The organism is Polaribacter septentrionalilitoris (assembly GCF_009832745.1).
GTDB classification, from domain to species: Bacteria; Bacteroidota; Bacteroidia; order Flavobacteriales; family Flavobacteriaceae; genus Polaribacter; species Polaribacter septentrionalilitoris.
Genome location: NZ_VRMJ01000033.1, coordinates 403,700 through 461,370 on the forward strand (window position 1 = coordinate 403,700; position 57,671 = coordinate 461,370).

Sequence of the window (57,671 nt, forward strand, 5' to 3'; positions counted from 1 at the left end):
ACCAATTTGGTATCGTCTTTTTTCCAATAATCTTCCCAGTTTTTTCCTTCTCTTGCAGCCCACTCTTTGGTTGATGAAATATAGCCAATAGGCGCATCAAACCAAACATATAATACTTTTCCTTCTGCACCTTCTACAGGAACAGGAATTCCCCAATCTAAATCACGAGTTACAGCTCTTGGTCTTAAACCATCTTCTACCCAAGATTTTACTTGTCCGTAAACATTAGGTTTCCAGTCTTTTTTATGCCCCTCTAAAACCCATTCACGTAAAAAATCTTCGTGTTTGTCTAAAGGTAAAAACCAGTGTTTGGTTTCTTTTACAGTAGGTACGTTACCTGTAATTGCAGATTTTGGGTTGATTAAATCAGTGGCGTTATGAGATGTTCCACAATTTTCACATTGGTCTCCATAACTTTCTTCAAATCCACATTTAGGACAAGTTCCCACTACAAAACGGTCAGCTAAAAACTGATTAGCTTCTTCATCATACAACTGTGCGGTAACTTCTTCTACAAATTCTCCTTTATCATATAAATCCACAAAAAACTCAGAAGCAGTTTTATGATGAATTTCTGAAGAAGTTCTCGAATAATTATCAAAAGAAATACCAAAATCAGCAAAAGACTGTTTGATAATTCCGTGATATTTATCAATGATATCTTGAGGAGAAACACCTTCTTTTTTAGCTCTCATTGGTATGGCAACTCCATGTTCATCAGAACCACAGATGTAAGCTACATCTTTGCCAATACCGCGTAAATAACGCGCGTAAATATCTGCAGGAACATACACACCTGCTAAATGACCAATATGAATTGGACCATTGGTATAAGGTAACGCTGCTGTAATTGTATATCTTTTTGGAGCACTCATAAAGTTTCTCTTAAATTTTGGACTGATTTTTGAAGTGCAAAAGTACGAAAAAGCAATTTTTTAAAACCACAGAAAATAGATACATTTACGTTCGTAGCTATTTGTTTGATTAGATAATTAGAAAACAACACAATTTTGAGGAACAAAGTACTTTTTATTTTAGCATTATTGATGAGTTTCATATCAATAAAAGCACAAGAAAAACTCATAACTCCAGCGTATTTACAAAAAGGAGATACCATTACTATTCTAGCACCAGCAGGAATTTTAAAATCTTCAAGACAGGCAGTGATTTTAGAAGCTAAACAATTGGCAGAAAGCTGGGGCTTGCATGTGGTTTTTGGTAAAAATATATTTAATCAAGGCAATCATTTTGCAGGAACTGATGCAGAAAGAGCTTCAGATTTTCAAAAAGCGTTAGACAACCCGTCTATAAAAGCAATTTGGGCAGCAAGAGGAGGTTATGGTTCAGTACGAATTTTAGATAAATTAGACTATACTCAGTTTCTAAATCACCCAAAATGGATTATTGGATATTCTGATATTACTGCGTTTCACAATCACATTCATAATTTAGGCGTGGAAAGCATTCATGGAATGATGGCAACTAGTTTAGAAGAAAAACCAGAGGAAATTATTGAGACCATTTCATCATTTAAAAAAGTGCTTTTTGGTGATAAAATAGCGTATACAATTCCTGCTTCAGAATACAATAGAACAAATACTTCAACAACAATAGAAGGACAGCTTATTGGTGGAAATTTAGCCATTTTAACTTCAATGTTGGGTTCTAAAAGTCAGTTGAATACTGAGGATAAAATTCTATTTATAGAAGAAATTGGTGAGTATAAATATGCTATAGACAGAATGTTGCAAAGCTTAAAAAGAGCCCATTATTTTACTGATGTAAATGCGGTTATTGTAGGCGATATGAGTTCAGTCAAAAAAAACACGACCAAATGGGGGAGTTCTATTGAGCAATTGATTTTAGATGTGATTCCAAATGATATTCCTGTAATTTTTGACTTTCCAGCAGGTCATGAAGCAGATAACAGGGCTTTGATTTTTGGGAGAAGTATTCAGTTATCAATTGGTAATAATGAATCCTCAATAGTTTTTAAAGATTAATTTACAACTCTAAATTATAGTAAAAAGCTACAGATAACCAACTTGTTTTTACATCTCTTTCTAATCTGCTATAAGGTAAATGACCATTGTAATATTCTAATCGTAAACTATTATTATTTTTAAATGCATATCCAATTCCGCCATTAAAATCTGCATTAAAGTTATTGTTTTCTAAAAACCGGAAATCATATCCTATAAAAATTCTTCGCCAAAATTTACTTTCTGATTCGAAATTTTTAAAAACAGCACCAGTTTGGAATGCTAGTTTTTTTCTGTCACTATCTGTTCTAACTATGTAAGAAATACCTCCATACAAACCCATTTTTTCTTTATTGTAAGCATACAAAACTTCTATAGTTTCATAATTACTTGGGTCGTTTGCCCAATAATCTGGATGTGTAATTGTGGTATACGCATTCTTTAATAAAAAATCATCACCCAAATGCGATGATCTATGGTACAAATTGATGCGTAAAAAGTTGTTTTTGTTTAGCACAAAATCGTTGTGCAGGTAAATAAAATAATCAGTATTAAACAGTGAATGTGTGATACCATTAAATCTTGATGAACTTTCTTCGCGAAATACAAATTGATTGTCGATATGACCACTTACCGCCAATTGATAGTTGTTTTTTGCATATAGTTTTTTAAACACATTTGCTTTTAAATTTACCAAAACTTTATACGAATTGAATTGGAAGCCGCCAGCAGTTTTAGCAGTAATTGGACTTACCTTAAAAGCACTACTATTATTTGTAGGGCTAAATACTAAAAAGGGAAAACTTCTTTTTTTCTGAGACAAAAAAGGCTCAAAAGCATTTGAGTTTGATTGCCCTAAACTGTGATAAAAACAAAAAATAATGAGTAAAAAAGAGAGTTGAATTTTAGTTGATTTCATTCAAAATAATTTGATTTAAAAGTAATCAATAATTCGTAAATTCACACAATGGCACAACACAATGAATTAGGAAAAAAAGGAGAACAAATAGCCATCGATTTTTTATTAAAAAAAGGCTACAAAATTCTCGAAAAAAATTACCGTTATTTAAAAGCAGAAGTAGATATTATTGCTCAAAAAAATGATACCCTTGCAGCAATTGAAGTAAAGACAAGAAGTAGTGATTATTTTGGGAATCCAGAAGAGTTTGTCAATCCAAAGAAAATAAAATTACTACTTTCTGCAATAGATAATTATGTTGTAGAAAGAGATTTAGATGTAGAGGTTCGTTTTGATATTATTGCGATAATTCATCAAAAAAAAGAAACCAAAATTGAGCATTTAAAAGATGCTTTTTTACACTTTTAAAGTTTCTCTACAAAAGCTTTCACATCTTTAAACGCATCTGGTTTTGCAATAATTTTTTTATTAGCATCTAATACAAAATAACTTGGTGTAGATAAAATATTATAGGTTCTTGCTGTTTTGTTTTCCCATTTATTTAAACCTAAAACATGATGCCAATTGGATAAATCTTGTTTGAGTTTTTTCCAAGAAAAATCATTGGTTTCTAAAGAAAAGGCAATTACTTTTATTTTGCTATTTCCTTTTAGATAGTTGTGTAACTGAGGTATTTCTCTTAAACAATGCGAACAGCCTGTACTCCAAAAAACCAAAATGTAATTTTGGGCATCGTTTAGGGTAGATAATTTTAAAGTTTTTCCATTTTCTTTCCAAGAAAAATCTGGTGCAACTCTACCTATTTCAGCAGCTAATAGTGCTAATTTCTCTTCTTTAAACTTTTTGTTTTGAACCTTTTCAGGAAGATTGTTGTAATGTTTTTCGAATAAATAATCAATTAATTCTAAATTTTTTGAATCCTCAAATTGTCCAATCAAAAACTCGATAACATCTTTTTTAAAATTGATGTTTTTTACCTTATTTAAAACAGTTTTTACAGATTGCTTTAAGAGTTTTTGTTGCATATCTGCGTCATCAGAATAATTGATATAAAACACATAATCTGTAATTCTATCTATTAAAAAAGAAGAATTCATTAGCGTTTTATTGTTAAAATCCATTCTATCAAAAAAAGTAGTAATCATATTAGACATGTACTTTTGTGGTGTGTCAATTAGCTCTGGAGAACTAGTTCTAAAAGAAGCTTTTACAAAAGGTTGTACATACATTCCGTTAGCACCTTCTAAGTATTTTTTTTGAATTGAATTTACTTTGTTGTAAGCTGTTTTATACTTAGTTTTTACATTTAAATTAGGGTTTCTTAGTGCAGTAACCTGAAGAGAATCTAATGTTTGTTGTGCTTTAGCAATAGCGATTAAATAATTACGATAAAAGATGTTTTCTTTAGATTCTGAAAATATTATAGATTGATTTGGATAATCTGGATGAAAGCCAAAACTCACATTTTCTTTGTTAAAAATAAAATCTACAAAGCCTGCACCTTCTAATTTATAGGTAACTCTGTAGGCGCCAACAGGAGTGTCTTTTGGTAATGTAAAGTTAAAACGACCAATAGCTTGTTTTGTTCCTTGACTAGAAACAGAATCGATTTTTATTTTTGAGTTTTGTACAAACTTTTGTCTTGCACCCTCAATTTTATATAAGATAACCCAATCACTTTTTATAGCAGGAGTCATTGTTCCATGCACAGTATATTGTGAGAATGAAACAGCAGATATTAAAATAATTAGTAAAGTTAATTTTTTCATTTTTTAGAATTTAATCTTTAAATAGAATTCAAGAAGTGTACCAATTTTCATTTCAAATAAGAGCGTTCTTCAAAATAATGAAGAATAGATTCTTTCATTAGAACTGTTTGTTCACCAGGTTTTAAATTAGGTAATTCTGTAAGGCTTTTGTAATGTGGCCATCCATCATCATCAAAAAAATCAAACTCATAATAACCATAAGGCTCTAGCAATTTGCATATTGCAATGTGCATTAAGTTTACTTTTTCATCTTTTTTAAAAGTTCTATGCCCTTGACCTAATTCTTGAACGCCCACTAAATAGATAATTCCATCCATATTTAATTGATCTCCATCCGCAAATTGATGGGTTAATTTTTCAACTAACAATTCCCATTTTTCTTTTAATGATTTAGTTTCTAGCATACTCATTGTTTAAAGGGTAAATATACAACCCACATTTTTAAATTTTGAAAAAAAGATGTAGGTTTGGAGAAATAATAGAAATGAATATTTTTGATATCATTATTGCTGCTTTATTGCTTTTTGGTTTTGTTAGAGGCCTAATGAAGGGCTTATTTGTTGAGGTTGCTTCTTTAGTTGCTTTGGTTGGCGGTGTTTATGGCGCTATTCATTTTTCTTATTTTGTTTCAAATTTTCTAAAAGAATTTGTATCTTGGAACGAAGAATATATGGCTTTAGTTGCTTTTGCTGCTACTTTTGTTATAATTATTCTTATTATTGCATTACTGGGTAAGGCGCTAACTAAATTAGCAGATTTTGCTTCTTTAGGAATTATTAATAAAATTTTAGGAGGTGTTTTTGGAGCTCTTAAAATAGGTTTAATATTAAGCGTTGTATTTATTTTTTTTGGAAAAATGAATGATACAATTCCTTTTATAGAAAAAGAAACTTTAAAAGAATCTATTCTATATTCTCCAGTAAAACAAATTGCCCCCACCATTTTTCCTTCGATAATAAAGGAAGTAAAAGAAGTAAAAACCCCCTCAGAAATTATATAATTTACAGCAGTTTATTGTAAATTGCTAGTTTAAACAATTGAGAAAAATGAGAAAAAGTTACAAATTTTTAGTTGTATTGAGTCTTTTGACCTTGATGTCTTTTACTGCTGACAAGTGTTTTATTTTAAAGAATAATACTTTTAAATATAAAAATGCTAAGAAAGATGTTATTGTTGTTTTTCAAGAAAATACACACACAGAGTATCATAATAATAAAGAGCACTTTATAAAATCTGAAATAGAGTGGGTGACTAATTGTGAATATTACTTAACGATAAAAGAATCTAACCTGCCTAATTTTCCATTTAAAATGGGAACAAAAATGCATATTCTTGTGAATAAAGTAAAAGGAAAAAGGGTGTATTACACGTCTACTTTAGGAGGAAGGTCATGGGAAGGAAAAATGACAAAGATTAAGAAATAACATTATAAGCTAACTAAAAAAACCAAGCTATCTGCTTGGTTTTTTTGTTTATGCTTAATCTAAGTCTAGTGTAAAAATATCGTTTAAATGTGCAGCGCTATCCATAGATACTCTAAGGTCTTTTATAATTCCATCGTTTAAGCCATAAACCCATCCATGAATTTCTAATCCTGTATCATCTTTCCAAGCTTGTTGTACTATTGATGTTTTTGCTAAATCATAAACTTGAGCTTTAACATTTAATTCTACCAAACGATCAAATCGTTCTTGATCATCCTCAATTTTTTTAAGTTCGGTATAATTATCTTTATATACTTCTTTAATATTTCTAATCCATTTATTAATTAATCCTAAAGATTTATTTTGCATTGCAGCTTGTACTCCTCCACAACCGTAATGACCACAAACAATAATGTGATTTACTTTTAAGCTATTTACAGCATAATCTAAAACACTTAACATATTCATGTCTGTATGTACCACCATATTTGCTATATTTCTATGCACAAAAATTTCACCTGGAAGCGTACCAGTAATTTGATTTGCTGGTACTCTACTATCTGCACAACCAATCCATAAAACCGGTGGTTTTTGACCTTTAGATAATTCTTTAAAATATTGAGGGTTATTATCTAATTTCTCCTGAACCCAATCTTTATTATTCTGTAATAATTGATGATAATATGTGTTTTTCATGATTGTATATTTTAGTATTTGTCTTCAACATTTTCTTTAATCCATTCAACGCAATCGTCAAAATCATTAAAAATATGTTCTCTAGGAATAAAATCTGGAATAATATCAATTCTTTCCATCATATATTTAGGTTGTTCTTGTAAACCTACAAATAAAACTTCTACATCTTTATTTTTTAAGTCTAAGAGCATATCTTCCATGGCATATAAACCAGATTGATCCATATAGTGCATTCTTATCAATCGCATAATAATTATTGATGCAGTGTCAGGAATTTGCATTGCTAATTGCTGAAAATCACTTGTAGAACCAAAAAATAAAGGTCCTTTAATATGTTTTATAAATACCTCTTCTTGTAATTCTTTTGGAAAACTTTTTTCATCTGGCCATGATTTTTCATCAATAGCTTTAACCAAACTTCTTTTACCTGTAATGTCTCCTATTTTTTTCATAAACATTAGAGAGGCAATTACTAAACCAATACCTACAGCATAAATTAAATCCCAAAACGTAGATAAAAATAAAACAACAAGCATTATTAATACTTCTGAGCTTACTTTTATAAAACCAAGTTTAATATCTTTTGGTAGATGCGGAATTGCTTTTAAGCCTTTATAATCCATAACTCCAATACCAACAGTAATTAAGATACCTGCTAAAACAGCTGCTGGTATTTTAGATGCAACTGGTCCTAACAATAACATAATAAGTAACAACATTACACCAGCTATCATACCAGATAGTTTGGTTTTACCACCCGCATTAATATTTACCACAGTTCTTATTGTTGCACCAGCTCCAGGAATTCCACCAAAAATGGCAGCAATACTATTTCCTATTCCTTGACCAACTAATTCTTTATTTGGTTTGTGCTTCGTTTTAGTCATATTATCTGCAACCACACTTGTTAGTAAAGAGTCAATGGCTCCTAAAAGTGATAATGTAAGTGCGGTAAAAATATAAGGTGTTATGGTTCCGAAATTAAATTGAGTAATAATTTCCCATTTAGGAATAGGTATTCCTCCAGGAATTTCCTGAATTGTTCTGTAATCGAGACCAAAACCAACTGCGACTCCAGACATTACAATTAGTGCAACCAAGGTACTTGGTATCGCTGTAGTTATTCGTTTAAAACCATAAATAATAAAAATAGTACCTACTGCTAAAATAAGTTCTAACCAATTGATGTTTTTGATAGCTCTTGAAAATACACGAATAGCACCAATAGTTCCTGAAGCATTTTTAGCTGCCAATGTTTGGGCTTCTCTATTTATATCTGCAGCAGTAATTTTTTCGGCTCTATTAATAGTTTCTCTAAAATCTTCTAAAACTAAAATACCTTCACCTGCCTCTTCTTTAAGTATGTTTTCTAAAATGACTTCTTCTGCTTGTGCTTTAAATTTTGATACAAATTCTACATCTTCTTTTGGATAATAACCTAATGATGGTAACACTTGAGTTAAGAGAATAATAACACCAATTGCAGTCATAAAACCAGAAACTACTGGATATGGGATGTATCTAATGTATTTACCTAGACCTAAAAAACCCAATCCAATTTGAAATAAACCTGCCAATAAAAAAACGCTTAAAATAGCAGGAAGCGCTTTAGATACATCACCATCATTTGCAGCAACAATTCCCGCAATAATTACCATACTAACTGCAGTCATTGGGGCAGTTGGTCCTGAAATTTGTGTATTAGTTCCTCCAAAAAGTGCTGCGAAAAAACTGATAAAAATAGCACCATACAAACCAGCAGTTGGTCCTAAACCAGAAGAAACACCAAAGGCTAAAGCAAGAGGTAGGGCAACAATACCTGCAGTTATTCCCCCAAAAGCATCTCCTTTGAGGTTAGAAAAAAAGTTTTTCATTGTTGTTGTAAATTGATTGGTTTAAAGAAACCAAGTTAACAAATCTAATTTAAATAAAAATATTTTTTTATTCTTAAAAAATTATGAGATCGTGCAAAGCAAAACCGCCAATATTTAGAGATTGAGTCTCGTAAACATTGACGGTTTAAAAATATAAATAAGATATTATTAAGCTGTTTTTTCTTTTTGAATTTTGTCATTCAATAGTTCATAGATTTCTGGGATTGTAGTTTTGTTAGAAATACAAACTTTATTGGTGTATTTTTTTTAACATATTCTGTAAGATTATCACTATTAAAATTAAAAAAACGTTTTTGTCTTTTGCCTAAAATGATAAGATCTGGGTTAGAATCTTTGATGTAAATATTGATTTCATTTCTTACATTACCGAATAAAATGGTGTTTTTAACTGCAAAAAAATCATTTTTAGTAATACTTCTTATTATTTTTTTTGCTTTCTGTTCTGTTTTTATAAATTCGTTGTTAAGATTTCTTACTGCAGAGAGTGGGTTATCTTCTGTAACAATATTACTTGGTTTTTTTACACACAATAGCTCAAGTGCACCATTAAATTCTTTAGCAATAGTAATAGCATACTGTATTACTTCTTTAGAAGTTTCATTTAAATCTGAAAGAATTAGAATTTTACGTTTATTTCTATTCATGATACTTGAAGTTTATTGTTCTAATAATTTGAATCACGTAAAATTAGTTGAAAATAGTTATTTATTTTTATTTATATATTAAATAACAACTATAAGTATTTCTTATTAATTGTAGTAGTTAATTAAAACAATAAAAAAAGAGATTAAGTAAAAATTTTCTAAAATGAGTCTATTAATTTTATCTCTGAAGCAATGATCCAACCTAGCTTACCATCTGCTAATTTTATTTTTTTCCAATTATCAACAGCATCTAACACAATTACTTTTGTGCCTTCGTGTAAAGTAAAAACTTCTTCTGAGTTTAGTGTTGGAGCGTTCCTAACCTCAGTTTTTTCTGCAAATACAATAGCTTCTTTGTTATTTTTAGAAAAACTATACTGATTGTAAGTTATAAAAATAGAAATAGCTAAAAGGATAAAACTCGCCATACTTGTTACAAAAAACAATCTTTTTCTTGAAGAAGAATAGGCAAAATAATAAAGAAGAAATAGTAATCCTCCCAAAAAGGAAAATACGATAACCACAACTGCCCATTGATTATAAGATAGTTTTTGTAAGTATTTTTTATTAAATTTTTGCAAAACGGTTTGTGGTAATTCTTCAATATTGTCTAAAGCCAAACGTTTGGCAAAAACCAAATTGTTTTTAACATCTTGGTTTAACGGATCCAGTTTTAGGGCTTTCTCATAATAATAAATAGAAGGTCCAACTTTGTTGAGTTTGTAGTATGAATTCCCTAAATTGTAATACAATTCTGATGAGACAACTTCTTGAGATTCTATTTGTTTGTATTGTTTAATTGCTTCTTCGAACTTTTCATTCTTATACAAATTATTGGCAGCAACAAATAAGCTATCTACACTTTGTGAAAAAAGTGAGTTTGCGATTGTCATCAACAGTAAAAAAAGTAGTTTTCTCATCGCTAAATTTGTTTGTCTAATTGAACAATAACTTCTTTTGCACGCTCAAATTCCGCTTCCATTTCTGTGTTGGTAATTGGGGTATATCTGGCAAAATCAGAGCTTTTTAAAACATCTATAAACTGTTTATTTGTAGCTTCATCTACATTTTTATTTTGTAAAATCTGAGTGATTTTTTCTTTACTTATATCTGCAGTTTCTATGCCTAATTTTGCTTTTAAATAATTGTGTAATGCACGTTCTAAAGCTTCATAAAATGCTTCTTTATTACCCAATTGCTTTTTGGCTTCAGAAAGATATTTCTTAGCTAACCTCTCTGCTTTTCTTAATTTGTTTCCAACAATGTCATTACTTCTAGCTTCATTTTGTTTCCCTATGAAAACACCAATAGGAATTGCAATTAAAGGCAATAATAATAAGATGTAATATAGGTTAGATCTAAAAAAATCTTCATCATCAATAGGCTTAAAAGAACTTTTTGTTTGAATATATCTGAAATTTTTACCAGTTAATCTAACGGTTTGTTTTTGAACTGAATTGTCAATTTTATCCGTATTTGTAATCAATTCTTTACCTTCTATAACATCAACATATAAATCTTCTGATGAAAGCGTGTAATACTTTTTTTCTTTTGGATTGAAATACGAAAAGTTTACATTTGGGATTTTGTATTTCCCTTTGTATTGAGGTACAATTGTATAAATATCTGTTACAGATCCTGAAATCCCTGAGGCTCTAACACTTACTTTTTCTTTTCTTTCTGGCTGATACTTTTCTAATTCAGCAGGAGTGGTTACCTCTGGAAGCTCAAATAACCTTAAATTTCCTTTACCGGTAACTCCTACTTTTATTTGAGAACTTTCGTTCGATTTTAAAATATCTTTACTTAAGGTTACTGCAAAATTAAAATCACCAACTGCACCTGTAAAGTTTTCTGGCTTTCCTTCTATAGGAAGACTTCTTGGATTAATAATTTTTTTTGGAGAAGCAAATTCTTTTCTAATATTTCTGGTAATTACATTTCCAAAGAAATCTGCTCTACCAGTAGGAACACCAATAACAATATCCATTTTCATGGGATCAATGGCTAAATTTCCGGTTTTGGTTGGAATTAATAATGCTTTCTGTAAAACAATATACCTGTAATCTTCACCATTGTATTTTCCCATCTTTACAGGAAAACCATTGATTTTAATATCTTGATTCCAAAACCCATTGTATTGAGGTGCTTCAGTGACATTCGTATCATAAACACTAATATTTTCGCTTACATACAATCTATACTCTACATAAATGCCTTCGCCAACATAAGGTCTAGATTTAGAGACTTCTGCTACTAAATGAATATTTTGTTGCGCAATATAATTAGGGTCGTTAGGGTTTTTAGGCAATTCTACAGCATCTAAAACAATCACTTTTACAGGTTCTGATTTGATAGTTTTTCCGCCAATTTTTATACTTGCTGCCCCAATAGTTAGCTCTCCCTTTTTTTTAGGTTGAATGATATAAGTATAGGATTGATGAAAGCTAACCTTACCATTAATCCAAGATTGACTGACTGACTGACTTGGCCCTCCAACAATTTTAAAATTAGTAAAATTTGGAGGCGAAAAATGATCTCCGCCTTGTTTGTTTATGGCAAACTCAATACGTAAACGCTGATTTACACCTAATTTATTTTTACTCACCTTGGCAGTCAATTTTGCATCTTGAGCAGTAAGAGAAACTGTTAGCAGTGTTATAAATATCGATATGTAAAATTTCAACTTCATCATTCTTTTTCTATGAGCGGCTAAACTACCAATCTTTTTCTTGTTTTATTTTCTTACCCTTAGCTTTTTTAGCGTTCATTTTCTTTTGGGTCTTTTTCTCTTCGTTATTTAAACTCTCTAACAATTGTTTAATTTGTTCTGGAGTCATTTTACCTTGCTGAGGTTTTGGTTTCTTTTTGTTTTTATCGTCTTTATTCTTCTTTGAATCTTTCTTAGGATCCTTTTTGTCATCTTTATCGCCGTCTTTGTCGTCTTTTTTATCCTTATCCTTATCGTCTCCTTCTTTGTTCTTGTCTTTGTCCTTATTTTTATCGTCTTTATCTTTTTTGTCCTTGTCTTTATTATCCTTGTTATCTTTATTTTTATCGTTTTTGTTGTCCTTATTTTGTTTGTTTAACAACTTTTTTGCGACAGCTAAATTATAACGTGTCTCATCATCTTTTGGATTATTTCGCAACGAATTTTTATAGGCATCTACAGCACCTTGATAGTTTTTAGATTCCATCATAGCATTACCAATGTTATGGTATGCTTCTGCTCTGGTAAACTTATCTTTAGCAGTTTTTGCAGTAAGTTCGTATTGCGGAATTGCTTCTTTAAAATTTTTGCTCTGATACAAAGCATTTCCCATATTATAAGATGCCTTGTCGTAATCAGAATCGTTGCCTAATGCTTTTCTGTAGGCTACAGAAGCATCTGTAAATTGCTGTTTTTTATATAAATCGTTTCCTTGGCGTAACAATTTTCTTGCTTTACGTTGTAATGCAATAGAATCTTTTTGTGCTACCACTTCTTTGGATGAAAACACCATCAAGAAAACAACTAAAATGTATTGTAAGTTTTTCATCTTATTTTTTGGTTTTTTCTTCGTTAAATAAATCGACTTTTCTAAGCCATTTTGTCTTCTTTTCAAATAAAAATATATCAACAATTAAGAATAGCAAACCTAATGCCAAAAACCATTGAAATTGATCTTTGTAATCTGAAAACTGTTTGGTTTCAAACTCGTTTTTCTCTGCATTAGCAATAATTTCTGAAATCTCTTTTACTGGGTTTTCAGTAACATTACCATCAATATATTTTCCATCAGCTGCATCTGCTATTCCTTGTAAAACGTCTGGTTTACGTTTGGTGATAACTGTTTCTCCTTTTCGATCTTTTTTGTAACCTATCATAGAGCCATTTAAGCGCATAGGAATTGGCCCACCATTTTCTGTACCAACACCAACTGTATAGATTTTTACACCTTCGTTTGCGATATTATTGGCTACTTGCTTAGTTTCTTCTTGATGATCTTCACCATCAGAAATAATGACTAAAAAACGATTGGTTTGCTCATCATTATTGTAATATGTTTTTGCTAGTTCAAGAGCTTCATTTATTGCTGTTCCTTGACTAGAAACCATATCTGGATTTGCATTTTGCAAAAACATATTGGCAGCTGCATGGTCTGTTGTTATTGGTAATAATGGATAAGAATTACCAGCATAAATAATGATTCCAACTCTATCTGAACCTAATTTATCAATGATTTTAGAAATGATTTGTTTTGCCTTTTCTAATCGATTGGGCGCAATATCTTCTGCTAACATACTTTTAGAAACATCCAAAGCAAAAACAACATCTACACCTTCTCTTTTAACTGTTTTTAGTTTGGTTCCCATTTTAGGATTTACCAAAGAAATAATTAAAAATGCGATTCCAACTAACAGTATAATCAATTTTAATGTCGATTTAAATATTGATGAATTTGGTGCTAATCTTTGTAATAAAATGCTGTCCGAAAATTTCTTTTGGGTTCTTTTTTTCCACCATAAAACCAACAGAAATACCACAACCATTGCAGGAATGATTAGGAGTAGTGTGAAATAAATTGGTTCTTCTATTCTGTACATTTTATATAAAACTCTTAAATAATGTGTTTCTTAAAATAAACTCAAGCAATAAAAAGCCTAAACCTAAAAAGACAAAAATTCTAAACTTTTCTTGATAGTTGTAATATTTAAATTCTTCGATTTTGGTTTTTTCAAGTTTGTCGATTTCATCATAAATTTCTTTCAATGATGTATTGTCTGTTGCTCTAAAATACTTTCCTTCGGTTTCTAATGCTATTTCTTCTAACAGTTTTTCGTCTATTTCTACTTGCTGTTTTCTAAACTGTAATTTACCTGTTCTAGGATCTCTACTCCAAGGAAAATCTGCCATTCCATTAGTTCCAATTCCGATAGTGTAGGTTTTGATTCCTAATTCTTTAGCCAACTCTGTTGCTGTTCGTGGATCTATGTTTCCTGAGTTGTTTACACCATCAGTCAATAAAATTATCACCTTACTTTTGGCAGTACTTTCTTTTAATCTGTTTACGGCAGAACCTAAGCCCATACCAATTGCTGTTCCGCCTTCTAACTGTCCCCATTTTAATTCAGAAATGGTTCTTTTTACAATACCTTTATCACTTGTAATAGGCGTTTGTGTAAAACTTTCACCTGCATAAACTACAATTCCTATTCTGTCATTAGGTCTTCTATCTGTAAAATCGATTGCTACTTTTTTGAGCGCTTCTAAACGGTTTGGCTTTAAGTCTCTGGCAAGCATACTTGCAGAAACATCAATTGCCATAACAATATCTATACCTCTGTTAGATTTTGTTTTTTTGCTAACAGAAACGTTTCTAGGTCTTGCTAATGCTACAATAATTGCAGCCAAAGCCAATAATCTTAAAAGGTATAAAAGTGGTTTTAATTTTGATAAGAAAGAATCTGCTTTAAACCCTTTTACACTAGGTATTGTTAAGATGGCAGCATCTTTTTTTCGCATAAAGAAATACCAAACAGCTAATAATGGTATTGCAATTAGCAGCCATAAAAACTCGGGATTATGAAATTCAAAATTACTCCAATTCATCTTCATCTTCTTTTTCTTCTATAACTGGTTTTGGTTTTAAGTTACCAACTATATCTTGAGCATCTTTTCTGTCTTCTTCAATTTCTGGCGCTAAAGGTTTTGATTTTGCAAACTTTACCAAATCAGCTTCTCGCAATAAATTTTTTAATTTGTCTATGGTTTCTTGTGATGTTAAAATTACATCAGCATCTTTAAAATCTTTAAGCATGTCTAAAACTTCATCAGTAGTTTTTTCTAGTGCAGGAACATTTAATTCACGCTCTATGTAACCACGCACAATCTCTGTTAATTCACTATAATATTCTTTCACCTGATTGTTCTGCCACAATTGCTTTTCATCCAATTCATTTAAACGATAAATGGCTTCTTCATAAGGTGGCAATGCTCTGTAAGTTGGCTCTTCTTCTTCCTCTTTACGTTTTCTGATGACAAACCAATAAATCCAAAAACCAATGATTGCTAATGCAGCTAAAAGTAGGTATAGGTAAATTTTAAAATCATCGAAAGTATAAGGTTCGCTTTTGATAGATTTAATTGGAAATTTCTTCACTTTAGTGGTATCTACGGCAACTGTAGCCACATTAATCAATAAAGAATCTGTTAAATAGGCTTGGTTTTTAACAAAGATTTGTTGTTGGGGTATGTAAAACGCACCACTATCAAATCCTGTTAAAATATATTTTCTTATTAAAGAATTTTTAATAGTATCTGTATCTGTAGAATCTACTATTTCTAATCCTTTTAATTGAAGTTTAGGAATGATGACGTTCTGAGTTTCATCAACAGAAATCTTTAAATTGAATTGCTCACCAATTCTGATGTTGGTAGTGTCAATTTCTATTTTTACCATAGCATTTTGAGCATAACTTATGGTAGAAATTAGAATTAATATGTAAAATATATATTTTTTCATTGTAAAAGTTCTCGATACAAATTTGTTTATTCTTCTCAAATTTACTCGAACTGACATTTTCTTGCTTTTATCTTCCTTTGTGTTTAAAATAACCTAATAATTTTTTCACATAACTTTCATCAACTCTTGTGCTGATGGTACCTGCGCCACTTCTTTTGAATGTATTAATGTAATAATCTGATAAACGTAAAGCATTGGCTTTATAACTATTTCTTACTGATTTTGATGAGGTATTTACCAACTGAACATTGCCAGTTTCTGCATCTAGCATAGGCACCATTCCTAAATTAGGAATCTGTTCGTCATGTTTGTCATAGACTCTAATGCCTGTTACATCGTGTTTGTTACCAGCAATTTTTAGTGTTTTTTCATAATCATCATCCATAAAATCTGAGAGCATAAATACTATGGCTCTTTTTTTCATGACACTTGATAAAAATTTTAACCCAGCAGCAATATTTGTTTTTTTACTTTTTGGATGAAATTCAATCAACTCACGGATAATTCTTAAAACATGACTTTTTCCTTTTTTTGGTGGGATGAACAATTCTATATCATCAGAAAATAAAATTAATCCGACTTTATCATTGTTCTGCGTTGCAGAAAACGCTAAGGTTGCTGCAATTTCTGTTACGGTTTCTTTTTTAAATTGATTGGATGTACCAAATAATTCTGAACCAGAAACATCAACCATCAACATCATGGTTAATTCACGTTCTTCTTCAAAAACCTTAACATAAGGCTCATTGTAACGTGCAGTTACATTCCAGTCTATAGACCTTACATCATCACCAAATTGATATTGGCGCACTTCAGAAAACGTCATACCACGTCCTTTGAAAGATGAATGGTATTCACCTCCAAAAATATGATCAGACAAACGTCTTGTCTTGATCTCTATTTTACGAACTTTTTTGAGTATTTCTTTGGTATTCAACGTGTAACTGTTTAATTGTTTAAAAGTGTAACTGTTGGTTTTGTGTAATTGTTAAGGTTTAAACAATTACACATTTTATGGTACTTCTACTTCGTTGATAATTGAGTTAATGATGTCTACAGAAGTTACATTTTCTGCTTCAGCCTCGTAAGTAATACCTATTCTGTGACGTAATACATCAGTAACAACTGCTCTTACATCTTCTGGAATTACATAACCTCTTCTTTTAATAAAAGCATAACATTTAGCTGCTTTTGCTAAGTTGATACTACCTCTAGGAGAAGCTCCAAAACTGATTAAATCTTTTAATTGAGGTAACTTGTATTTTTCTGGATAACGAGTTGCAAAAATGATGTCAAGAATGTATTTCTCGATTTTTTCATCCATATAAACTTCATTCACAGACTCACGAGCTTTTAGAATTTGCTCTACAGAAATTACAGGGTTTACAGTTGCAAATCCGCCAGATAAATTTTGACGCATAATCATTTGCTCATCTTGTAATCGAGGATAATCAATCACTACTTTTAGCATAAAACGGTCAACCTGTGCCTCTGGTAAAGGATATGTTCCTTCTTGTTCAACAGGGTTTTGAGTTGCCATTACTAAAAAGGGTTCGTCTAATTTAAAGGTTTCATCACCAATAGTAATTTGACGTTCTTGCATTGCTTCTAATAAAGCAGATTGTACTTTTGCAGGTGCTCTGTTAATCTCATCTGCTAACACAAAATTGGCAAAAATAGGTCCTTTTTTTATTTCGAAACTATTTTTCTGCATATTGTAAATCATAGTACCTACAACATCTGCTGGCAATAAATCTGGTGTAAACTGAACTCTACTAAAGCTTCCTTGTACTGCTTTAGATAAAGTATTTATGGCTAATGTTTTTGCTAAACCAGGTACACCTTCTAGTAAGATATGACCATTACCTAACAATCCAATTAGTAGGCTTTCAATCATTTGTTTTTGCCCAACAATTACTTTATTCATTTCTAAAGTAAGTATGTCTATAAAGGCACTTTCTCTTTCTATTTTCTCATTAATAGCTCTTACATCTACATCCATGTTGATTGTGTTTAATTTTTAATGCAAACAAAGCTACAATTTTAACAAAATTAATTTGTTAAAACAAGGTTAAAGGTTATTGTATTTACGGCTGTTTTAAGACGTTTTTTCGTTAAACTCTGTTAATTGAAAAGTGTTAGTATCAAAAGCACCAAAAGTGAAGTACTTTATCCAGTCTCCAAGGTTGATATATGTAGCGTTTTCTTGTAGTTTTATTTCTAACGGAAGGTGTCTGTGACCAAATACAAAATAATCGTAGTGTTGTTCTTTTAGTTTTTGCTTACAATACAGAACTAACCATTCGTTTTCATCACCTAAATATTTAGCATCTTCATCTCCAGAAATGAGTTTGTTTTTTACAGACATATAATGGCCTAAACGTACTCCTAAATCTGGATGTAGCCATTTAAACATCCATTGAAATAAAGGAAAGGTAAACACTTTTTTCATACGTTTATAGCCTTTGTCTCCAGGGCCTAAACCATCACCATGACCAATGAGAAATTTTTTATTGTTGATGAGAAATTCTTGCGGTTCATGAAAAACAGGAATATTGAGTTCTTTCTCAAAATAATCATTCATCCATAAATCGTGGTTCCCTACAAAAAAGTAAATTGGAATTCCTGAATCTTTAATTTCTGCTAATTTCCCTAGAACTCGTACAAATCCTTTAGGAACAACTGTTTTGTACTCGAACCAAAAATCAAACAAATCACCTAATAAAAAAATGCCTTCAGCATCTTTTTTTACTTCATCTAACCAAGCTACAAACTTTTTTTCGCGAGGTAAACTTTCTTCTGCAGTAGGAGCACCCAAATGTTGGTCTGAAGCAAAGTAGACTTTTTTGTTTTTGGAAGTGTTGATTGTAATCAAAAAAAGATGTGTTTAAATGGTAAAAATAGAAAAAGTTATTGATTAATTGTGCCTAAGCTAAAAACAGTTTTTCCGTTTGCACTGATAAGTTTTTGAGCATCAAAATTTGGCATTAAAACTGTATTGAGCTGATTTAAATTCCAAGTATTTGGATTTTTAAACCATTCTGCAATGTTCATTTTAATTTCAATAGTTGTATTATTTTTGATTTCTACAGTTCCTAAATTGACTAAAAATGATGTGTCTTCAAATACTAAATTATTAGGATTACTTCTATCTACAGCACGAATTGCGTGATAATTAAAGTTGGCGTCTTGATTGTTTGTGTCTTTGTATTTACCATCAAACTGCATGTAATGATAACCACCACCTAACATTCCTGGAACACCAAAATTTACTGAGTTTAAGTCTTGATAAATTCCGTCTTGATTGTCAAGATCAGAAAAACCAAACCTAAAATTTAAGTTATAGATTCCTGGTGCTATATCTGAAATTGTAATTAAGTTGCCTGAGTTTTCTCCAACATCTACTAGAAAATAATTTTCTTCTCCTTGTAAACTAAGATTAGAAATTAAGTATCGTAAACGAACTATACTAACTGTTTCTCCGTTTTTGGTGGTAAATTTAAACGCGTTAAAATCTTGATTGGTAACAGTTGTTTCGTTCCAATTTTGAGTAAATTTTAGAGTAACTGCAACATTTTCATCAGAATTACTACAAGAATAGAAGCCTAATGTTATAAAAAAAAGAACAATAAATTTTTTCATTTTTAATTATTTTATTTTGATAATTAAAGCATCAGAAAAACCTTTATTTTCTAAAACATCTCCATTTGTACTACTGCTTTCTCCAACTGCAATTATAGATTTATCATTCAATTCTACAGCATCATACAAGAAATCAATTTCTGAGCCACCCACTGTTTTTTGCCATTCTAAAACGCCTTCTGAATTTACTTTTGCAATTAGGGCATCATTTCTTCCCTGATTTGTAAAACCGTAATCAGTGCTTTGAGAACTACCAGAAATTAGAAATCCGTTATCTAAAGTTTTGGTAATTGAACGTGCTACATCAAAAGCAGTTCCGCCAAATGTTTTTTCCCAAATGAGATTTCCATCAGTATTGATTTTTATCATCCAGATATCTGCAGCACCATTGTTAAAACGTACATCTTTATCAGCACTTCTTGTATCGCCAACAATTACAAAATTACCATCATTGGTGGTTATAATTCCTCTAGCTTCATCAATTTCTGATCCACCAAAACTTTTTTCCCAAATAAGATTTCCATCATTTGCAATTTTTACAACCCAGAAATCATAAGAACCTTTATTGTTTTTAATATCTACATCATTACTATCTGATGAACCTGCTAAAATATAGCTGTTATCAGCAGTTTGTATAACACCTAAAGGTGTATCTGTAAAAGAGCCTCCATAATATTTGCTCCATTCTAAATGTCCTGTTCTATTGAGTTTAATTGCCCAAACATCTCCACCAGCATGTTGTTTGGCATTGGATTTTGCATTTCCTTGTCCGCCAGAAGAAGTTACGTCTAAAACACCAGTAATTAAATATCCATTATCATTGGTTTGTAATAATGAAGTGCCATAATCTGCACCAGAAAATCCGTAGTTTTTTTGCCATGAGATAGTTCCGTTTGCCTCTAACTTTATCAACCAGAAATCTTTGGCGCCAAAGTTTTGTAAAACATCTCCATCTGCACTACTACTGTAGCCTAAAAGCGCAAAACCACCATCAGTAGTTTGAATGATGTCTGCACCTCTATCATCAGCTGTACCTCCAAAATTTTTTGACCATTGAAGCGTATCATCAGCATCATATTTTAAAACCCAAAAATTGAAACTTTCATCAGATTTATTGTTGATATCTCCATTGTTACTCTGTGTATGTCCTAGTGTAATGTAACCACCATCTACTGTTTTTACAACAGCATTTAAAAGATCGTTTTTTGAGCCACCAAGCGTAGTTACAAATTCGATGGTATGGTCATCACTAGGAGTTTTAGTAGGTATAATTGTATTTTCTTTTGAGCAATTAAAGAGAAGAAGTGAGCAAAGAAAAAACACAAAATACTTCACAGTGTTAAGATTTACTTTTTCTGATGACAAAAAGACCTCTATTGATATCACTTATAATAATATTTCCACTAGGTAAATACGGATAAACGTTCCAAGCGCCATCAAAACGAGTGTTGTTGTTTTCTGGATAGGTATCAAAAAAACCGACTTCTGTAAACGATTTATTATCAATATTAGAAATATCTACAATTCTTACTCCGTTTGTATAATTTGCTTGATAAAAAAGGTTGCCTTTTACATATCCATTGTGATCTATTGCAGAGGTTGAACCTTCATAATCAAAATGATATTTTGGATCATCTAAATCTGTAAAATCAAAAACTATGGTTCTTGTATTTACACCTTTGTCTCGTTCATCTAACTCATCACCCAATAAAAAATATTTAAAATCTTCTGTAAACCAACCTTGGTGCGTGTATCCAATGTTAGGATAAGCAATAGAAGAAATTTTTACAGGATTTGCTTTGTCGGTAACATCTACAATTACAACTTCGGTTTCATTACTTCCAATGAGAATTTCTTTATCTGTATAATCAGTATCTGGGCCTTTGTAAGTAACAACTTGCGCATCGTGAGAATAATTTCCTTCTGCGTAACCACCAGCTTCTTTTGGTTGAAATGGAATATTGATGTCTACAAAATGTGGACCTCCACTAAATGTGTTTGTACCAACAGCATATGCAAAACCGCTTTGTTCATTAATTACAATATTATGAGCACTACCAAAACCATCATAAAAAGCATCTTCTGTAAATGTAATTGGAGGATTTGAGATGTTTCGCAACTGTGCTAGGTTAAATATCTGCATACCATGGTCAGTTGCTTCACTAACAATGTAAGCAACTCCGTTACGAACTTTAACATCTCTCCAGAGACTACTCACTGTTTTTGTATTTAGAGTGCCTAAAACTATAGCATTTGCTGGATCTGAAATATCTACAAATGTAGTACCTTGATTGGTACACATTATTGCATATTCTTTACTGGTTGATGGATCTACCCAACCCCAACAATCGTTTCCTGCAGTACCACCTAGTTGATCTAGTGGTATGTGAGTAAGTAAATCATAATCGTTACATGGATATTCACCTGCAAATCCGCTTTCGCATTTTGCAATAGGATTGATTATAATTTGTTTACTCCCTTCAAAAACATCTTTTTTAGTACAGCTAAAAGCTATAATTAGAATTAGAAAGAATACTTTTTTCATCTTTTTAAGATTATATACAAATTTGTTAAGTACTCTAAATAACGCATTTGTTTTTTTATTATTGACTGTAGACTATCAAAAATACTATTTAAAATGAAAAAAAGAAGCATATACTTGTTAAAGTAGTTCTATCCTTTTTTAGAATGTACCTATCTTTGCAGCATGTTAGAAGATAAAAATCCACAAAAAACATCATTGGCTGAACTAGGTGAGTTTGGTTTAATTAATCATATTACACAATATTTTAACATCAATCAGGCCTCTTCTGTGAAAGGAATAGGAGATGATGCTGCTGTTTTAGACGCATCAGAAAAACAAACTTTGGTTACTACAGATTTGTTGATAGAAGGTGTGCATTTTGATTTGAGTTATATGCCGTTAAAACACTTGGGTTATAAAGCAGTAATGGTAAATTTATCTGATGTATATGCCATGAATGGAACTGCAGAACAAATTACAGTTTCTATTGCGGTTTCTAATAGGTTCCCTTTTGAGGCCATTGAAGAGTTGTATGCAGGAATTCAGTTGGCTTGTGATACCTATAAAGTGGATTTAGTTGGTGGAGATACTACTTCTTCTACCAAAGGAATTTTAATTTCTGTAACTGCTATTGGTAAAGCAAACAAAGAAGACATAGTCTATAGAAATGGTGCAAAAGAAACGGATTTAATTGTAGTTTCTGGTGATATTGGTGCAGCTTATTTAGGTTTGCAAGTTTTGGAAAGAGAAAAACAAGTGTTTCAGGTAGATCCAAATAATCAACCAGATTTAGACAATTATACGTATTTAATTGAGCGTCAACTAAAACCAGAAGCACGTAAAGATGTTTCAGGATTGTTAAAAGAACTAGAAGTTAAACCAACGTCTATGATTGATGTTTCTGACGGAATTTCATCAGAGCTTTTTCATATCTGTACACAAAGTAAAGTAGGCTGTAAAATTTACGAAGACAAATTGCCTTTAGACCCTCAAGTAATTTCTACTTGTGAAGAGTTTGAATTAGATTCTACTATGGTGGCACTAAGTGGAGGTGAAGATTATGAGTTATTATTTACAGTACCTATTGCCGATTTTGATAAAATAAAAGGCAATCCTAATTTTTCGATTATTGGTCATATCACTGAAGAAAATCAAGGATTGAATTTAGTTACAAGAGCAAACCAAGAGATTGAGTTAAAAGCTCAGGGTTGGAATTCTTTGAAGGAACAATAAATTGTAGTTTTACAAAATTAAGAATTGCCATAAGCATTCCTAAAATCTGTAAACATACGTCTAACTATTTCTTTTGGATCGCCTTCTGTTAAGCTCTCAAAAGAAATATACCCTTTGTAGTTATTCTCCTTTAAAATAGGAACTATTTTTTTCATATTTACTTGTTCTGGAACGCCATTTACATAGACCAATTCTTTTAAAAACCAATAGTTTGCATAAGGTGCTAATTTTGCAATTTCTTTATAAGGATTTCCTCTTCTTACACTTCCAATATCTAGAATTAAACCAAACCACTCTGAGTCAACTCTTTTTAAAATATCTAATACTTCATCAGCTTTATATAAAAATTCATTGTGATGTTGCATACCTAAAAGCACTCCTGTTTTTTTAGCATATTTGGCACATTCTTTAAAATCTGCTACCATCCATTCTTTTACTTGATCTCTAGTAAAACCTTTATGTTTTTTAAAACCAGGAAACACTCTCATAATTGAAGCTCCCAATTTAGAAGATACTTCTAACCATTTTTTTATCAACTCAATGTCAGATGCTCTTGCTATTTTATCTGGATTAATAAAGTTGTTTCGAACTCCAGTCCAAGTAATATTTAATCCTAATTCTAATGCTCTTTTTTTAAGTTGAAAAAGGGTTTCGTTGTTAGGAATATTAGGATAGGTAGAAAAATAGTACCCTGTTAAATCTACTGCATCTAAACCTAAATCAGCTGCAAATTCCATCATATCATAAAAATCCATTTCGCCACTTCTCAATTGTTCGTTAAAAGTGAATGCATTTACGCTAAACTTTACCTTAGCTACTGATTTTATTGTTTTAGTTTCTATTAAAGTATTTGAAAAAAGATTATTTGATCCAAGAATTAAAGGTGCTGCTGCTAAACCTTTTAAAATATTTCTTCTTTTTTTATCCATCTTAGGAATTTTTAAGTGATTAGGTTTTACTTCTTTAGCTCGTTTATAAGTTAAACAAAAGTAGATGAAATTTTTAAGAAAGTGAAAACACACATAAATGATAGGCTTTTAAAAATACTATTATTGCATAATATCTAAAAGCTCAACTGTTTTCCATTCTGGATTATAATCAATAAATTCTTTAAACATAGCTATATGGCTGGCTCCAGATATAATTAGTATTCTATCGTCCTTTTCTTCTATTGCTTTTTGTATAATGGCATACATGTATAAATTTCTTCTGTACCATTCTGATGCCAAATAAGCTCCCACAAAATTTTCTTTTTCTCCACCTTGGTTTGCAAGGTTTACGTACCAATTAATGTCTTCTTTTCTTCTTTTAGCGTCATTGTAATAACACAGAATCTCTAATAGTGTTTTGTTTGATGAAAATAATTCATTTTCTGATCTCTCAATTTTATCCAATTCCAAACTATCTTTTCTTAACAACTCAAATTGTTTTGCTTTTTCCATTTGTTTGAATAAACTGTCTGCGGGAAAATTTGTTCTCAAATCATACCCATATATATTTTTATGTTGTAAATTTTTAGCAACTCTAAAACCTACTTGATAATTTTCATTTCTTTTCACTTTACTATAATTAGTTGCAGTAAAGTTACTGTACAGAGAGTCTAACTTTTTTTGTTTACTAAATGGATATTCTATAAATATTTTATCAGGATTAAAATTACTTATTTTATCAGTAATTGATTTTAATTCTTTTTGGTTTCTATCTGTTAATACATCATTTACATTTACTTTAACAAGATCAGCATTTCTATTTGAATTAAAATTCTCAAAATGATACGTCCCAAAAAGTAATACTTTTAATTTTGGGTTTTCTTTTGCTTTTTTATTTTTTAAATTAGTTTCTTTTTGATGACATGAAAAAAAAGATAGGAAGCATATAATTTTAATGGTATTTTTCATTTTATAAATATAGATTAATTACTCCTTCTTTGTTCATCATCATTACTAAAACCTCTGTTTTTTACATTTACTTTTTTGTTTCCAAAATTGTAAGACAATGAAATTCTAAAATTTCTAGAACTTGCATTTTGACGATAACTTTGGTCGATATTATTTACTGTAGAGTTGTAATCTCTTAAACTACCTGTGTTTAAAATATCGCTAAATAACATAGATAATTTGATGTTATTTTTAAAGCTGTGTTGTAGCCCAAATGATAAATGGAACATTTCTCCAAGACTAAACAAACCATCATTATGAAAAGAACTATACCAAGCATTGGCTTGTAATTTTGTGTTTTCACTTAAAGAGAAAGTATGGTTAGACGCAGCATAAAACTGAATTCCATCATTTATATCTGCATCAATATTTTTAGTTAATTTTGTGATGTGTGCCAAAAGTCTAACATCATTTTGGGTTTTCCACCAAGAAATAGGGCTAAAAGAAAAACTTTCTTGGATTTGATAGGTGTACTTTTTAAAATAATTTTCTCGAGTTACAATTTGATCTTGATTAGAAATGTCTGTGTTAAAAAAAACGCCAAAACCATCTGTAGTAATGTTTACAGAAAAACCTGTATTCCATTTGTTTTTATATAAGTGAGAAATTTCAAAATTATCTGAAAAAGAAGGTTGTAAAAACGGATTACCAACACTGTAACTATTGTCGTTAATGTAAAAACGAAACGGATTTAAATCTCTAAAATTGGGTCTATTTATTCTTTTTCCGTAAGAAAAATTGAAATTGTTGTTTTCATTTTTAGCATATGAAAGGTATAAAGTTGGGAAAAACTTACTGTAGTTATTTTTGTTTTCTTGATTTAAATCATCACTTATTCCTGTTGTTTTTGTGTCTTCAAAACGCAGCCCAAATTGTAAGGTAAGTTTATCATTTAGTTTTGTGTTTCCAGAAAAATAAGCAGCCAATACATTTTCTTTGTATTTAAAATTGGTAGATTGGTTTGGATCTAAAATTGGGGTGCCAGAAAGTGTATCGTAAAACAAAACACCACTATTGGTATTGGTAAAACTTGCTTTAACACCATAAGAAAGATTTACTTTTTCAAGTGGTAAATCCATATCTAACTGAGAACTAAAATTATCTATTTTTTGATTAGAAATGTTAAGTGCAGCAGAGCTAATTCCTTGAGAATTCCCAGCAACATCAAACTGCTCTGTAGTAAAATCTAGATTTCTATCCGAAGTAAATGTGAAGTAATCTGCATCAAAAGACAGTTGTTTTCCTAAAGTATCTAGTTTTGAAATCAAATGAAAATTTACAGAATGATTGTTATTGTCCACCTCATTTTGAGCTTTGTTTTTTAAACTTCTTTCTAAATTATTATCGGTATCAAAAATAGTTGAGGTAGTTACAGCATCTATATTTGGTTGTGTTGTATTTCCTAAATATTGCACACCCAAAGTAGTCTTATCAGACAAGGTATAATCCAACAAAAAGCGCCCAGAAAGTTGGTCTGTTTGCTGTTTTCCAGCAATATCAATATCCCAAAGATTGGTTGGGTATTCTATAACTAAACCTTCTAAATTTTCAAAATTACCTTTGTTTGCATTGATACTTGCTGATAATGAAACTTTGTTTTTGTTGTAGAAAAAATTATTAGTAATTGTTGTAAAATTATATTTGTTTTGATTGTAAGAAATCGTAGTTGCATTTTTCCAAGAATTTTGGATTCCTTTTTTTAAAATAATATTGATTAAACCTCCATTACCTGATGCATCATATTTTGCTGGAGGATTGGTAATTACTTCAACTTTTACAATATCACTAGCTGATAAACCGCTTAAAAAGGCCACCAATTCATCACCAGCTAAAGGAGATAATCTTCCGTTAATTAGTACCTGAGTAGCACCTTTACCCAAAATTGATAAGGTGTTGTTTTGCACTTGTACACCAGGAGTTATCCTTAAAACATCAACACCATTTCCACCAGTTGCAGCAATGCTTTTTTCTACGTTAAAAACCAGTCTGTCTATTTTTCTTTCTAATACTCTTTTTTCTGTTTTTACCACAATTTCATTTAGTGCTTGTGCGTTTTCTTCGAGAAAAATTGTTCCTAAATTAATGTTTTTAGTTACAAAAATTTCTTTCCCAAAAGTTTTATATCCTAAATAACTGATCTCTAAAATATAATTTCCAGCTTTTGTTTTTAACTCAAAAGTGCCATTGTCTGTTGTCGTAGTTCCTGCAATTGTTTTATTATTAGCATTCTTTAAGATTACGTTTGCAAACGGAATAACGTCTATTTTATCGGTTACTTTTCCTGTAATTGTTTGTGAAAATAATGAAGTAGAAAAAAGTAAAATTATAAGTAGTTTAATGGTTTTCATTTTTACTTTGTTTTAATGATTTCAAATATGTTGTAGAATAATTCTTGTCTTAATTGGTGATTTCTTTGGTTTAAAAAAAAAACAATTCCCCAATTATGTTCTCTGTCATAAGCCATTATTGATGATTGCCCCAATAAATCTCCTGTTTTAAGAAAAACAGTATTTTTTTCGTCTTTTAATATATTTAAACCTAATCCTAATTGCCTTCCATCTTTGTTATACTGTGTTTTTTCGCATAACAGAGCAGCCTTTCCTAAACTGCTATTGTGGTTTAAAACATTTTTTAAATAGGTAACCATATCTAAAGTATTCGATTTCACCAAACCAGCAGCACCTGTAATATTCCAGTTAAAAAGTTCTTGTCTTCCACCTTCTGCGTTATAGCCCTGTACTTTATTATCAACATTAAAATCGGTTGAATACATACTTGTTAATTTTAAAGGCTGTTTTAAATGTTCATTTAAAATTTCTGGATACGTTTTGTTGTAAACCGTTTCTAAAATTTGTCCTAATAAAACATAGCCAATTGTAGAATATCTGTAGTTTCCATAATCAATCAATTCTGAGCAATTGTTTATTATTTCTGATAATGTTTGTTGATTTACAGCGTCTATTGGTTGTTGAGAATTTACCATTATTAATGCTCTAAAATCGATGTCTGGCAAACCAGATTGATGAGAAGCTAAATCAGAAATTTTAATTTTTTGTTGTAGGTTTTTATGAAGTTTATATGCTTTTGGCAAATAAGCATCCATAAAATCGTTGGTGTTTAACTTACCTTCAAGCACTGCATTTGCAATTAAATTTGATGTTAGAATTTTAGTAATCGAAGCAATTTCAAAAAGTGAGTTTTTATCAACCTTAATGGTATTTTCTCTGTTTAGGTTTCCATAAGAAGTGTAAAATTCAGTATTATTTCTTACAAAACCAACACTAAAACTAATCTTCGGTTTTTTAGAATGTGTGTCTTTTAGTATCGAATCTATTTTTCTGTAAACATCTTGACTAAAGGAAAAATTAGCCATTAATAATAAAGTAATAAACAGTTGTAAAGTTTTCATTGTTGTATTCATCTTGTTTGTTTTTTATTGATGATACAAATGTGCGAATGAAAAGAAGTTTGTGCGACCGAAAGCACAAAGTCGAACGAATTTCTATAAAAGAAATCAGTTCGACTTTATTTTACAAACGTTCGACTTTACGTTAAGTGTTTGATTTTAAGCAGTTTTTCTAAACTGTGTTGGTGTGGTGCCTGTATGTTTTTTAAAGGCAGTATTAAAAGAAGATTTTGAGTTAAACCCAACTTCGTACAAAATTTCGAGAACTGTAAATTCTTTTTTTACAGGATTCTTTAAGATTGATTTAGCTTCTTCGATTCTGTATTCGTTTACAAAATCAAAAAAATGCTGGTTTAAATTCTGATTGATTAAAACCGATAATTCTCTAGAATTCATATTTAGTTCTGCAGCTAAATTTCTAATAGATAAAGACGGATTTAAATACGGTTTATTTTTTGACATAAATAAAGTCAGCTTATCAATTAGCTCTTTATTTTCAGCATTATTTTGATTTTACCTAAAATTTTTGGTCAATCCTATTTTAGAATTTACACCATTAAATAAATTAGGATATTTTAGAATTTTTAGGACATACCAGCAAACAAAATATAAAGTAACACTACTTAAAATAATTTCTGAAATTTGAAAATAATCTCTGTCTCCAAAATATTTAAATAAATTTTTAATTAATGCAAGGCTGTATAAAACTCCGGTAAAAAGCAAAAACTGAAACAACCAATTGTAAGTTTCTATGGTAGCACTAGAATAATTTTCTACAAAAATTTTCTTAGCTCTTTTTAAAACCATAAATCCCATAATAATGTATATAGCAAATTGAATATGCAAAGAAAAATGTAGATAAATAATTTCAAAGTGTTCATTGTAATTTTGGAAAAGCGCAAGTTTTTCTAACGAACTACTTAAATAAAACCTGGGAATCATAACTAAATTTCCTATAACATAAGGCAGTATATGCCATAAGTGTTTCCATTTTAATTTAAAATCTGAATAACAAACAGAAAGGATATACAGATATAAAACTGGCATTAACAAATACGATAATTGGCTTTTAAAAGTTAAAATATTGCTTGTAATATCAATAAATAAAGACCAAGCCGTATATTCAAAAGCACATAAGGTTAAATAAACCGCAAAAATTTTATTACTAAATTTATTAGTAGATTCAACAGAAAAAATAAAAAACGCTAAAAGTAATGATATAGATGAAGAAACAATTCCAATTAAATCTGATACCTCTAAATTTTCCATTTTATTTGGTTTTTCTGAATTGAGTAGGTGTTAAGCCTGTATGTTTTTTAAAGGCAGTATTAAAAGAAGATTTAGAATTAAAACCAACTTCATACAAGATTTCGAGTATTGTAAATTCTTTTTTTTCAGGATTTTTTAAGATTGATTTAGCTTCTTCGATTCTAAATTCGTTTACAAAATCGAAAAAATGCTGGTTTAAATGTTGATTGATTAAAACCGATAATTCTCTAGAATTCATTTTTATTTTTTCAGCTAAACTTCTTATCGATAAAGAAGGATTTAAATACGGTTTTTCGTTTTTCATATACGCTATTAATTGCTCAATTTCTTTTAAATCGATGTTGCTTTTTTGATCTTCTTCATCAAATTCTGTAGTTAATTTGGTTTTAGAATCTACACCATTAAAAAGGTTTGGATATTTTAACGCTTTTAACACATACCAACAAACAAAACATAAAACCCCAATTACAAGAATATTGTGAGAAGCTTCAAAAAAAGTAGGTTTTCCAAAAAACTTTAGTATGTTTTTTACAATTGCAAATCCATATAAAGTTGACGTAAAAAGAATGAGCTGAAATAACCAATAATAGGTTTCAATAGTATTACTAGAGTAGTTTTCTTTAAATATCTTTTTAGCTCTTTTTAAAACGATAAAGCTCAAGGTAAGATATACTATTGATTGAAGGTGCAATGCAATATGCGAAAAATAAGATTCTGGTAACGAATTAAAATTATCGAATAAATTAGATTTTTCTGCAACAGAACCCAAATAAAATCTTGGTATCATCACTAAATTACCAATAATATAGGGTACAATGTGCCAAAGATGTTTCCATTGTAATTTAAAATCTGAATAACAAACAGAAAGCACATACAAATACAAAACAGGCATTTGTAGGTAAGAAAATTCTCTAGAAGCAACTAAAATATTGGTAGGTGCATCAAAAATAAGAAAGCTATAGAAACCTGTAAATTCAATAGCATTTAGTACAAGATATGTTGCAAAAAGTTTATTACTAATCGCATTGCTAGATTTAACAGAATGCACGAATAACGCTAACAATAATGAAATAAATGTTATAATAATTCCTGCGATATTTGAAAAACTAATAGCTTCCATTAATTATAAAAATTGTTTTCTAAACTGTGTTGGTGTAGTGCCTGTATGTTTTTTAAAAGCAGTATTAAAAGAAGATTTTGAGTTAAACCCAACTTCATATAAAACTTCAAGTACCGTAAACTCTCTCTTTTTAGGATTTTTTAAAATCGATTTTGCTTCTTCGATTCTATATTCGTTTACAAAATCAAAAAAATGTTGATGTAAGTTTTGATTAATTAAAACCGATAAATCTCTTGAGTTCATTTTGAGTTCTTCTGCCAATTTTCTAATGGTCAAAGACGGATTTAAGTAGGGTTTTTTTGTGGTCATATAATTTAAAAGAAACACTAATTGATGATTCACAGCTGCTGATTCTGTATTTTTTCCTTTTATTTCATTTGACGTTTTCAAATCAACATCAATTCCTTTAAATAACTTAGGTGAATTTACCGCTTTTAAAAACAGCCAACAAATAAGAAATACGCCAAAAAGTAAAATTATAGTTCTTAATGCATTTGTGTTTTCTAACGTAAAATTAATGCGAGAATAGTTTTTTACCCAAGTCAATGCTTGACCAATAAAAAGTAAAATTGCCAATTGTCTTAGCCAAATATAATTTTTGAATGAATTTTTATCGGCAAAATTCTCTAAAAGCAGTTTTCTGTATCTGGTAATGTAATATACCTCTGCTATTAGATAAGCTAAAGATAATAGGTCTCCAAAAAAACCTAGAAATCTAATTTCTATATTTTGATCATAATTATTATAAAACTCAATTTTTGCATTATCATCAACAAAAAAGAAATTCGGCATTAAAACTACAATAGTAATTACCCAAGGTAAAAGATGTACCAAATGTTTCCATTTTAATCTAAAGTTTGAATAAATAATAGATAAAATATATAAGAATAATAACGGATTTTTAAATGCAGAAACACTATTTCTTAACATTTCTAAATTCAAAGGTAAATCTATAAATTGCTGATAAAAGAATGCACTAATATCAATTGCAGTAACTATTAAAAAGGAAGCTAATAATTGATTAGGTAATTTTTTTTCTGTTTTTACACTGAGTAAAAATGCAGAAAACAATAAGAATAGAATTACAATAAGAACAGCTAAAAAAGGAATTATTGACTCGTAATTCATAATATCAAATATACTTAAAATTTAGTGTTAGCATTTTTTTAAAAAAACCTTTAAAGTTTTAATCAACTCTTCCGTATTTTCAATATGACTCATATGTCCATTAGGAAAAACAACAACTTCAGAATTTGTTTTTGCTGCTTCCTCCAAAGATTTTTCATAATCTAAAACTGGGTCTTTTTTACCAATAACAATTAACTTTTTGAAATTGTTATTTTTCAAAACGTGATTTCTATTTGGGCGATTTCGCATGCCTTCATTAGCAGCAATATATCCTTGAACAGATGTTTGTAAAGCTTCTTGTAAAGCCAAATCTAATTCTTCTTTATGACGTTCTTTACTTTTCGGGCCAAATAAATTAGCAAAAGACATGCGTACCATATTTGTAAAATTATTCTGAATCATTTTATTGGCTCTTGCTCTTAATGTTTTACGTTCCTCATCATCTTCACTAGATGTAGAATTTAGTAAACACAGACCTTTTATTTTCTGAGGATATTTTTCTGCAAATGCCAAAGCCACATAACCACCTAAAGAATGCCCAACCAAAATACATTTTCGAATTCGCAAGTGTTTTAAAACTGCTGATACAGTTTCTGCAAACAACTCCATAGTATGTACATAACCCAAACAATCTGATTTTCCATGACCCAATAAATCAATGGTAATTACTCTATTTCTTTTGGTAAGATGAGGTGTAATTTTATCCCACATTGTGGAGTTTTCCAAGAACCCATGAATAAGAACTACAGCAGTTCCTTTACCTTCATCAGTAAAAAAAATAGTTGCGTTTTTGTATTGTAAAGTCATAAAACAAAGATACATTTTGCATCCTTTTTTTAAGCCACAATCATCATAAAGTATTTACTATATTTGATGAGAATTCTTATCCAATTATACTATGTTTTTCAAGAAAATTACATTTTTATATATCCTGTTTGTTTCATTAGCAATTACAGCTCAAGTTGATGAAAAGAAGTTAGACAACTTGGTCAAAGAAACCTTAAGAACATTTGATGTTCCAGGTATTTCAGTTGGAATTTTAAAAGATGGAAAAATCGTCTATGCCAAAGGTCATGGAGTTCGTTCTTTAACCAATAAAAAAGAAATGAACGAAAACACTTTGGTTGGAGTTGCCTCTAACAGTAAAGGTTTTACTTGTTTTGCTTTAGCAATGATGGTGGATGAAGGCAAACTAAATTGGGATGATAAAGTACGAAAATACATTCCTGAATTTCAAATGTATGATGCTTGGGTTACAGAACAATTTACGGTTAGAGATTTGGTAACTCATAGAAGCGGATTGGGTTTAGGTGCAGGAGATTTAATGTTTTTTCCTGAAGGAAATGATTTTACGGTAAAAGACATTATCAATAATGTAAAACATTTAAAACCAGTAAGTTCATTTAGAAGTGAGTTTAAATACAACAACAATATGTTCATTATTGCTGGTGAAGTTTTAAAGAGAGTAAGTGGTCTTTCTTGGGAAGAATTTATCGAAAATAAAATCATGAAACCTGTTGGAATGAGCAATAGTAAAGCATCTTACAATCGTGTTACAAATAAATCGAATATTATTGATGCGCATACAAGAGCAGATGGTAAAGTGATTCAAATTCCACATGATTGGAGTGAGACTGCAAATGCAGCAGGAGGAATTGTTAGTAACGTAAAAGACATGCTAACTTGGGGAAATTTTTTAATGAATGATGCAGTAACCAAAGAAGGAAAAAGACTTTTGAGTGAAAAAGAATTTCACGAGTTGTGGCAATTGCAAACACCTTTAAAAGTTAGAAAAGGAGATTGGTACAATTCTAATTTTAGAGGATATGGTTTAGGTTGGTTTGTAACCGATGTAAAAGGAGGTTACAAACAAGTATATCATACAGGTGGATTGATTGGTACAGTAACACAATTTACTATGATTCCAGATTTAGATTTAGCCATTGTAGTCTTAACCAACCAAATGAATGGAAGTGCTTTTAACACCATAACAAATACGATTAAAGACAGTTATTTAGGATATGAAGATAGAAACTGGCTAATAACTTTTGGAGAAAGAAATGCGAAGTATTTAAAATATAATGACGATTTAAAAGCAACGGTTTTTGCAAAAGTAGAAGAAGCAAAAAAGAACCCGAATTTGCCAAAACCTTCTAAAATTGTAGGCACGTATCAAGACAACTGGTTTGGAGATGTTGTAATCAGTCATGATGGAATGTCATATACAATAAAATGCAAACGTTCTTCGTATTTATTTGGTGAGCTATTGCCTTACAATCAAACAACTTATGTTGCAAAATGGAACAACAGAAGTTATGATGCAGATGTTTTTGTACAATTTACATTTGATGAAAACGGAAAAGCACAATCTGCAACCATCAAATACATTGCACCTATTACCGATTTCAGTTTTGATTTTCATGATTTAAACCTTAAAAAAGTAAACTAATTTTGAATAAAACTAAAGAAATTTGGATTGGTGGTTTTGCATTATTTTCGCTTTTTTTTGGAGCAGGGAATTTAATTTTACCTCCATCTTTAGGGGTAAAAGCAGGTTTAGATTGGTGGATTGTTGTTTTGGGTTTTGTAACAACAGCAGTGACCATACCAATTTTAGCGATTTTTGCACACGCAAAATTACAAGGAACGTTATATGATTTTGGTAAAAAAGTATCACCCATTTTTAGTACCGCTTATTGTTTATTGATTTATTTGATTGCCATTGCAATTCCATCACCAAGAACAGCAGCAGTTACTCATGAAATGGCAATTCAACCTTTTTTTGAAACCAAACCTATTTTAACCAGTGTTTTTTACTTTTTTTTAGTGTTTATTTTTGCCATAAATAGATCTAAAGTGATTGGTTTAATTGGTAAGTTTCTCACGCCAATTATTGTGATGATTTTACTAATCATCATCGGAATTGCTGTTTTATCATCACCAGGAATTGTTCCTCCAACAACATTTAAAACACCATTTGTAGGCGGACTTTTAGAAGGTTATCAAACATTTGATGCTATAGGTGGAGTTGTGGTTGGTGCTGTTATTATCATTTCATTAAATTATAGCAGTCATACTACTTTTGAGGCAAGAAAAACTTTAATAAGAAAAGCAGGTTTAATTGCAGGAACAGGTTTGTTGTTAATTTATGGAGGGTTGATTTTAAGTGGCTCTTTATTTTCATCAACTTTTGCAGAAAATGCATCAAGAATAGAAATTTTATCAGGTTTAAGTTCTCAAACCTTAGGTCATTTAGGTACTACATTTTTAAGTGTTTTAGTAGCTTTGGCATGTTTTACCACTGCTGTAGGAATTGTAACTGGAACTGCAGATTATATGAAAGGAATATGTAAAAACTCACAAAAAGCATACATTATTACTGCTGCTATTGCTTCAATAATCGGAATTATTGTTGGAAGTTTTCAAGTAGATTTTATCATTACGTTGGCAGTACCAGCATTAATGTTTTTGTATCCAATAACTATTGTCTTGATTTTGCTAAACATTGTGCCAGAAAAGTATGCTTCAAAATTAGTGTTTAGAGGTGTAGTTTTGATGACTTTTATTTTTAGTATTCCAGATTTTTTAGGATTTATTATTCCTAGAGAAAACTTAACAGGAATTAAAAATATCATTCCGTTAGCAAATTCTAGTTTGGGTTGGGTAATTCCTGCTTGTTTGGTTTTTGTAGTGGTAAATTTAATTCCTAAACACACCAAGTAGTTTATTTTTGTATTTGATTCATTAAAGTTTTTTAAACTAAAATCGAATACAATGAAAAAGTTAATATGGTTACTTTTTTTTGTACCCTTTATCTTATCAGCTCAATTAAACGAAAGTGATACATTAAAAGTAAAAGCAAAATTATCGGTAACCGGTTTTTGGCAGGCAGGAAATGTTGAAACTTTTATTTTTAGAGCAAGAACTGATGTAAGTGTTGTGCCTATTAAAAATTGGGTTTTTAAAACACAAAATTCTTATGTTTATCAGGCCTTTGGAGGAGATAAAGCAGATGAAGACATTCTGAGTTTAAATTTTTTGTACTTAAATCCTGAGAAAAAATTATATCCCTTATTGTTAGGTTTTGTGAGTACCAATTTTAGAAGAGAGGTTGATGTTCGATATTTGTTTGGAGCAGGTATTACCTACCAGTTGATCAATACTGAAAAGAGCTGGCTAAAGCTTTCTTTAACTAGTGAATATGAACATACAAATTTTACCAAAACTAATTTTAATATCGATGAATATAATGGACAAGAAACCATCAATACTATTCGTGGAACTATATGGTTGAATGGAAAGTATCATTTATATAAGAAAAAAATTATTATTACTCATGAAAGCTATATTCAACCCTCTTTGAGTAAACGTAATAATTACAGATGGCAGTCTGATATTGGCTTAGAACTTCCTGTTTGGAAATACTTAAACTTTAAAGTAAATTATTTACACACTTTTGAGAGCCTTGTGATAAAAAATCAAAAACAACAAGATAAATTTTTAACTTTTGGATTTACTTTAAAAAGTTTTTAAAATTACTGAGTTTTTTTAAAGAAGAAATTACCAGTTAGAGAAGTAGATTCCCATGGAGTTTGTTTTCCTTTAGAAACTTTTATTACTTGCGCTCTTACATTTTGAAACATTTCTAAAATAGTGATATTTTCTTTATCCATTTCTTTTAATAATGCACCTGTGTAAGTTCCGTTTTTTCCTAAACCATCCGAAGCAGTATTTCCTGGTGCAGTTGCATAGGCTATTAAAGAACCTCTTGGCGCATTCATAAATGCCAACCCATTACCACTTGCGCTTCTACTCCAGCTTCTTTCAAAAGGATTGTTTCTACAAGCATCTAAAACCACGAGATTTGTTTTTGTACCTGCACTTTTCATTTTAGATAATACACGATCTGCTTTTACACAATCGTATTCTACTTCATCTTCACTTTCTATTTTTGCATCTGTAGGCACCAAATAATTACTACCATTTACCTGTACACCATGGCCAGCATAAAAGAACAAGCCGATATCATAATTTTTTAACTGTTTACCAAATTCATCAATAGCTCTTTTGATGGTGTTTTGATCACCATTGACAAATTTTAAAACTGTAAAACCAAGACCTTCTAATTTAGTTTTCATAGCATTTGCATCGTTTACAGGATTTCTAAGTTTAGATGCATATGCATAATTACTATTACCAATAACTAATGCTAATCTTCTCTGTTTTTTTTCTGTTACTACATTTTTTACAATTTTAGGCGTATTGTAATTTAAAGTAATACTTTTGGTTGATGATTTCCCTTTTGTATCTGTAGCGGTAATTGTAATTTTATTATCACCATTAATTAAATCTACATACCTATCAAAACTGCCATCTGTGTATAAAGTAGCACGTTGATTATTAACAGTTACTTTAGCAATACCATCTTTATCATTGGCAAAACCAGCAACTTTTATAGATTTTACTTTTACAATTTTAAAGCCTCTATCTGCAATAACTCCAGGTTCTGTTATTTTTATTTCTGGAGGATTATTGTAAACAATAACATCTTCTTTTTTCTTCTTATTGTTTTTATCTAAGTAGTTTATTTTAAGGTAATCTATTTCTATGCTAGATTGTGGGGGTGTTGTAAAACCTACTTTATCTCCAAAAAACGCTCTATAATCCATAGCATGTAGGTACTTTTCATTGATAAAAAAGTAATATTTTTTTCCAATTTTTCTTACAGTAAGTTTATTATAGGTTTCTTTATTAATGTAGGAAGAAGCAGTCCAAGATTTAGAAGCAATATATTCTCCATCAACATAACTACCAATCCAATATTTACCATTTCCATTAAACTCTATGTTGTAGTTTTCGGAAGAATCAGAACCCCATTTAAGCATAATTCCACTAGTTTTTTTACCTGAAACATATTTCATTCTAGCTTCAATTTCAAAATCTCTTTTTTGATCTATATAAATATTTTTATGAGAGGTCCATGAAGATTTTTCTTGATATGATTTCCATAAGTATGTTCCGTTTGAAACTCTACCATAGGTTTTACCAGAAGTACCAGTGCTCCAGCTATTATTATTGTTAGAGAACTGGTCTTCGAAAATATATTCTTTATCCTTAGTAGCAAAAGCACTGTAATCTGTTTTGCTTTTTGCTAAATAAGATACATATAGATAATCTATTTTTAATTTTGTAGCTGTAGATGCTTGAAAACCAAAATAGTTGCCATAAAAAGATTTAAAAGGCATGGAGTGAACAAAAGTGCCATTAATATAAAAATACATTCTAGATTTTACCTTACGTATTTTCATCTCATTATATCCATATTTACTCACAGCACTATTTTTTGTCCAGTCTTTATGGGCATAATATTTAGAACCATCGTAATAACTTATTCTGTAAGAACCATCTGCTGTAAAGCCAAAATAATTTTTTTTTGTACTACCTGCACCCCAGATTAAAGATTGTAAATTAGAGGTTTTACCACCAGAAAGCCGCATAAAACGTCCTTTAATTTCAAAGTCTTTGGAGGTATCTATGTCAATGTATTTTCTAGATGTATGGGTAGATTCTGAAGTACCTTTTAAATAGTAATATCCATTAGAAACGTAACTATCGTTTCTAGAAGACCAATTTCTTGAGTTCGAATAGAAATCTTCCTTAAAAAAAGCATCACCATTAGAGGTTATAGTAGTATTATTGTATGACTTTTTTACATAAGAAACTCTCAAATAGTCTATCTTTAATTCTGAGCTAGAAGCCGCTTGAAAACCAATTTTATTTCCAAAAAAAGTTTTAAAAGGCATTGTATGTACCAATTTTTCGTTGATAAAAAAATACATTTTTGATCTTACTTTTCTAACTGTAAGTTTGTTATAGCTACTACTGTATATACTTGTAGAGTTAGTCCAATCTTTAAGTGCAGTGTAAGAAGTTCCATCATAGTAACTTATTCTAAAATCTCCGTTTTGAGTATAACCAAAATAATACCTTTTATTTCCTAACCCTCCCCAAACTAAAGAATGTAAAACCGTCTTTTTTTTGCTTTCTAATACTAAGAATTTTCCTTCAATTTCAAAATCTTTAGCAGTACTTATAGAAATAGTTTTATCTGTAGTGGCAACACTAGACGTATTTGATTTCCAATAATATTTTCCACTAATTATGTTTCCAGATGATCTTTCTGAAGAAGAGGTAGACCAATATTTATTATTATTTAAAAAAGAGTCGTAGAACACGGTTTCTTTTTCTGAACTTGAATAATAAGAATATGATGATTGCCCATAAACAGAAAAAGATAAACAGAAAAAAAAGAAGTAAATTTTTAAAGATCTCATAATAAGTGAAATATGTCTGCTAATATAATAAACTTGAATTAAAGTAAAAAAGAGGTTATTAGAGTAGCAATATTTAAAAACCAAAAGAGCATAAGTTTTTACCTATGCTCTTATACAACATTGTTATGTTGATTTTAGGGGGAATACTTTTAATGATATAACTTTATGTAAATAATAACGACAAAAATTCTCAGATTAAGAATCAATAAAAGTAAAGTATTTTACTAATGTAAAAATTGACCTATGATAAGAAATTACATTTAAGAAATTGATTTACGAATTCGACTTAAACTTTCAGTTGTAATGCCTAAGTAAGATGCAATATGATAGTTTTTTTATATATTTTTCTATATCAGCATGGTTCTCTCTAAATTTCTGATATCGTTCTTTTGCAGATAAAGACAAGTGTTCAATAATTCTCTTTTGAAAACCCGCATAAGCTCTTTCTAGCTTTATTCTAAAAAAAGATTCTATTCTAGGAATTTTTAGATATAAATCATTAATGTCAGATTTAGAAATTTTGTAAACAATTCCATCCTGCAAACACTCTATACCCATTACAGCTTTTTCATCGGTAAAAAAAGAAGTGTAATCGCTAATCCACCAGTCATTTATAGCAAATTGCATGGTGTGTTCTTTTCCTGATTTTTGAAAAAAAAAGACCGTAAACAGCCACTATATGTGTAAAATTGATGAGTAATATTGGCATCTGGGGTTAACAACATATCTCCTTTTTGTAGGTGTATTTTTTTAAACTTATTGTTAATGTAATGCACTTCTTTTTGAGAAAGAGTATAGCTTTTAAAAATTTCTAATGCTATTGAAACTTCATTTTCCATTTGTTAATCTTGTAGATGTTTTAATTAACCCGTCTTAAAAATACTAAAAAACAAATATTTTTTTAAATAATAAATTATTTTTACGACCACCTTTACATAAACCCCAATAAATGGCAGTCCAAGACATTACAAAATATTCTTTTCAAAATACATTTTCTTTAAGTACAGTCGAATTTGAAAAAGCATGTACAATAGATCATTCTGTGCAACAAAATGCCTATTCTATTTATTGGATTCAAGAAGGAAAAGGAACCTATAATATCGATTTCGAACAATATAAATTCGAGGATAATGTGCTTTTTTTCTTATCACCAGGACAAGTATTTACGGTAGATTCAGAACAAATAAAAACGGCCTACAAACTTACCTTTGTTAGAGATTTTTACTGCATTCAAACCCATGATAAAGAAGTAGCTTGTAATGGAGTATTGTTCAATAATATATACGAAACACCCTTTGTAAAGCCTTGCGAAAAAGATACCCAAAAGCTTCAATTTATTTTAGAAAGTTTAATTGAGGAATTTCAACAAGATGAAACTGCACAATACGATATGTTGCAATCTTATTTAAAACAATTTATGATTTGTGCAGTACGCGTACAAAAAGAAAATCATATTATAAAAGAAGATACAGAAACACGTCTGTTTAAAGATTTTAGTTTGCTGGTAGAGCAGAATTTTAAAAAAATGCATTCTGTTACAGATTATGCAAACAGATTGGGTGTTTCTCCGAAATCAATCAGTAAACACTTTCAAAAAATAGGTACAAAAACTCCCTCAGATTTTATTAAAAACCGCATTTTAATAGAAGCAAAACGTTTATTAATTTATACCGATAAAACAGTTAAAGAAATAGCCTTTGAACTTGGCTTTAATGACCCTGCATACTTTACACGTTTTTTTACTAAAGCCATTTCTAAGTCGCCTTTACAATTTAAAAAAGAGTATTAATTTATACCAAATTTAATTTTTTTATTAGGGCGTGTCCTTTCAGGTCAGGCTTTCACTACTCGCTTTTTTTTCGTTCCTCAAAAAAGAGCTCAAACAAGTCGTTCAATCCTTCACGCACCTTTTTTGCCAACTTTTTTCCTTGTCCAAACAGTAGGAACCTTTGTCCATTTTTAAACCTTAATGTTGGTTGCATCTTTGCAGTGTCAAACAAAAGTACTCACATTCCGATAATTAAAAAGGAATAAAAAAAACAATAAAATGGAAACAACATTAGAACAAACAAACGTAAAAAACATCATTAGAAACAACCCAAATGTAGTATTAGATTTTTATGCAGATTGGTGTGGTCCTTGCCAAACTTTATTGCCAACAATACACAAATTAACAAACGAATTAAAAGACGATGTAATTATTAAAAAAGTAAATGTTGACGATTATCAAGAATTGGCAGCAGAATTTAGCATCAGAAACATACCAACATTAATTTTCTTTAAAGAAGGAAAACCTGTTGATAGACATACAGGCTTAATTACAGAAAGAAATTTAAGAAATAAAATAGACAGATTAAAATAAAAAAAACGGACAGTCCAATCCAAAGGAACCTTTGTCCATTTTTAAACACTGCAGTTGATTGCATCTTTGTACCATCAAAAGAAAACAACTAAAACAATAATTATGAAAACAATAGAACAAACACAATGTCCAAACTGTTGGGGTTATCAAACTTATGATGAGCAAAATCCAGAACAACAAATTTGCACTTGCAATTAAGAATACAATCAAAATAAATATAAAAACAAATTAAAATAGAAATTATGAGCACATTTAATGTACCCACAAAAAACGAAGTATCAGAAAACAATCAAGCAATTTTTAACCAATTAGAAAAAGGATTAGGTTTTGTACCAAACTTATACGCTTCTTTTGCACACAGCGAAACAGCATTAGGTAACTTTTTAGCATTCGGAAACTCAAAAACAAGTTTTTCTGCTAAAGAAAAAGAAGTGATCAACTTAGCAGTAAGTCAAGTAAACGAATGTGTGTACTGTTTATCTGCACACACAGCAATTGGTAAAATGAACGGTTTTTCTGAAGAGCAAATCTTAGATTTAAGAACAGGTGTAGCACCATTTAACGATAAGTTAGATGCATTAGCAAAATTTGCAAGAAGTGTTGCCGTAAATAGAGGAGCAGCAACTCCAGAAAGTATCGATAATTTTTATAATGCAGGATACACAAAAGGAAATTTAGCAGATGCTATTTTAGTAATTGGCGAAATTACCATCACTAATTATTTTCACAAAACAACAGAAGTACCTGTAGATTTCCCTGTAGCACAATCTTTAGAATTGGCAACAGTATAATTAACATCAAAAAAATTAACAAATAACAAGTAAACAATAGAAAAGATGAAAAAAGTAATCGCAATTTTAGTAGTATTAGTAGGTTTTGCATTTAATACAAATGCACAAGATAAAATGAAAAAAGAAACTGTAAAAACAGTTGCTTTAGAACAAACCAAAGGTGAGTTTACTCAAAAGCAAATTACCTTATCTGAAGGAACTTACATTTTTGAAGTTGCTAATAACAATGTGGGTACAGATGTAGGTTTTGTATTGCAACCAAAAGGTAAAAGCGGACAAGCAAACCATATTAAAGAGGCGTATGTAAAAGCCTTGGTAAAAAACAACACCAAACAAACGTCTAACAAGGTAACTTTAAAAAAGGGAGAATACACGTATTTCTGTCCTTTAAATAAAACACCAGAATATACTTTAATAGTTGAGTAGGTTTTTAAATTAGTTTTGTAAAAAAAAGACGAGTAGAAATACTCGTCTTTTTTGCTTTTATTTATAGTAATACTTCCTAAAACTTTTCTGGCACAAAAGTTTGGTAATCCATAGGTGGTCTTACATAGGCTTTGTTGTCTGGTAATGGAGGTAGTTTAATGGGTTTTAAGTTCATTTCTTTGTAAGGTATTTTGCTCAAAACATGACTGATACAGTTTAAACGTGCTTTCTTTTTATTATCAGAATTAACGACAAACCAAGGCACTTGTTTGGTATCTGTATGCGCAAACATTTTGTCTTTTGCTTTTGAGTATTCCATCCATCTAGAACGAGATTCTAAATCCATAGGACTAAATTTCCAACGTTTTAAAGGATTATTAATCCTGTTTTTAAAGCGTCTTTCTTGCTCTTCATCACTTACAGAAAACCAGTATTTTAAAACTATAATTCCTGAACGAACCAACATACGTTCAAACTCTGGGCAAGAGCGTAAAAACTCATCATATTCATCATCTGTACAAAAACCCATAACCTTTTCTACACCAGCTCTATTGTACCAACTTCTATCAAACAAAACAATTTCGCCAGCAGCAGGTAAATATTGCACATATCTTTGAAAATACCATTGCGATTTTTCGCGTTCTGTAGGCACACCTAAAGCCACCACTTTACAAATTCTTGGGTTTAAAGGTTCTGTAAATCGTTTAATGGTTCCTCCTTTTCCAGAGGCATCTCTACCTTCAAAAATAATAACCACTTTTAAACCTTGATTTTTTACCCATTCTTGTAAATGCACCAATTCTTCGTGTAATTTACCAAGCTCTTTATCGTAATTAAATTTTTTCTTTTTTTTATTTGCTGGGGCTGATTTTTCCATACTTGCAATGTAATGAAAATCAGCAATAAAAGAAAATACATTGTGTTTTGGAAAGCTTATTTTAAACAATTATAAATAAAAGAACATCAAAATAAAAAAGTCTATTTTTGCTGTTGGTTTTATAATTTTCAATTTTAGAAAAACATTTGTTAAATTACTATACATATCCGCATGCAACTTCTAAAGAATGGGTAACTTTTGTTCATGGAGCTGGAGGTAGCAGTTCTATCTGGTACAAACAAGTGCGTGATTTTAAAAAGCATTTTAATGTATTGATTTTAGATTTGCGAGGTCATGGAAATAGCAAACCATCTATAAAAGATACGTTTAACCCTAAGTATACATTTGATTCAATTACGGAAGATATTGTGGAAGTGATTGAGCATTTACACATTAAAAAATCTCATTTTATAGGTATTTCTTTAGGAACCATTTTGATACGTAATTTAGCAGAAAAAAGACCAGAGTTGGTACAAAGCATGATTATGGGAGGTGCTATTATTAAATTAAATATTCGCTCTCAAATATTAATGAAGCTTGGTGTGATTTTTAAATCGGTAGTACCCTATATGTTATTGTATAAACTCTTTGCATTTATTATTATGCCAAAGAAAAATCATAAAAAATCAAGATCACTATTTGTAAACGAAGCCAAAAAACTGTATCAAAAAGAGTTTGTTAGATGGTTTAAATTAACATCCGAAATCAACCCTTTATTGCGTTTTTTTAGAACTAAAGATATTAAAATACCTACATTATATGTTATGGGAGCAGAAGATCATTTATTTTTGCCTTCTATTAAAAATATCGTCTCAAAACATATTAGTTCTTCTTTGTTTGTAATCGATAATTGCGGACATGTGGTAAATGTAGAACAACCAGAAACGTTTAACACGCAAACAATTCAATTTATTTCTTCTTTATAGTTTTAGTGAAATAATTACATATCAATCATTAATGTAATGTATTTTTATAAAGTATCTTTGTTTTTTTAATGAATTTACTATGAGTCAGATAATTACATTTGGAGAAGTTTTAATGAGAATATCTCCTCTAGGAAACAGAAAATTTGTGCAATCAAATGCAATCGAATATTATTTTGGAGGTACAGAAGTAAATGTAGGTATTTCTATAGCCAATTTTGGTGGAAATGTAAAACATATTTCATGTATTTCTGATGATTTTATTGGTGACACAGCTCTTTCTTATTTAAATAAATTTGATATTGATACTTCCTCTATTGTGCGTTCTTCTAGACCTTTAGGTGTATATTTTCTTGAAGTTGGTGCAGTGATGAGACCAAGTTCTATTTCTTATAATCGCTCACATTCTTCATTTTCTGAGATTCTTCCTTCAATGATACATTGGGAAAAAGCGTTAGAAAAAGGGAAATGGTTTCATTGGACAGGTATTACACCTGCATTATGCAAAGGAAGTAAAGACGCGTTGGTAGATGGATTAAAATTAGCTAGAGAAAAAGGAATGATAGTTTCTGCAGATCCAACGTATAGAAGTGGCTTGTGGAAATATGGAGAAGCCCCAAAAGAAGTCTTATCAGAATTAATTCAATATTCTACTATTTTTATTGGCGGTGTTAATGAAATAAATGAACTTTTAGGGACCAATTATTCATTTTCAAATGATGATTTTATAGCAGCAAGTAAAGATTTAATGCAAGAATTTCCTTCTATTGAAAAAGTATTTGATAAAATTAGAACTTCTATCAATTCTTCGTGGCATAAGATTAAAGCCAGAATGTGGAATGGTAAAGAATTTAGAGAAACAGAAGATCTTGATATTACTCATGTTGTAGATAGAATTGGAACAGGTGATGCTTTTGCAGCAGGGATTATACATGGTTGCCAAAGATTCGATGACTTTAAAGCGATTCAATATGGAGCAGCTGCATGCGCTATTAAACATACTTATTTAGGTGATGTTAACTATGCCAATGAAAAAGATGTACTTTCTATTCTAGAGGGTAATGTTACAGGTAGATTGAATAGATAAAAAATAAAAAAGCGAGTGGTAAAAACTCGCTTTTTTATATTGAAACCACTCTATGACTAGTTCATAATATCTTCAATTTCATCTGCTTCAATAGGTATATTTCCCATCAAATTAAAAGGTTCTCCCTGTTCTTGAATCACAACATCATCTTCTAATCTGATGCCAAAACCTTCATCTGGTATGTAAATTCCTGGTTCTACTGTAAACACATTATTGGCTTGCATTGGCTCATGTAATAAACCATAATCATGCGTATCTAAACCAATATGATGGCTTGTACCATGCATAAAATACTTTTTGTAAGCAGGCCAGTTTTTATCTTCATTTTGTACATCAGATTTGTCTAATAAACCTAGTTTTAGTAATTCTGATGTCATCAATTTACCAACTTCTACATGATATTCTTTCCAAATTGTACCAGGAACTAATAATTTTGTTGCTTCTTTTTTAACATAGTTTACAGCATTGTAAACCGCTTTTTGTCTATCTGTAAATTTACCAGAAACAGGCACAGTTCTAGACAAATCACTTGAGTAATTTGCATACTCTGCAGCTGTATCAAACAAAATTAAATCGCCATCTTTACATTGTTGATTGTTCTCTGTATAATGCAAAACATTGGCATTATTTCCTGAAGCGATGATTGGTGTATAGGCAAAACCTTTAGAACGATTTCTTACAAATTCATGTAATAATTCTGCCTCTATTTCGTATTCCCAAACACCAGGCTTTACAAAGTCTAAGATTCGTCTAAATCCCTTTTCTGTGATGTTACACGCTTGCTGCATTAAGTCTAACTCAATTTGGTCTTTTACAGAGCGTAAACTTTGTAAAATAGGATTACTTTTTGCCACAGAATGTGCGGGGTATTTTGCCAACAACCATTTTGAAAAACGATCTTCTCTGGTTTCAGTTTCTACATTAGCTCTATAATGTTCATTGGTGTTAATATAAAAGGTATCTGCATACGTAGACATTTCAAACAGCACTTTTTCTAAATCTTGCAGCCAATAAATGGTTTGTATTCCGCTGGTTTTAGTTGCAGCTTTTTTGGTTAGTTTTTCGCCTTCCCAAACCGAAATATGTTCGTTAGTTTCTCTAACAAACAACACTTCACGTAAATTTTCATTAGGAGAATCAGGAAACAAAAACAATACACTTTCTTCTTGATCTACACCACTTAAATAGAAAATATCTCTATGTTGTTCAAAGGGCATTGTACTGTCTGCACCAATAGGATAGATGTCATTAGAGTTAAAAACTGCTATACTTTTTGGCTTCATTTGTGCCATAAAGTTTTTACGATTTTTAATAAAAAGTTCTGAATTTATTGGGCGATATTTCATGTTGATTTCTATTTAGAATTCAAAGGTAAGAAATCTAAATGCTAACATAAAATGAGTTTTTTAAGCTGTCAAGAATTCATAAGAAAAAATTAAAAACGCTTTTTCTTAGGAGCACCTGTTCTCCCTCTTCCAGAAGTGCTGTTTGATTTATTTCCTTTAAAATGAGGTTTTCTTTTAGGTTTTTTGTTTTCAGTTGAATTTCTGCTTGAAGCTTTTTTCTTTTTACCAAAAGAACCTTTGCTCTGTGTTGCAGCTCTTTTAGGAGGAGTAGTATCTGTAGGTTCAAAACCCTTAACAATGGTAGAACTTAGTTTTTCTTTTAATAATTTTTCAATTTCTTTTTGATATTCAGTTTCTTCACTACATACCAAAGAAATGGCTTCACCTGCAGCTCCAGCTCTTCCTGTTCGTCCAATTCTATGCACATAATCTTCGGGTACATTAGGTAACTCATAATTTATTACGTGTGGCAATAACGGAATGTCTAAACCACGTGCTGCAATATCTGTAGCCACTAAAATTTTGATTGAATTTTCTTTGAAACTCTTCAATGCTTTTGTTCTTGCACCCTGACTTTTATTTCCATGAATTGCTGCTGCAGAAATCTTTGATTTTATCAATTTTTGAGTCAATCTATTGGCACCATGTTTTGTACGTGTAAAAATCAATACTTGATTCCAGTTGTTGTCTTTTATCAACTTAATCGTAAACTCTGTTTTTTTGCTTTTATCAACCTTGTAAACGTTATGCGTTACTTTCTTTGCGGTAGAATTTTGTGGTGCAGTCTCTACTGAAATAGGATTTCTTAAAATTCCTTCAGCTAACTTTTTAATATCTTTAGAAAAAGTCGCAGAAAACATCAAATTTTGACGTTTTGTAGGCATAAAACTGATAATTTTATTAATGTCTCTAACAAAACCCATATCTAACATTCGATCAGCTTCATCTAAAATCAACACATCAACTCGCTTAAAAGAAACTGCTTTTTGGTCGTGTAAGTCCAATAATCTTCCAGGAGTTGCGACTAAAATATCTACACCTCTCCGTAAAGTTGAAATTTGTGGTTTGGCATTAACGCCACCAAAAATTACAGCCGATTTAATATCTAAATACTTACTGTATTCTCTAACGTTGTCATAAACCTGTGCAGCTAGCTCTCTTGTTGGCGTAAGAACTAAAGCTCGTAAAGGTCTGTATTTTGGGTGTTTTGTTTCTGATAAATATTGTAAAACAGGTAATGTAAAACCAGCTGTTTTTCCAGTTCCTGTTTGTGCAGAAGCTAAAATGTCTTTACCTTCTAAAATATGCGGAATTGCTTTTTCTTGTATTGGAGAAGGTTTGGTATATCCTTTTTCTTCAACTGCTTTTAAAATGTTTTTGGATAAACCTAAATCTTGAAATGTCATAGAAATTTTTTAAGAATTCAGTTTTCTGTAACTCAATTCCGAGGTCAAAGATACACTCTTTAATTTTGGTTCTAAATCCTAAATTCTGTTAAAGATTTTGAAAATGATAATACAAGTGGTAATTTCATCATCTCAACTCAAACTTACCAACAAATGAAATCTTTTTTTCAAATTCTATTTTTTTGCTTTTCAACGTTAATTATTGCGCAAACTCCAACAAGTGCAGATAAAGTAAAACAATCTTTAGCACAAAAATCCAAGATGATGACATCGTCATTGGTTAAAAACGTAGAATTTACCAATATTGGACCAACTGTGATGAGTGGACGTGTAGCAGATATTGCTGTAAATCCAGACAATCCTATCGAATTTTATGTTGGTTATGCTTCAGGAGGTTTATGGTACACCAACAATAACGGAACTACTTTTACACCAGTTTCAGACAATTCTCCAACACAAAATATCGGTGATATTGCCGTGGATTGGAAATCTGGAACAATCTGGGTAGGAACTGGAGAAAAAAATTCATCACGTTCTTCGTATGCAGGAATTGGAATGCTAAAATCTACAGATAAAGGAAAAACATGGAATAATGTTGGTTTAACAGATTCGCATCATATTAGTAGAATTGTCATCAATCCTAATAATACGGATGAAGTCGTGGTAGGTGTAATAGGACATCTATATTCTTCAAACGAAGAAAGAGGTGTTTTTAAAACTACAGATGGAGGTAAGACTTGGACAAAATCTTTATTTATCAACCAAGATACAGGAGTTATAGATGTTGCTTTTGCTCCAGAAAATTTCAATACAATGTATGCAGCTTCTTGGGAAAGGGTTCGAAAAGCTTGGGACTTTGATGGTGATGGAAATAATTCTGCTATCTATAAGAGTACTGATGCAGGAAGTTCTTGGACAAAAATTTCTAATAAAAGCGGTTTTCCAGTAGGAGATGGTGTTGGTAGAATAGGGTTAGCGGTTTTTAATGAAAACACAGTTTATGCATTACACGATAGCCAATTTAGAAGACCAAAAATGAAAGATAAAAAAAAATCGGATGATTTAACAAAAGAAGATTTTAAAACAATATCAACTAATAACTTTTCTAAGTTATCTAATAAAAAACTAAATTCATATTTAAGAAATAACAGATTTCCTAGAAAGTATACTGCAGCAAGTGTAAAAGAAATGGTACGTGTTGGCTCTGTAAAACCAATAGATTTGGCAAGTTTTTTAGAAGATGCAAACTCTGTAATGTTTGACACTCAAGTTATAGGCGCAGAGGTTTTTAAAACAACCAATGGAGGAAAGTCATGGAAAAAAACACACAAAGGCTATTTAGATGGTGTGTACAGTTCTTACGGGTATTATTTTGGTGAAATTCGTGTCGATTTACAAGACGAAAACGGTATTTATGTGTTAGGTGTACCCATTATAAAATCTAAAGATGGTGGAAAAACATTTACATCAATCAGTAGAGAAAATGTCCACGCAGATCATCAAGCGTTATGGGTAAACCCTAAAAAATCTGGACATATTTTAAATGGAAATGATGGTGGTTTAAACCTGACTTATGATGATGGAGAAAGCTGGATTAAATTGAATGACCCTGCAGTTGGTCAATTTTATTCAGTTTATGCAGATAATCAGAAAAATTATAAAGTATATGGAGGTTTGCAAGACAATGGAGTTTGGGTTGCGTCTCATACTGCTAGAATCGATAAAGAATGGCATCAATCTGGTCAAAACCCTTATGAATCAATTATGGGTGGAGACGGAATGCAGGTACAAGTTGATGATAGGAATCCGAATATTGTATATACAGGCTCTCAATTTGGAAATTATTATCGTTTACATTTAGAAACTGAAGATTATAAGTACATTCAACCAAAACATACTTTAGGTGAAAATCCATATCGTTTTAACTGGCAAACACCAATTTTGTTATCAAAACACAACCAAGATATACTTTATTTAGGAGGCAATAAATTACACCGATCTTTAAACAAAGGTGATGACTGGGAAACCATTTCAGAAGATTTAACCACAGGAGGGAAAAAAGGAAATGTTGCTTACGGAACCTTAACTACTATTTCAGAAAGTCCCTTTCAATTTGGACTATTATATGTAGGTTCTGATGATGGATACATCAACCTAACAAAAAATGGTGGTGGTAGTTGGACACGTATTTCTAATAATTTACCACAGAACTTATGGGTTTCTAGAGTTGTGGCATCAAAATTTAAAAAAGAAAGAGTGTATGCAACTTTAAACGGATATCGTTTTGATGATTTTACACCTTATGTGTATATGTCTGATGATTATGGACAGACTTGGAAAAGTATTAGTAGTAATATACCAACATCTTCTGTAAATGTAATAAAAGAAGATTCAGAAAACCAAAATATCTTGTATTTAGGTACTGATAATGGAGTGTATATTACTTTTAACCAAGGAAATTCTTGGGAAGCATTTAGCAATAACTTGCCTAATGTTGCTGTGCACGATTTAGTGATTCAGCCTACTGCAAAACACTTAATAATAGGAACTCATGGACGTAGTTTGTATACAGCAAATATTGCCCCTTTACAACTAATGACAGAAGAGTTATTAGCCAAATCTACCCATATTTTTAAAGTAAATTCAATTAGAAAAAGTAGAAATTGGGGAAGGTCTTGGAGTCAATGGAGAGATGCTTATGAGCCAGAAATTACCATTCCTTTTTATACAGATTCAAACAGAAAAATTAGTGTTGCTATTTTTGCAGGAGATATAGAGGTAAACACATTTTATGTAAGTGCAGACAAAGGTTATAACGAAGTAAAATACGATGTTTCTTTTGCTAAAAAAGGAAAGAAAGCCTATGAAAAGGCTAACAAGAAAGTAAAGCTATTGAAATCTCAAAATGGTAAATATTATCTTCCTAAAGGAAAATATACTATTAAAATTGGTGCTAATCAAGGGGAGTTTGAAGTGAAATAGGTTCAATTTTTAAAGACACTTGTTTTTTAGAAGCTATATTTTGATCATGATTGAAGAACACTTTTTGATTGTCAAATTCAGCTTCTATTAACCAATACCAGCCTTTAAAATAAGCGTTTAAAACAGTGGCTTTTAGTTCTGATTTTTCAACAATTTTTAGTTGATGTGGATATAATAGATGTACTTTATTGTTGATGGTAATTTCGTTAACATCATCAAACAAAGCAGCAACATATTTTAATTTAGGGTTTTGATAAATAGATTTAGGAGAATCATTTACTAAGATTTTGTGATTATGAATCACAATCAATTTATCGGCAAAAGAAAGTGCATCGTTTTTGTCGTGAGTAGCAACAATACAAGCAATATTTTTTTCTTTTAAATACGAGAATAATCTACGCCTTAAATCGTTTTTTTTAAAGTTGTCTATTTGGCCAAAAGGTTCATCTAGCAAAAGTAATTCTGGTTCTTTTGCCAAAGCTCTAGCAATAGCAACACGTTGTTTTTGACCTCCACTTAAGTTTTTAACTTTAGTGTGCTCAAAAGCTTCTAATTGAATCACTTCTAACAATTCTTGTGTTCTGGCTTCACTTTCATCAGGATAAAAACGAGAAAGAAATTTTTTGATGTTTTCTGATACAGAAATATAAGGCATCAAATCAAAATCTTGAGCAACATATTTAAACTTTTCAAAACCAGGAACAAGATATTTCTCAGGTCCAAATACTTGTTCTTTTTTCCAAAAAATAGCACCTTTATTTAGGTCGAATAAACCATAAATTGCTTTTAATAAAGTAGATTTTCCACAACCACTTTCTCCCATGATACACAAATGTTCTCCCTGTTGTAAGGAAAAATTAAAATCTTTTAAAACAGGTTTTTTCTTGTTGTATTGAAAAGAAAGATTGTTCACTTTTAGCATGTTGCAAAAATAGGTTTTCTATTTTGAAATTGTTCTCGATACAATTTTTTTTGAAAAGCAAGAAAATTACTCGAACTGACAATTGGTTAATACATACGTCTGCGTTAGCGATTGAAACGGCATCCTTTTTTGAAGAATGAAAAAAAGATATAGTGAAAAGCGCGACCTTTAGGTAACGCCCAACTTATCGATACAATTTTTCTTATTCTTCAAAAAATTACTTGAAGTGACAAAAAAGAAAAACCGACACAAATCTGTATCGGTTTTATAGTTTAACTTTATTTGAAACGATTGTCATTTCGACTGAAATGGAGAAATCTTACCATGAGATTTCTTTACTCCACTTCGTTACTTTCGAAATGATACTCAATTAATTTTTCTAAGATTTAATTTTACTTTTTGGAGGATTTGGCAACTGATCAAAACCCATATTAAATAATGTAAATCCGAAAATGTCTGAATATTGCTCTATAGTTTTAGCAACAGGCGTTCCAGCTCCATGACCTGCATTGGTTTCTATTCTAATTAATGTTGGATTATTTCCTGTTTGTTTTGCTTGCAATTCTGCTGCAAATTTAAAACTATGTGCAGGCACAACCCTGTCATCATGATCTCCTGTGGTTACTAGCGTAGCAGGATACTCAACACCTTCTTTTACATTATGTACTGGCGAATATCCTTTTAAATAATCGAACATTTCTTTGCTATCTTCTGCTGTTCCATAATCATATGCCCAACCTGCTCCTGCAGTAAATGTGTGGTAACGCAACATGTCTAAAACTCCAACAGCAGGCAATGCTACTTTCATTAATTCTGGTCTTTGCGTCATTGTTGCACCAACTAATAATCCACCATTAGACCCACCTCTTATGGCTAAATAGTCTGATGAGGTGTAGTTGTTTTCGATTAAGTATTCTGCTGCTGCAATAAAATCGTCAAACACATTTTGTTTTTTTAATTGAGTTCCTGCATCGTGCCATTTTTTACCATATTCTCCACCACCACGTAAATTAGGAACTGCATACACACCACCTTGTTCCATCCAAACTGCATTTGCAATACTAAAACTTGGTGTTAAACTGATGTTAAACCCTCCATAACCATATAAAATGGTTGGGTTTTTACCATTTAATGCTACGCCTTTTTTATGTGTAATAATCATAGGAACTTTTGTACCATCTTTAGAGGTGTAAAAAACTTGTTTGCTTGTATACGCATCAGAATTAAAATCTACAGTAGGTTTCCAATAAGATTCAAACGTTCCGTCTTTTGGGTTGAATTTATACAAAGAACCTGGTGTGCTATAATTTGTAAAAGAAAAATACAATTCTTTAGCATCTGTTTTTCCTCCAAAACCACCAGCAGAACCTACTCCTGGTAATTTTACTTCTCTAATTAGCTTTCCGTTAAAATCATATTGTAAGACTTTTGAAACAGCATCTACCATATATTCTGCAAAGAAATAACCAGCACCAGTTGAAGGACTCAACACATTTTCCGTTTCAGGAATAAAATCTTGCCAGTTTTCTGGGGTAGGATTAGCAGCATCAACTGTAACTACTTTTTGATTTGGCGCATTTAAATTTGTTTGAAGAAACAATTTACTTCCTCTATTATCAATAACATAAGTATCACTTTTTACATCATTTAAAACTGTGACTAATTTACTGTTTGATTTTGATAGGTCTTTGATGAATAACTTGTTTCCAGAAGTAGAAACAGAAGCGGTAATAACCAAATATTTATTGTCTTCTGTGATGTAACCACCAACATATCTGTGTTTTTCTGAAGGAACTGCTCCAAAAATAACAGCATCTTCTTTTTGAGAAGTACCTAATTTATGGTAGTACAATTTATGTTGATCTGTTTTTGCAGACAACTCACTTCCTTTTGGTTTATCATAACTAGAATAATAGAAACCTTCGTTTTTGTACCAAGAAATTCCTGAGAACTTTACATCAACCAAAGTATCTTCTTTGATGGTTTTTGATTCAGCGTCCATGACAATAATTTTTCTCCAATCAGAACCACCTTCAGAAATAGCGTATGCAGCTGTTTTGCCGTCTTTAGAAAAACTTAACGAACCCAAAGAGGTTGTTCCATCTTCAGAAAATGTATTTGGATCTAAGAAAACCTCTGCATCACCATCGCCTTTTTTACGATAGACTACATATTGATTCTGTAAACCATTATTTTTATAAAAATACGTGTAATCACCTTCTTTAAAAGGTCTACCAACCTTCTCATAATTCCATAATTCCGACAAACGAGATTTTAATTGTTCTCTGTAAGGAATTTTGCTCAAGTAATTGAAAGTAACTTCGTTTTCAGCTTTTACCCAAGCTTCTGTTTCTGTACTTCTGTCGTCTTCTAACCATCTGTAATTATCTGTTACAGCAGTTCCAAATAAGGTGTCTACAACCGGTTTTTTTGTAGTTTCTGGATAATTCACGTTTATATTTCTTTGTTTGATTTCTTCTTTACAAGAGACTAAAATAGCACTTGCTATAAGAATAGGTAAGATGATTTTGTTTTTCATTTCTAATAAAATTTGATTTTACTCAAAATTAGATGTTATTTAACATATTATCAGGTATTTAACATTTTTTAACGTTTGAATTTTCATATTGATGTTGATTTGTAATTTGAGACAAATAAAAACGACTATTTTTGTGAAAATTATTTATTATGACAGAAAATTTAACAAAAGAAAGCTTCTTAAAAAAGGTGTTTAACTTTGAAGAAAATAAGGAATGGAAATTTGAGGGAGATAAACCTGCATTAATTGATTTTTATGCAGATTGGTGTGGGCCATGTAAAATGTTAGCGCCAGTTTTAGAGCAACTTTCTAAAGAGTATGAAGGTAAAATAGACATTTATAAAATTGATACTGAAGCAGAACAAGAATTATCTGCTGCATTTGGCATTAGAAGTATTCCGTCTATGTTGTTTTGTCCTAAAGATGCAGAACCACAAATGGCTAATGGAGCTTTGCCAAAAGCAGATTTAGAACGTATTATTGCTGAAGTTTTAAAAGTGACAAAATAATACTTTAGTAACCTTTTAATTAAATCTAAAAATCCTGAAAGTAAATTTTCAGGATTTTTTTTATCAAAAAAAAAATATACATAAGAATCTAATGTATAAGAAAATTATGTATATATTTGTAGAAGAGATGTTATTGCGAACAAAGTGAAGTAATCTGTACATTTAAAATAGAGATTGCTCGGTAAACTCGCAAGGACAAGTTTTAATTGTCAGTTCGAGTGAATTTGAGAAATTATCTTCAATAAAAATGGATTTTTATTGAAGATAGCAAGCGTAGCTTAACAAATTTGTATCAAGAACACACAAAACTTCTCGATACAATTTCGATTAAAAAATCGAAATCACTCGAAGTGACAGGAAAACAATTACACATTTCAACAATTAAACGATTACACATCAACAAAATGGGAAATCAGAAATTATACAAAGGATCTTTACAAACCATCATTTTAAAATTATTAGAAACGAATGATAAAATGTATGGCTACGAAATCACACAAAAAGTAAAAGAACTCACCAAAGGCGAATTAAAAATCACAGAAGGCGCTTTGTACCCAGCATTGCACAAGTTAGAAGCAGATGGTTTGCTAGATGTTGAGGTTGCAAAAGTGGGCAACAGACTTAGAAAATATTACAAACTCACAGAAAATGGAACTAAAGAAACTGCGAATAAGTTAGAAGAAATGCAAGAGTTTTTAAAGACGATGCAACATTTGGTGAATCCTAAATTTAGTTTGGAGTAGTATGGAATTAACAACAAAACAAATACAAAATGTACAAGACTATTTAACATCTAAAAACTTCGATTTTATAGATTTAAAAGATGAAATTTTAGATCATATAATTTCTGATGTTGAAAGTTTTATGCAAAAAGGCAATACTTTTGAAGAGGCTTTTGCAAGAGTTAAAATACGTTGGGAAAAACATTTTAGAGAAACCTCTAGTTTCTTTTTTGGTATGTTGTATTCCAATTCTAAAATTGTTGTAAACAAAGCAGTAAAGCAGTTTAAATACTTCTACTTTTTATATTTAGCTGCATATATTTTACCAGTTGTATTTTTAAAAGTAATACCAATACAAGTTTCTAAAGGCTTTGCAAATTCTATAAATGGCTTATTATCGGGTTTTACATTTCCTGTGCTGATTTATATAGGCTTCATTATTTTTAAAATAATTCAACTTAAACAAAAAACAACCTATAGTTTTATTTTAAAAACTCAATTTTTTGGAACAATATTTTTAATATTAGGCGTTTTTGTTGGAAGTGTTTTTAAAGAAAATGGTGAAATAAATCCTGTGTTTACAGGCTTTGTTTGTGCTGGTTTTACAGTAGGATACATTTGTCATCACTTCTTCAAAAAACACAAAGAAGTAGTTACAAAATATCAAATTTCATAAGCTATGGAATTAACAAAAGAACAAATAAAGCATATAGATCATCGTTTAGAAAATGAAGGCATCAAATATTGGGACATCAGAATAGAACTATTAGATCATGTGGTTTCTGATGTTGAAAAAAGATTAGAAACAGGAGAAGATTTTAAAAAAGCAGTACATAAATCTTTTATTGGTTTAGGTTGGAAAGGGACTTTCTCTCATGTTAATACTCAAGGTTGGAAAAACACCAATAAATTTTATAGGAGAATGTATCTTAAGGGTTTTATAGATTTTTTTAAAAACCTAAAAAATGTAATGATATTCATTAGTTGTTTTTTTGCTTATTATTACATTTCTTCAGTTTTAGAATTAAAACTATTTGTAAAATTTAGTTATGTATTATTTATAATTCCTACACTCATTTTTTTCTATGAATCTTATACTATTTGGAAAAAAAAATATGGTAAATCAGTCCATAAACAATATGGTTTGCATTACATTATTTCAACAACTCTATTATTTCAAATAGTAATGCTTTCTTTAAAGCCTGAAGGAGTATTTTCAGTTCCAACAGAATATCACAAATTCATACTTTTTGTTTTAATTCCTGTACATCTAATTTTTACTTATTCTGGATATAAAGTTTACAAAAAAGCAATTGCTAGAGTTGAAAAAATGAGAAATCAATTATTGTCA

General features: G+C 30.5%; 55 protein-coding genes (3 of these 55 only partly in view). 20 read left to right on the plus strand and 35 right to left on the minus strand.

Annotation, left to right across the window (positions count from 1 at the left end; genetic code table 11):
- Positions 1–875, minus strand: the 5' portion of a protein-coding gene (gene metG / locus FP421_RS09105; protein WP_159949774.1) for a methionine--tRNA ligase. Its footprint begins 1,195 nt before the window's first position; 875 of the gene's 2,070 nt are visible here — the first part of the coding sequence; its start codon is at positions 873–875; the stop codon falls past the left edge of the window.
- Between the two features lie 171 nt (positions 876–1,046).
- Between metG and FP421_RS09110 the strand changes: the two genes are divergently transcribed.
- Positions 1,047–2,003 carry a S66 peptidase family protein gene (locus tag FP421_RS09110; RefSeq protein ID WP_159949956.1) on the plus strand — a complete coding sequence of 319 codons (957 nt, stop codon included), beginning with the start codon at positions 1,047–1,049 and terminating at the stop codon, positions 2,001–2,003.
- Between the two features lies 1 nt (position 2,004).
- Here FP421_RS09110 and FP421_RS09115 read toward each other — a convergent pair whose 3' ends face one another.
- Positions 2,005–2,901 carry a DUF1207 domain-containing protein gene (locus FP421_RS09115; protein WP_159949776.1) on the minus strand — a complete coding sequence of 299 codons (897 nt, stop codon included), beginning with the start codon at positions 2,899–2,901 and terminating at the stop codon, positions 2,005–2,007.
- A gap of 48 nt (positions 2,902–2,949) precedes the next feature.
- Between FP421_RS09115 and FP421_RS09120 the strand changes: the two genes are divergently transcribed.
- On the plus strand, positions 2,950–3,309 hold the full coding sequence (locus FP421_RS09120; RefSeq protein WP_159949778.1) for a YraN family protein: 360 nt from the start codon (positions 2,950–2,952) through the stop codon (positions 3,307–3,309).
- Here the strand turns inward: FP421_RS09120 and FP421_RS09125 are convergent.
- Entirely contained in the window at positions 3,306–4,670 is a 1,365-nt protein-coding gene (locus tag FP421_RS09125) for a TlpA family protein disulfide reductase (protein WP_159949780.1), read from the minus strand. The two genes, FP421_RS09120 and FP421_RS09125, sit on opposite strands and share 4 nt — an antisense overlap.
- A gap of 47 nt (positions 4,671–4,717) precedes the next feature.
- Complete coding sequence (locus FP421_RS09130) at positions 4,718–5,074, minus strand: hypothetical protein (RefSeq protein ID WP_159949958.1); 357 nt, start codon at positions 5,072–5,074, stop codon at positions 4,718–4,720.
- Between the two features lie 80 nt (positions 5,075–5,154).
- Between FP421_RS09130 and FP421_RS09135 the strand changes: the two genes are divergently transcribed.
- Together FP421_RS09135 and FP421_RS09140 are read left to right on the plus strand one after the other, a co-directional pair.
- Positions 5,155–5,670: a CvpA family protein gene (locus FP421_RS09135; RefSeq protein WP_159949960.1), complete on the plus strand. Its 516-nt coding sequence runs from the start codon at positions 5,155–5,157 to the stop codon at positions 5,668–5,670.
- 46 nt (positions 5,671–5,716) lie between these two features.
- Positions 5,717–6,094, plus strand: coding sequence for a hypothetical protein (locus tag FP421_RS09140; RefSeq protein WP_159949782.1), 378 nt, complete (start codon positions 5,717–5,719; stop codon positions 6,092–6,094).
- 54 nt (positions 6,095–6,148) lie between these two features.
- On the opposite strand, the gene can is transcribed toward FP421_RS09140, so the two are convergent.
- The 15 genes from can to FP421_RS09215 all read right to left on the minus strand — a co-directional run bounded on the left by can (position 6,149) and on the right by FP421_RS09215 (position 22,022).
- A complete protein-coding gene (gene can / locus FP421_RS09145) occupies positions 6,149–6,790 on the minus strand; it encodes a carbonate dehydratase (RefSeq protein WP_201288822.1) in 642 nt (213 codons plus the stop codon).
- Positions 6,791–6,801: 11 nt separating this feature from the next.
- Positions 6,802–8,664, minus strand: coding sequence for a SulP family inorganic anion transporter (locus FP421_RS09150; protein WP_159949784.1), 1,863 nt, complete (start codon positions 8,662–8,664; stop codon positions 6,802–6,804).
- A 200-nt stretch (positions 8,665–8,864) separates the two neighbouring features.
- On the minus strand, positions 8,865–9,329 hold the full coding sequence (locus tag FP421_RS09155; protein WP_159949786.1) for a universal stress protein: 465 nt from the start codon (positions 9,327–9,329) through the stop codon (positions 8,865–8,867).
- A 158-nt stretch (positions 9,330–9,487) separates the two neighbouring features.
- Entirely contained in the window at positions 9,488–10,249 is a 762-nt protein-coding gene (locus tag FP421_RS09160; protein WP_159949788.1) for an SH3 domain-containing protein, read from the minus strand.
- A 2-nt stretch (positions 10,250–10,251) separates the two neighbouring features.
- Complete coding sequence (locus FP421_RS09165) at positions 10,252–12,024, minus strand: BatD family protein (RefSeq protein WP_317163328.1); 1,773 nt, start codon at positions 12,022–12,024, stop codon at positions 10,252–10,254.
- A gap of 22 nt (positions 12,025–12,046) precedes the next feature.
- Entirely contained in the window at positions 12,047–12,868 is an 822-nt protein-coding gene (locus FP421_RS09170; protein ID WP_159949790.1) for a tetratricopeptide repeat protein, read from the minus strand.
- Position 12,869: 1 nt separating this feature from the next.
- Complete coding sequence (locus FP421_RS09175; protein ID WP_201288823.1) at positions 12,870–13,916, minus strand: vWA domain-containing protein; 1,047 nt, start codon at positions 13,914–13,916, stop codon at positions 12,870–12,872.
- Position 13,917: 1 nt separating this feature from the next.
- The gene (locus tag FP421_RS09180; protein ID WP_159949792.1) at positions 13,918–14,922 is read right to left on the minus strand and encodes a vWA domain-containing protein; all 1,005 of its coding nucleotides are present in this window, start codon (positions 14,920–14,922) and stop codon (positions 13,918–13,920) included.
- Entirely contained in the window at positions 14,909–15,835 is a 927-nt protein-coding gene (locus FP421_RS09185; protein ID WP_159949794.1) for a BatD family protein, read from the minus strand. Before FP421_RS09185 ends, FP421_RS09180 begins: the two co-directional genes overlap by 14 nt.
- A gap of 67 nt (positions 15,836–15,902) precedes the next feature.
- A complete protein-coding gene (locus FP421_RS09190) occupies positions 15,903–16,772 on the minus strand; it encodes a DUF58 domain-containing protein (RefSeq protein WP_159949796.1) in 870 nt (289 codons plus the stop codon).
- A gap of 75 nt (positions 16,773–16,847) precedes the next feature.
- Positions 16,848–17,837, minus strand: coding sequence for an AAA family ATPase (locus FP421_RS09195; protein WP_159949798.1), 990 nt, complete (start codon positions 17,835–17,837; stop codon positions 16,848–16,850).
- A 96-nt stretch (positions 17,838–17,933) separates the two neighbouring features.
- Positions 17,934–18,710: a UDP-2,3-diacylglucosamine diphosphatase gene (locus FP421_RS09200; protein WP_201288824.1), complete on the minus strand. Its 777-nt coding sequence runs from the start codon at positions 18,708–18,710 to the stop codon at positions 17,934–17,936.
- Between the two features lie 35 nt (positions 18,711–18,745).
- Positions 18,746–19,477, minus strand: a complete 732-nt coding sequence (locus FP421_RS09205) for an MbnP family protein (RefSeq protein WP_159949800.1) — start codon at positions 19,475–19,477, stop codon at positions 18,746–18,748.
- Between the two features lie 6 nt (positions 19,478–19,483).
- Positions 19,484–20,842 (minus strand): hypothetical protein, encoded by a 1,359-nt coding sequence (locus tag FP421_RS09210; protein ID WP_159949802.1) that lies wholly within the window; start codon positions 20,840–20,842, stop codon positions 19,484–19,486.
- The gene (locus FP421_RS09215; RefSeq protein ID WP_159949804.1) at positions 20,817–22,022 is read right to left on the minus strand and encodes a choice-of-anchor B family protein; all 1,206 of its coding nucleotides are present in this window, start codon (positions 22,020–22,022) and stop codon (positions 20,817–20,819) included. Before FP421_RS09215 ends, FP421_RS09210 begins: the two co-directional genes overlap by 26 nt.
- Before the next feature lie 162 nt (positions 22,023–22,184).
- On the opposite strand from FP421_RS09215, the gene thiL reads away from it, so the two are divergent.
- Entirely contained in the window at positions 22,185–23,234 is a 1,050-nt protein-coding gene (thiL, locus tag FP421_RS09220) for a thiamine-phosphate kinase (protein WP_159949806.1), read from the plus strand.
- Positions 23,235–23,251: 17 nt separating this feature from the next.
- On the opposite strand, the gene FP421_RS09225 is transcribed toward thiL, so the two are convergent.
- From FP421_RS09225 to FP421_RS09265, 9 genes are all read right to left on the minus strand, one after another.
- The gene (locus tag FP421_RS09225) at positions 23,252–24,163 is read right to left on the minus strand and encodes a sugar phosphate isomerase/epimerase family protein (RefSeq protein ID WP_159949808.1); all 912 of its coding nucleotides are present in this window, start codon (positions 24,161–24,163) and stop codon (positions 23,252–23,254) included.
- 120 nt (positions 24,164–24,283) lie between these two features.
- The gene (locus tag FP421_RS09230) at positions 24,284–25,132 is read right to left on the minus strand and encodes a DUF5694 domain-containing protein (protein ID WP_159949810.1); all 849 of its coding nucleotides are present in this window, start codon (positions 25,130–25,132) and stop codon (positions 24,284–24,286) included.
- 14 nt (positions 25,133–25,146) lie between these two features.
- Positions 25,147–27,519, minus strand: coding sequence for a TonB-dependent receptor domain-containing protein (locus tag FP421_RS09235; protein ID WP_159949812.1), 2,373 nt, complete (start codon positions 27,517–27,519; stop codon positions 25,147–25,149).
- A 2-nt stretch (positions 27,520–27,521) separates the two neighbouring features.
- Positions 27,522–28,580 (minus strand): serine hydrolase domain-containing protein, encoded by a 1,059-nt coding sequence (locus tag FP421_RS09240; protein WP_159949814.1) that lies wholly within the window; start codon positions 28,578–28,580, stop codon positions 27,522–27,524.
- A gap of 156 nt (positions 28,581–28,736) precedes the next feature.
- Entirely contained in the window at positions 28,737–29,039 is a 303-nt protein-coding gene (locus tag FP421_RS09245) for a helix-turn-helix domain-containing protein (protein WP_159949816.1), read from the minus strand.
- 51 nt (positions 29,040–29,090) lie between these two features.
- Complete coding sequence (locus tag FP421_RS09250; RefSeq protein WP_159949818.1) at positions 29,091–29,846, minus strand: hypothetical protein; 756 nt, start codon at positions 29,844–29,846, stop codon at positions 29,091–29,093.
- Position 29,847: 1 nt separating this feature from the next.
- Positions 29,848–30,966 (minus strand): helix-turn-helix domain-containing protein, encoded by a 1,119-nt coding sequence (locus FP421_RS09255; RefSeq protein WP_159949820.1) that lies wholly within the window; start codon positions 30,964–30,966, stop codon positions 29,848–29,850.
- Between the two features lie 3 nt (positions 30,967–30,969).
- On the minus strand, positions 30,970–32,094 hold the full coding sequence (locus FP421_RS09260) for a helix-turn-helix domain-containing protein (RefSeq protein ID WP_159949822.1): 1,125 nt from the start codon (positions 32,092–32,094) through the stop codon (positions 30,970–30,972).
- Positions 32,095–32,121: 27 nt separating this feature from the next.
- Positions 32,122–32,901, minus strand: a complete 780-nt coding sequence (locus tag FP421_RS09265) for an alpha/beta fold hydrolase (protein ID WP_159949824.1) — start codon at positions 32,899–32,901, stop codon at positions 32,122–32,124.
- A 91-nt stretch (positions 32,902–32,992) separates the two neighbouring features.
- Between FP421_RS09265 and FP421_RS09270 the strand changes: the two genes are divergently transcribed.
- From FP421_RS09270 to FP421_RS09280, 3 genes are read left to right on the plus strand one after another with little or no spacing between them, the layout of a single operon-like run.
- Positions 32,993–34,543, plus strand: coding sequence for a serine hydrolase (locus FP421_RS09270; protein ID WP_159949826.1), 1,551 nt, complete (start codon positions 32,993–32,995; stop codon positions 34,541–34,543).
- Positions 34,544–34,545: 2 nt separating this feature from the next.
- Positions 34,546–35,817, plus strand: coding sequence for a branched-chain amino acid transport system II carrier protein (gene brnQ / locus FP421_RS09275; RefSeq protein WP_159949828.1), 1,272 nt, complete (start codon positions 34,546–34,548; stop codon positions 35,815–35,817).
- Positions 35,818–35,868: 51 nt separating this feature from the next.
- Complete coding sequence (locus FP421_RS09280) at positions 35,869–36,627, plus strand: DUF481 domain-containing protein (protein WP_159949830.1); 759 nt, start codon at positions 35,869–35,871, stop codon at positions 36,625–36,627.
- A 2-nt stretch (positions 36,628–36,629) separates the two neighbouring features.
- Here FP421_RS09280 and FP421_RS09285 read toward each other — a convergent pair whose 3' ends face one another.
- Together FP421_RS09285 and FP421_RS15215 are read right to left on the minus strand one after the other, a co-directional pair.
- Positions 36,630–39,428: a caspase family protein gene (locus tag FP421_RS09285; protein ID WP_159949832.1), complete on the minus strand. Its 2,799-nt coding sequence runs from the start codon at positions 39,426–39,428 to the stop codon at positions 36,630–36,632.
- 294 nt (positions 39,429–39,722) lie between these two features.
- Complete coding sequence (locus FP421_RS15215; protein WP_236548086.1) at positions 39,723–40,055, minus strand: cyclic nucleotide-binding domain-containing protein; 333 nt, start codon at positions 40,053–40,055, stop codon at positions 39,723–39,725.
- A gap of 322 nt (positions 40,056–40,377) precedes the next feature.
- On the opposite strand from FP421_RS15215, the gene FP421_RS09295 reads away from it, so the two are divergent.
- The 4 genes from FP421_RS09295 (at position 40,378) to FP421_RS09310 (ending at position 43,007) form a co-directional block, all read left to right on the plus strand.
- On the plus strand, positions 40,378–41,217 hold the full coding sequence (locus FP421_RS09295; protein ID WP_159949834.1) for a helix-turn-helix domain-containing protein: 840 nt from the start codon (positions 40,378–40,380) through the stop codon (positions 41,215–41,217).
- 258 nt (positions 41,218–41,475) lie between these two features.
- Positions 41,476–41,790: a thioredoxin gene (trxA, locus tag FP421_RS09300; RefSeq protein ID WP_159949836.1), complete on the plus strand. Its 315-nt coding sequence runs from the start codon at positions 41,476–41,478 to the stop codon at positions 41,788–41,790.
- Between the two features lie 242 nt (positions 41,791–42,032).
- Positions 42,033–42,581, plus strand: coding sequence for a carboxymuconolactone decarboxylase family protein (locus FP421_RS09305; RefSeq protein WP_159949838.1), 549 nt, complete (start codon positions 42,033–42,035; stop codon positions 42,579–42,581).
- 45 nt (positions 42,582–42,626) lie between these two features.
- A complete protein-coding gene (locus FP421_RS09310; protein WP_159949840.1) occupies positions 42,627–43,007 on the plus strand; it encodes a cupredoxin domain-containing protein in 381 nt (126 codons plus the stop codon).
- A 76-nt stretch (positions 43,008–43,083) separates the two neighbouring features.
- Here the strand turns inward: FP421_RS09310 and ppk2 are convergent, their stop codons facing one another.
- Complete coding sequence (gene ppk2, locus FP421_RS09315; RefSeq protein ID WP_159949842.1) at positions 43,084–43,884, minus strand: polyphosphate kinase 2; 801 nt, start codon at positions 43,882–43,884, stop codon at positions 43,084–43,086.
- 146 nt (positions 43,885–44,030) lie between these two features.
- Between ppk2 and FP421_RS09320 the strand changes: the two genes are divergently transcribed.
- Positions 44,031–44,810, plus strand: a complete 780-nt coding sequence (locus tag FP421_RS09320; RefSeq protein ID WP_159949844.1) for an alpha/beta fold hydrolase — start codon at positions 44,031–44,033, stop codon at positions 44,808–44,810.
- Positions 44,811–44,889: 79 nt separating this feature from the next.
- Complete coding sequence (locus FP421_RS09325) at positions 44,890–45,894, plus strand: sugar kinase (RefSeq protein WP_159949846.1); 1,005 nt, start codon at positions 44,890–44,892, stop codon at positions 45,892–45,894.
- Between the two features lie 56 nt (positions 45,895–45,950).
- Here the strand turns inward: FP421_RS09325 and FP421_RS09330 are convergent, their stop codons facing one another.
- Positions 45,951–47,240: an aminopeptidase P family protein gene (locus tag FP421_RS09330; RefSeq protein WP_159949848.1), complete on the minus strand. Its 1,290-nt coding sequence runs from the start codon at positions 47,238–47,240 to the stop codon at positions 45,951–45,953.
- Between the two features lie 89 nt (positions 47,241–47,329).
- A complete protein-coding gene (locus FP421_RS09335) occupies positions 47,330–48,646 on the minus strand; it encodes a DEAD/DEAH box helicase (RefSeq protein ID WP_159949850.1) in 1,317 nt (438 codons plus the stop codon).
- Positions 48,647–48,799: 153 nt separating this feature from the next.
- Here FP421_RS09335 and FP421_RS09340 point away from each other — a divergent pair, with 153 nt between their 5' ends.
- Positions 48,800–51,628 carry a WD40/YVTN/BNR-like repeat-containing protein gene (locus tag FP421_RS09340; protein ID WP_159949852.1) on the plus strand — a complete coding sequence of 943 codons (2,829 nt, stop codon included), beginning with the start codon at positions 48,800–48,802 and terminating at the stop codon, positions 51,626–51,628.
- On the opposite strand, the gene FP421_RS09345 is transcribed toward FP421_RS09340, so the two are convergent.
- Complete coding sequence (locus FP421_RS09345; protein ID WP_159949854.1) at positions 51,600–52,550, minus strand: ABC transporter ATP-binding protein; 951 nt, start codon at positions 52,548–52,550, stop codon at positions 51,600–51,602. The genes FP421_RS09340 and FP421_RS09345 overlap by 29 nt on opposite strands.
- 379 nt (positions 52,551–52,929) lie before the next feature.
- Positions 52,930–55,089, minus strand: coding sequence for a prolyl oligopeptidase family serine peptidase (locus FP421_RS09350; RefSeq protein ID WP_159949856.1), 2,160 nt, complete (start codon positions 55,087–55,089; stop codon positions 52,930–52,932).
- 149 nt (positions 55,090–55,238) lie between these two features.
- Between FP421_RS09350 and trxA (FP421_RS09355) the strand changes: the two genes are divergently transcribed.
- Entirely contained in the window at positions 55,239–55,598 is a 360-nt protein-coding gene (gene trxA / locus FP421_RS09355; RefSeq protein WP_159949858.1) for a thioredoxin, read from the plus strand.
- Between the two features lie 404 nt (positions 55,599–56,002).
- Entirely contained in the window at positions 56,003–56,341 is a 339-nt protein-coding gene (locus FP421_RS09360; protein WP_159949970.1) for a PadR family transcriptional regulator, read from the plus strand.
- 1 nt (position 56,342) lies between these two features.
- Entirely contained in the window at positions 56,343–56,996 is a 654-nt protein-coding gene (locus tag FP421_RS09365) for a hypothetical protein (RefSeq protein ID WP_159949860.1), read from the plus strand.
- A gap of 3 nt (positions 56,997–56,999) precedes the next feature.
- Positions 57,000–57,671, plus strand: partial view of a hypothetical protein gene (locus FP421_RS09370; protein WP_159949862.1) — the 5' portion only. 3 nt of this gene lie beyond the right edge of the window; 672 of the gene's 675 nt are visible here — the first part of the coding sequence; the start codon lies at positions 57,000–57,002; its stop codon lies beyond the right edge, outside the window.
- A protein-coding gene (locus FP421_RS09375; RefSeq protein ID WP_159949864.1) for a hypothetical protein crosses the window boundary here: on the plus strand, position 57,671 shows a 1-nt sliver of it. Its footprint extends 701 nt past the window's final position; a 1-nt sliver of its 702-nt coding sequence is all that appears in the window; the start codon is cut by the window's right edge — 1 of its three bases falls inside, at position 57,671; its stop codon lies beyond the right edge, outside the window. The genes FP421_RS09370 and FP421_RS09375 overlap by 4 nt, the downstream gene beginning before the upstream one ends.

What these genes read in the sequence shown, in the direction of transcription:
- FP421_RS09175 (WP_201288823.1), bottom strand. Translation starts at nt 13,916, where the DNA reads ATGTACAGAATAGAAGAACCAATTTATTTCACACTACTCCTAATCATT.
- FP421_RS09260 (WP_159949822.1), bottom strand. Translation starts at nt 32,094, where the DNA reads ATGAATTACGAGTCAATAATTCCTTTTTTAGCTGTTCTTATTGTAATT.
- FP421_RS09270 (WP_159949826.1), top strand. Translation starts at nt 32,993, where the DNA reads ATGTTTTTCAAGAAAATTACATTTTTATATATCCTGTTTGTTTCATTA.
- FP421_RS09155 (WP_159949786.1), bottom strand. Translation starts at nt 9,329, where the DNA reads ATGAATAGAAATAAACGTAAAATTCTAATTCTTTCAGATTTAAATGAA.
- FP421_RS09135 (WP_159949960.1), top strand. Translation starts at nt 5,155, where the DNA reads ATGAATATTTTTGATATCATTATTGCTGCTTTATTGCTTTTTGGTTTT.
- FP421_RS09345 (WP_159949854.1), bottom strand. Translation starts at nt 52,550, where the DNA reads ATGCTAAAAGTGAACAATCTTTCTTTTCAATACAACAAGAAAAAACCT.
- FP421_RS09160 (WP_159949788.1), bottom strand. Translation starts at nt 10,249, where the DNA reads ATGAGAAAACTACTTTTTTTACTGTTGATGACAATCGCAAACTCACTT.
- FP421_RS09110 (WP_159949956.1), top strand. Translation starts at nt 1,047, where the DNA reads ATGAGTTTCATATCAATAAAAGCACAAGAAAAACTCATAACTCCAGCG.
- FP421_RS09170 (WP_159949790.1), bottom strand. Translation starts at nt 12,868, where the DNA reads ATGAAAAACTTACAATACATTTTAGTTGTTTTCTTGATGGTGTTTTCA.
- FP421_RS09225 (WP_159949808.1), bottom strand. Translation starts at nt 24,163, where the DNA reads ATGGATAAAAAAAGAAGAAATATTTTAAAAGGTTTAGCAGCAGCACCT.
- FP421_RS09165 (WP_317163328.1), bottom strand. Translation starts at nt 12,024, where the DNA reads ATGATGAAGTTGAAATTTTACATATCGATATTTATAACACTGCTAACA.
- trxA (WP_159949836.1), top strand. Translation starts at nt 41,476, where the DNA reads ATGGAAACAACATTAGAACAAACAAACGTAAAAAACATCATTAGAAAC.
- FP421_RS09295 (WP_159949834.1), top strand. Translation starts at nt 40,378, where the DNA reads ATGGCAGTCCAAGACATTACAAAATATTCTTTTCAAAATACATTTTCT.
- FP421_RS09360 (WP_159949970.1), top strand. Translation starts at nt 56,003, where the DNA reads ATGGGAAATCAGAAATTATACAAAGGATCTTTACAAACCATCATTTTA.
- FP421_RS09265 (WP_159949824.1), bottom strand. Translation starts at nt 32,901, where the DNA reads ATGACTTTACAATACAAAAACGCAACTATTTTTTTTACTGATGAAGGT.
- FP421_RS09195 (WP_159949798.1), bottom strand. Translation starts at nt 17,837, where the DNA reads ATGGATGTAGATGTAAGAGCTATTAATGAGAAAATAGAAAGAGAAAGT.
- FP421_RS09130 (WP_159949958.1), bottom strand. Translation starts at nt 5,074, where the DNA reads ATGCTAGAAACTAAATCATTAAAAGAAAAATGGGAATTGTTAGTTGAA.
- FP421_RS09140 (WP_159949782.1), top strand. Translation starts at nt 5,717, where the DNA reads ATGAGAAAAAGTTACAAATTTTTAGTTGTATTGAGTCTTTTGACCTTG.
- FP421_RS09240 (WP_159949814.1), bottom strand. Translation starts at nt 28,580, where the DNA reads ATGAAAACTTTACAACTGTTTATTACTTTATTATTAATGGCTAATTTT.
- FP421_RS09215 (WP_159949804.1), bottom strand. Translation starts at nt 22,022, where the DNA reads ATGAAAAAAGTATTCTTTCTAATTCTAATTATAGCTTTTAGCTGTACT.
- FP421_RS09325 (WP_159949846.1), top strand. Translation starts at nt 44,890, where the DNA reads ATGAGTCAGATAATTACATTTGGAGAAGTTTTAATGAGAATATCTCCT.
- FP421_RS09330 (WP_159949848.1), bottom strand. Translation starts at nt 47,240, where the DNA reads ATGAAATATCGCCCAATAAATTCAGAACTTTTTATTAAAAATCGTAAA.
- FP421_RS09235 (WP_159949812.1), bottom strand. Translation starts at nt 27,519, where the DNA reads ATGAAAACCATTAAACTACTTATAATTTTACTTTTTTCTACTTCATTA.
- FP421_RS09180 (WP_159949792.1), bottom strand. Translation starts at nt 14,922, where the DNA reads ATGAATTGGAGTAATTTTGAATTTCATAATCCCGAGTTTTTATGGCTG.
- FP421_RS09120 (WP_159949778.1), top strand. Translation starts at nt 2,950, where the DNA reads ATGGCACAACACAATGAATTAGGAAAAAAAGGAGAACAAATAGCCATC.
- FP421_RS09125 (WP_159949780.1), bottom strand. Translation starts at nt 4,670, where the DNA reads ATGAAAAAATTAACTTTACTAATTATTTTAATATCTGCTGTTTCATTC.
- thiL (WP_159949806.1), top strand. Translation starts at nt 22,185, where the DNA reads ATGTTAGAAGATAAAAATCCACAAAAAACATCATTGGCTGAACTAGGT.
- FP421_RS09245 (WP_159949816.1), bottom strand. Translation starts at nt 29,039, where the DNA reads ATGTCAAAAAATAAACCGTATTTAAATCCGTCTTTATCTATTAGAAAT.
- FP421_RS09150 (WP_159949784.1), bottom strand. Translation starts at nt 8,664, where the DNA reads ATGAAAAACTTTTTTTCTAACCTCAAAGGAGATGCTTTTGGGGGAATA.
- FP421_RS09335 (WP_159949850.1), bottom strand. Translation starts at nt 48,646, where the DNA reads ATGACATTTCAAGATTTAGGTTTATCCAAAAACATTTTAAAAGCAGTT.
- FP421_RS09115 (WP_159949776.1), bottom strand. Translation starts at nt 2,901, where the DNA reads ATGAAATCAACTAAAATTCAACTCTCTTTTTTACTCATTATTTTTTGT.
- FP421_RS15215 (WP_236548086.1), bottom strand. Translation starts at nt 40,055, where the DNA reads ATGCAATTTGCTATAAATGACTGGTGGATTAGCGATTACACTTCTTTT.
- FP421_RS09185 (WP_159949794.1), bottom strand. Translation starts at nt 15,835, where the DNA reads ATGAAAAAATATATATTTTACATATTAATTCTAATTTCTACCATAAGT.
- FP421_RS09350 (WP_159949856.1), bottom strand. Translation starts at nt 55,089, where the DNA reads ATGAAAAACAAAATCATCTTACCTATTCTTATAGCAAGTGCTATTTTA.
- FP421_RS09255 (WP_159949820.1), bottom strand. Translation starts at nt 30,966, where the DNA reads ATGGAAGCTATTAGTTTTTCAAATATCGCAGGAATTATTATAACATTT.
- trxA (WP_159949858.1), top strand. Translation starts at nt 55,239, where the DNA reads ATGACAGAAAATTTAACAAAAGAAAGCTTCTTAAAAAAGGTGTTTAAC.
- FP421_RS09230 (WP_159949810.1), bottom strand. Translation starts at nt 25,132, where the DNA reads ATGAAAAATACCATTAAAATTATATGCTTCCTATCTTTTTTTTCATGT.
- FP421_RS09205 (WP_159949800.1), bottom strand. Translation starts at nt 19,477, where the DNA reads ATGAAAAAATTTATTGTTCTTTTTTTTATAACATTAGGCTTCTATTCT.
- can (WP_201288822.1), bottom strand. Translation starts at nt 6,790, where the DNA reads ATGAAAAACACATATTATCATCAATTATTACAGAATAATAAAGATTGG.
- FP421_RS09305 (WP_159949838.1), top strand. Translation starts at nt 42,033, where the DNA reads ATGAGCACATTTAATGTACCCACAAAAAACGAAGTATCAGAAAACAAT.
- FP421_RS09285 (WP_159949832.1), bottom strand. Translation starts at nt 39,428, where the DNA reads ATGAGATCTTTAAAAATTTACTTCTTTTTTTTCTGTTTATCTTTTTCT.
- FP421_RS09280 (WP_159949830.1), top strand. Translation starts at nt 35,869, where the DNA reads ATGAAAAAGTTAATATGGTTACTTTTTTTTGTACCCTTTATCTTATCA.
- FP421_RS09340 (WP_159949852.1), top strand. Translation starts at nt 48,800, where the DNA reads ATGAAATCTTTTTTTCAAATTCTATTTTTTTGCTTTTCAACGTTAATT.
- FP421_RS09250 (WP_159949818.1), bottom strand. Translation starts at nt 29,846, where the DNA reads ATGGAAAATTTAGAGGTATCAGATTTAATTGGAATTGTTTCTTCATCT.
- FP421_RS09310 (WP_159949840.1), top strand. Translation starts at nt 42,627, where the DNA reads ATGAAAAAAGTAATCGCAATTTTAGTAGTATTAGTAGGTTTTGCATTT.
- ppk2 (WP_159949842.1), bottom strand. Translation starts at nt 43,884, where the DNA reads ATGGAAAAATCAGCCCCAGCAAATAAAAAAAAGAAAAAATTTAATTAC.
- FP421_RS09365 (WP_159949860.1), top strand. Translation starts at nt 56,343, where the DNA reads ATGGAATTAACAACAAAACAAATACAAAATGTACAAGACTATTTAACA.